The following is a 56,660-nucleotide window of genomic DNA, read 5'->3' on the forward strand; positions in this document are numbered from 1 at the left end:
TGAAAGCACAGGTGGACTTACTTCAATACCACCAAAAATTATTAGTACAGTTAGTGGATAACCCCAAGCTTGAATTTTATCGATTAGTCATTGAAAGTGGCCTAAACGAATTGGAGGTCACCCGCTTTTATATATTTTGTGATAGGTTGAGCAAAAAAATGGCAGAACAAAAAGCGGAAGGATATGTATACTTTCATCCGCTTTTCGAAGAGTTATTATTTTCTTTACCGTCAAGTCTGGATGCAAGAAAAGTTGTGAAGGCCTGTCTAGCCCAAAATTTGTACAGATCCCTGTTTGAAGAATTGTCCAAATACATGTAGCCTATTAGGCGAGTTCGTGTTCTGTGTTTCCCGCTTTTTTGAGTTTGCCATTCTCTTCAATAAATTTCGTATCGATATTATGGAAGGAACGCTCAAAAATCTCCATGAAATCATCTCCATAAATATTACGAATAATGGCCATCATTTCGATGATATCCGGGAACTTGCCATACAACTCCCTTAATGGTAAGGCACCAGTGAAGGCAGCATTTCCATCCGGTTGATAGGTTTCCATGGATTGAAGTAAGAGATCTTCGCCTTCCTTTGTAAGCTGGATATAAGTATTTCGCTTATCGTTTTCCTTTTTAGAAAAATTCAACAAGCCGCGCTCTTCTAATTTTTTAGAAAAATTAAAAGCTGTTGAGACGTGCATAACCCCAAATTTAGCAACGTCAGAGATAGAAGCACCGTTTAAATGATAGGCAATCCAAAGAATGTGGTGTTCATTAATATTTAGATCGAACGGTTTAATCCACTGCTGCCAATCTTTCTCAATAGACTTCCATAACGCCTTGCTCAATTGTGCTATTCTTTGACTAAAAAAGATTGCTTCCTTCATTGAATATTGTTTCTCTGTCATCCCCAATTTCACCTACTTTATTATTACTCTACTATCATTATGCCAATAAAATAAAAATTAATAAAGAAAAAATTCACAAAATTTTAATTTTTATATATTAATTTTTAATATAATTCGGTTTATTTTTTACTTTTCCTGCAATAAATCAACGAATTAAAAAAAAAATTTAGAAAAAATGATTTCCTCAAATAGTTTAACTGATTTCTTAGTTTCATAGGAATGGACGATAAAACATATAAATAGTTACAACATCTTTCAAAATATTGAATCCTGATCAGGGGGACAACAAAATGAAGAGTGCTGCTGTGATCTTTTTTATTTTATGTGCCATTTTGTTTTTGGGTGCAGGTAAGTATCTTTTGGACTTGCAAAGACCCGGTGTCTATCCGCCTAAGCAAGTGCTAAAGAAACGGGCAGGAGCATTAGCAGCAGGCGGTGGTGTCTGTTTGTTAATCGGGCTGCTTTTTTCTTTCTTTCAGTAGAAAGTAAAAGAATTTAAGAAAAGAACCCGGGCTGGGTTCTTTTCTTGTCATATCATTTTTCAATGACTGTAGCCGCTGAAGATGATAATTTTGTTCGTTTAAAAATGGATTGAGCAATTGGATACAAAATAACCATTACTACTGTATTGATGGCGGCAGCAGGTAATACAGCAACTCCAAATAGAGCTGCAAACGGGCCAGGTAAGCCAACGATTAAGTAGGCAGAACCTAAAAAGACTGTTCCTGAAACGAGCGTCCCAATAGCTGTTAATACGCCAACACTTACAATGGAAGTTCGGAACTTTTTCAATGCTAAAAACAAACCGAAAAAGACCAAGGCAGTGACAGGCTTATCAATAATATTTGGAATTTGGCCGCCAGGGAATGTGGTAGTTAAGGCAGTTAATACACCGGTAACAATCGATAACAGCATGACACTTTTTATTTCAGGAATTAAAATAATTCCTAAAAACATCATGGCCAGCATCATATCCGGCTTAATCGTTAGAAATGCCGGCATTACCGCGTGCAAGACTACTCCAATTCCCGCTAGTAGTGCTAAAATAATCAGTTTTCTCGTATTCATTTCTCATCTCTCCTCTGCTTTTCTAAGCTATTATCCCTCCTGCAGTGCGCTCTTTGCCTGCAGCGAAGAATTTAAAAACATTATAACATAATAGTATCATATAAATAAAGAAATAATTTTCTGACAATTAACACCTCAGGAAAGGTGTTTGGAAATGTTTGCAGCCATCTCTCGGAGTATTTCTGGTGTATAGTCGCTTTGATTGTTTTTCCACACTGCCCCAAATCCATCACCTGTTCCATAGCGTGGGATTAAATGCAAATGGAAATGGAACACCGATTGGCCGGCTTTTTCCCCATTATTATTCACTGTATTTAAACCGACTGGTTCAAATTCGGTTTTTAAGGCGTTGGCAATCGCTGGAACTACTTCATAAAGATTTCTGGCAATTTCGGGTGTCAGTTCATAGATGTTTTCCTTATGTACCTTAGGGATCACCAGTGTATGCCCTTTTGTTACTTGGCTAATGTCCATAAAGGCCAATACATGTTCATTTTCAAAAACTTTTGCGGATGGGATTTCGCCATTGGCAATTTTACAGAAAATACAATTACTCATTTCTTTAAACACAACCTTTCTATTATTTAGTTTGTCTTATTTTACCATACAGGAATGGAAAAGAAAAAGGCAGGATTCGCATGGAATCCCGCCTTCTCGAAGGGGAAACTGCTTCAATATGGACGTTCATTAGGAGTGTTCTTTGATAAACACCTCATTTGGCATTAGAGTGTTGTTATAAAGAAACAATATTGTTCAAGCTGACCATCCCCTGCTTGTTTTTATTGGTTATCCTCACCTTTAAAAACGGACATAGTCTGCGATAAACACCTCATTTACAGTTTTTTAGCTAATCAGAATTTATATTCATAAATTCTGAACGCATAAATTCAACTACGCCTCTGTCTTCGTCCTAACGGACTCGCCAGTCGACGAGTTTTCATTTTTCCATAAACAAAAGTGTTATTTGAACTCTAAATGGTTACATTGCACATTGTACATTACAACCATCCCCTTATTTGAAACGTTTTTTCGAAGCTACTCTTGAGTTGAAACGAATATTGTCTTTTGCAGACACCTCATTTCAAATGTTTGATGAATCACTTCATCAGGTGAACTCCCCTTCGAAACTTATCATGCCCACCTGACAGGGTTATATACAAAAATAAACCCAAAAAAATACCCTTTAAGTTTTTCGCCCAAGCGTTGATTTGATAAAATAGAGAAAAACAAGCTACGGAAGGACGTTGTCAATGTCTTTATTAACAATCGATAACCTTGTTGGGGGTTATACGAGAAATCCGGTGTTAAAAGATATTTCCTTTGAAGTTAAGGAAAAAGAAATGGTTGGATTAATCGGTTTGAATGGGGCCGGGAAAAGTACGACCATTAAGCATATCATCGGTTTAATGGAACCGCATAAAGGCGAAATAAAAATAAATGGCAAAGCATTTATTGAAAACAAAGATGGCTACCGGAGGATGTTTAGTTTTGTTCCGGAAACCCCAATTCTATATGAGGAACTGACACTCGAGGAGCATTTACGCTTGACCGCGATGGCCTACGGGTTAACTGAAGCAGAGTATAAACAGCGGGTCTCCCCGCTATTGTCTGAATTTCGAATGGAAAAACGCTTAAAATGGTTTCCAGCCCATTTTTCCAAAGGGATGAAACAAAAGGTGATGATTATGTGCGCGTTTTTGGTTCAGCCCTCGCTCTATATTGTGGATGAGCCATTTGTCGGCCTCGACCCGCTCGGAATTCAATCACTGCTTGATTTGATGAAAAAAATGAAGGAAGCAGGGGCGGGAATCTTGATGTCCACCCATATTCTTGCCACCGCTGAAAAATACTGCGATCGTTTTATTATTTTACATGAAGGAAAAATTCGCGCCCAAGGGACGCTGGAACAATTAAGGGAGCAATTTTCGATGCCATCTGCATCCCTCGACGATATTTATATCCAATTAACAAAGGAAGAAAATTATGTTTGATGACAAGAAGCTATGGAGGAATCGTGCCGGGGGCCGAATGAAGGATTTGGGCCGATACCTTCGCTACATATTTAACGGTCACCTTGTCATTGTGCTGTTATTTTTAATTGGCACAGGGGCATATTATTATCAGCAATGGGTAGAGACGCTTCCCGCAAATTTTCCGGCGGCGATTATTATGGCCGTTTTTGTTGGGTTATTTCTGACTTATAGCCCTGTTTACAATTTTCTGTTTGAGGCAGACAAAGTATTTATTATTTCGTTAGAGGAAAAGCTAAAGGGGTATTTTTGGCGCTCGGGAGTCATCAGTTTTGTATTTCAGGGCTATATTCTGTTGATGGTCTTGGCGGCATTTATGCCGATGTATGCCCAAGTAAGCGAATCAGGCTTCCGTTTATTTCTTCCATTCTTGATTGTCCTGCTGGTCATCAAAGCCTGGAATTTGGCTGCAAGCTGGCAGATTGACTATTATGTTCAACCATCAGTACATAGATCTGACATGGTCGTCCGCTATTTTATCAATTTGACGTTTGCGTATTTACTATTAAAACAAGCGAGCTGGGCAATCCTGCTGGCGCTTGGTATCGTGATGGTCATTTATTATTGGTACTTTTACAGCCGGAGTAGAAAAATGGGGTTGAAATGGGATTTATTAATTGACCAGGAAGAAAAACGGATGGCTTCGTTTTATCGTCTGGCAAACCTGTTTACGGATGTGCCAAAACTTAAGGATTCTGTTAAGCGAAGAAAATGGTTGGATGTGTTTGTCAATGCCATTCCATTTTCGTCCGAAAAAACGTATTTGTATTTGTATTCGCGAACCTTTTTAAGAGCGTCGGATTATCTCGGTTTATTTATTCGGTTGACCGTAATTGGGGCACTTGGAATCTATTTTATTTCATTTGGATTGGGACAAATTTTACTGAGCGTTTTATTTTTATATTTAACCGGTTTTCAACTGCTGCCTTTATGGAAGCATCATCAAAATAAACTATGGGTCGACCTGTATCCGGTAGCTGATGTGTCCAAACAAAAGGAATTTCAGTTGCTATTGATGGTGATTATGTCACTTGAAGCAGTGATTTTTGCCTTGTTCATTGGAATCAAGGGCGAGATCATTCTTGCGCTGCTTGAGTTGGCAGCAGGAATCTTGTTTAGCTATCTGTTTGTTTATTTCTACAGCAAGAAACATATACAGGATTAACTTGTGGAAGGGAGTAAAGACCCTTCCGCTTTTTTTTGAAACCTTAATGGCAATCCCTTCGTAAAAGGAGAATACAATTAGTGGTAAGGGGTGGGGTATGTGAACGAATATGAATTAAAGGTATACGATGAAGTTCAGGAGTGGAAACGAAAATTGACAAGACGTTCCGGAATGATGAACCGGCTTTCAAAAAAAGCCCAAGTGAAAATCAATGAAGTGATTCCGGAAAAAGTCCATGAAATTATGACTGAAAGTATTAAATCAATGGTCAAAGCAACGTTATTTGGCTCACAGATGACGACGAATAGAAATCAAGCAGATGGTTTGACGCTGGAGGAAAGAGATGAGCTGGTCCGAAAAAAGATCTCTACTTACCAGAAAACGGCGATAGTGGAAGGGGCTGGGACGGGGGCAGGCGGGTTCCTGCTCGGGCTTGCTGATTTTCCGTTGCTGCTGACTATTAAAATGAAATTTCTGTTTGATGCCGCAGCCACTTATGGATTTGATACAAAACAATATGAAGAGCGGTTATTTATCCTTCATGTGTTCCAGCTTGCGTTTTCAAGTGATGAGATTCGCCGTAACACCTTGGCGGAAATCGAAAATTGGGAGACCCGTAAGCAGGTTCTCGTAGAAATGGATTGGCGAAAGTTTCAACAAGAATACCGCGATTATATTGATTTTGTAAAAATGCTCCAGTTGGTGCCAGGGATTGGTGCCTTTGTTGGCGCTTATGCCAATAACAATCTCTTGAAAAACCTGGGAGAAACGGCGATGAATGCATATCGGTTGCGGTTGCTGCAAAAAGCCCCTGAGCTTTAAGTCAGGGGCTTTAGTGTATTATGAATGGTGCTGATGAACCTTGACTGCCGCTGTACCGAGTGTTTTGGCTGCGATCAACATTCCGCGTTCATCAATATCGAATTTTGGATGGTGATGCGGGTAGCCTTCACTATTTAGCGGTTTTGCACCAGTGAAAAAGAAGGTTCCCGGAACCTTTTCTAGATAATAGGCAAAATCTTCTCCGCCCATTTGCGGCTCTGATTCTTCTATAATATTGACCTCCGGCACATCCTTCGCGCAGTGGATGAGGAAGTTGGTTTCGTTCGCATGGTTCACCACCGCTGGGTAACCACGAAAATACTTGTATTGGTAGCTGCTGTCCGATAAATAGCAAGTTCCATGAACGACCCGTTCCATTTCTGCTTCAATGTAGGACCTGACTTCTTCATTAAAGGTTCGGACTGTACCGACAAGCTTTGCTTTATCCGCAATCACATTGAAGGCGTTCTCCGCGGTAAATGAAGCGACGGTGACTACAGCCGATTCCACCGGGTTCACCTTGCGGCTGACAATTTGCTGCAAGTTTAGGACAAGCTGTGAGGCCGTGACAATGGCATCCTTGGTTTTATGAGGCTGTGCTCCATGTCCGCCCTTTCCCTGGATTTCAATTTCAAAGCGGTCGGCAGCGGCCATAATCGGACCTGTGCGATACTGAATTTTTCCCGTTGGTTCTCCGGCCCATAAATGGGTGCCAAAAATAACATCGACACCGTCCAAACAGCCATCCTCGATCATCGATTTAGCACCGCCTGGAGCATATTCTTCCGCATGCTGGTGTATAAACACGTAGGTTCCCTCGAGTTCATCCCTTAATTCATTTATGCTTTTGGCGAGCATTAACAGGGTAGCTGTATGTCCGTCATGTCCGCAGGCGTGCATGACACCAGAAACTGTTGACTTATAGGGGACATCTTTTTCATCCTGAATCGGGAGGGCATCGAAGTCTGCTCTTAGGGCTACTGTTTTTCCAGGCTTTTTTCCGTATACTCGGGCAACGACACCATTACCGCCGACATTGCCTTTTACTTCGATATCAAGTTTTTCATAGAATGATACAATGAATTTTGCCGTTTCTTTTTCCTGAAACGATAACTCAGGATGCTGGTGAAGGTAGCGGCGAATCGACACCATTTCTTCATAATAACCTTCCAATTTGGCAAACAGCTTGTTTAGCATATGTAAAATCCCCCTTTTGATTATCACTATTTTCTAACTATTTTAACATTTTTATGGTGGATGGGGAACTATATAGGGATGTTCTATAGATTGAAGACAGAGTTGACGAAAAAAAGGCGGAAGTGTCCTCAATGGAGGGTATAGAGGACACTACCCTCTTGAAAATTGACGGAAGTGTCTTCAATCAAGCTTCTTGAGGACAGAAATCTCGAAAAAAAGAAGGAAGTGTCTTCAATCAAGCTATTAGAGGACACATTCCACAATAAGACCACGTGAAGTGTCCTCAATGAATCCATTAAACTTATATTAGAAACATCGCCACAATCGTTGTCACCACAAGCCCGATCACAACCGGAACGAGATTTCGCCGCGCCAGCTCGAATGGATCGACATTACAGATGGCAGCAGCAGGGATTAACGCCCATGGAACCAAGGTCCCGCCGCCAACCCAAATCGCGGCAATTTGTCCAAGCGCTGTAAGAGTAGCTGCGCCTTTTCCAATCGCGACCGCGAATAGGGCCGCTACCGACCCGGCAAGCGAAATCCCGGAAAATCCTGAACCATCAAGTCCTGTAATCGCGCCCACGGCAGTCAAAGTAACCGCACCGACTTCTTTGCTAAGCGGAACCAGACTCGCAAGGCCAAGGCCTAAATCATTTACAATCCCTTGTGAGGCCTTCGGTAAAAATTCCCCGATAATTTTCATGAACCCGGCATCACCTAGATAGAAAAATGCCGCAATCGGAATGACCGGTCCAAACACTTTAAAACCAAACTGGAAGCCTTCAATCAAAAAGCTGGTTGTTTTTTCAAGTCCTTCGTTTTTGTAACTGGTTAACGAAATGAGGATGAGGATTAGGATCGAGGTACCGCCAATCAAGGCAGTAGCATCGCCGCCGGCTAAATCCAAAACGGACATGGCGGCAACATCTGCGGCAAATAAAACCGGAACCAGTAAAGCGAAGAAACGTTTTTGTGTTAGGCTTAACAGTGCTGGGTGCCCGGATTCCTCCGGTGCTGTTCCCGGAACAATTTCCGAGGCTCCTACTTTTAAAACCCCGCGCTTCATGTCACGTCTTAAAAAGAAAAAAGCGGCTACGGTTGTGACTACACCCATGACAATGACCAATGGGATACTGGCATTTATGACATCTTGAATCGGTATCCCGGCGGCGTCAGATGTAAGCTTCGGTGCTGCCTGTATGACGAAATCTCCAGAAAGGGCAATCCCGTGACCAAACAGATTCATTGCCATCGCAACGCCCAGGGCTGGTAATCCAGCTCTCACAGCAACAGGAAGTAACACAGCGCCAAGCAAGGCAACTGCCGGCGAAGGCCAGAAAAACCAAGAGATTACCATCATCAGAATCCCGATTGTCCAGTAGGCCAAGGTCGGGTTTCGAATCAGCCTTCGAAACGGAGAAATCATCACATCGTTGATTCCCGTTTTAGTTAACGTATGGCTCATCGCCACGATAATCGAGATGACGAGAATCGTAGATAATAATTCAGTAATGGCATAGCCAAAACTGTTAAAAATACTGCTGACTGCATGACTTAAGCTTCCGGTAGCGGTAATGGCAATCAAGAAAATCCCAGCGATACAAACAATTGTTGTATCTCGTTTCATGACCATAAATCCGATAATAAGCACAATAAAGACAACATATATCCAATGAAGTGCCGTAAGCTCGACAAGCATAAAGATTGCTCCTCCTTTCGTTTATCCAAGGGGAATATTTGTATGGGTATCCGCCCCAAATTGGATGTAATACAGAATATGAAACCGATTAAAAGTGGTGAAAGGAGGGAAAAGGAAAACTTTTATGGAAGCAATCGTGAATTTGCCCGAGAGAAGGGGAGTTATAGTGCGAATGGTAAAAAAGAGACCGTGATTTTTCCCGGTAAAGGTGGAGGAAGGGTATCAACGGTAAAAAAGAGGCCGTGAATTTGCCCGAGAGGCGGGGGAAAGAGTGTCAACGGTAAAAAATAAGCCGTGATTTTTCCCGGTAAGGCCGGAGGAAGGGTATCAACGGTAAAAAAGAGGCCGTGAATTTGCCCGAGAGGCGGGGAGGAAGAGTGTCAACGGTAAAAAAGGGGCAGTGATTTTGCCCGAGAGGCGGGGGAAAGAGTGTCAACGGTAAAAAATAAGCCGTGATTTTTCCCGGTAAGGGCGGAGGAAGGGTATCAACGGTAAAAAAGAAGCCGTTATTTTACCCAAAAGGCGCGAATAAGGGTGCCAACGGAAAAAAAAGAACCCGGGTTGCTTATAGTCCGGGCTCCATTTCCAAGAAATCTATTCCGTTATAGTATACCTGCTAACATACGGCGCACTACTAAAGATTTTCGGTCCCTGGTCCCCAGCCAGCCCTTTGTTCTGATGGGCAGACAGAAACGAATCTGAGCTTTGCCATGTTCCATAAGAAATTTCATTTTTCCAAACCGTCATAATCACATAAGTATTGGAAGATAACGGCTGAAGGACGCGGAGCGCTTTGAATCCTTGGGCGACCTCAACGGTACCCACACGATTTTTAATTTGATGCTCAAATAATGGCCTGCCTTCCTCCGTCACTGGGATATAATTCAACACGACAAACCCTTCTTTTTCAATTTCACCGACTGCTTCTAATGCCAAATAACGCCTTGGCTCCTTGAAAACCGTTGCACCGTTGGTTTCATGATACAGGAGGGCGCCATTTTCATTGATCACCGTGATCAATTTCTCCTCTGGATGTTTGTGCTCTAGTTTCTTTAAAAACTCAAAACTACCCGTGGTTATATAAATGTTCATATCCGTACCACCTCCAATGATTATTGTAAACCAAATAACACAGGCTATAATTTTTAAACAAAATTTGAAAACTAAAAACGACTTTTTTTTGACAGTTATCAACGTTAGCTATACAGAAATAGGAATAATCGGTATAGTGAATAGAGCCATGCATCTTGGAAGTTTTTAAATTCATTCTAAATATATTAAAATGATAGGCAGACATGTCTTTGAAAGGTGGATTTTATTTAATGACAAGACCAATTAATGAAACATTTTTAAAAGCAGCACGCGGTGAGAGAACGGATCATGTTCCTGTTTGGTACATGCGGCAGGCAGGCCGTTCTCAGCCAGAATACAGAGAAATCAAAGAGAAATATTCTTTATTTGAAATCACTCACCAACCTGAGCTTTGTGCCTATGTTACAAGACTGCCGGTTGAACAATATAATGTAGACGCTGCCATTCTTTACAAGGATATCATGACTCCGCTGCCAGCTATGGGCATGCATGTTGAAATTAAAGGCGGTGTAGGTCCGGTAATTGACAATCCAATCACTTCCCTTGCCGATGTAGAAAAATTAACGGATATTAATCCAACAGAAGATATTCCATATGTTTTGGATACGATTAAACTATTAACCCAAGAGCAATTAAACGTTCCATTAATCGGATTTTCCGGTGCCCCATTTACATTGGCCAGCTATATGATTGAGGGCGGCCCTTCGAAAAACTACAATAAAACCAAGGCGTTCATGTATGCTGAGCCAAAAGCATGGTTTGCCTTGATGGATAAGCTTGGGGACATGGTGGTTACATATGTGAAAGCCCAGATTGGGGCAGGCGCAAGAGCGATTCAGATCTTCGATTCCTGGGTTGGCGCATTGAACGTCGAGGACTACCGCTACTTTATTAAGCCGGTGATGAATCGTATTTTCACTTCATTAAAGGAAGAAAAGGTTCCATTAATCATGTTTGGGGTTGGTGCAAGTCATCTTGCATTGGAATGGAATGACCTGCCGCTTGATGTGGTCGGGTTGGATTGGCGTTTGCCGATTAGCCAAGCCAGAGAAATGGGTATTCATAAAACCGTTCAAGGGAACCTTGACCCGGCCATCCTGCTGGCACCATGGGATGTCATTGAGGAAAAAGCGAAGGCTATTTTGGATCAGGGCATGGCCCAAGGCGGTTATATCTTCAATTTAGGACACGGGGTATTCCCGTCTGTTAATCCAGAAACGCTAAAACGATTAACATCGTTTGTTCACGAATATTCAGCAGCGAAATTACGCCGGTAATAGTTTTTCAAGCATTTTAATTGGTAATAAGTCTAAATTTTTGGCACAATAATATAAGCTGTTTAAAGTAGGGTCATAGGGGAAGCGAGATTTAAATGCTGCCGCCTTATGGCCCTATCCCTCATTGACTGGGGAGACAGGGAAACTTTCAAAGAGGTGCAAACATGACGAAAAAGAAAATGGGTCTGCTGGTTATGGCTTACGGTACCCCCTATACATTAGATGATTTAGAGAGATACTATACGCATATTCGGCACGGCAGAAAGCCAAGCCCCGAGATGATTGAAGATCTTCGTAATCGCTATGAAGCGATTGGCGGTTTATCCCCATTGGCAAAAATCACTCTTGAGCAAGCGGAAAAGCTGGAAGAGCATTTAAATACCAGCCAAGATGATATTGAATTTAAAATGTATCTTGGCTTAAAGCATATCGAGCCATTTATCGAGGATGCAGTCAAGAAGATGTACGAAGATGGAATACAAGAGGCCGTTAGTATCGTTCTAGCGCCGCACTTCTCGACTTTCAGCGTAAAATCTTATAATGGCCGTGCCGAAGAGGAAGCAGCTAAATTAGGCGGATTAAAGATTACATCGATTGAAAGTTGGTATCAGGAACCGAAGTTTATTACATATTGGGCCGATCGGGTGAAACAAATTTTTTCAAATATGCCTGCTGATGAAAAGGCCGACGCTGTCCTGATTGTCTCTGCTCACAGCCTGCCAGAGAAAATTTTGCAATTAGGCGACCCTTATCCGCATCAGCTTCAGGAAACTGCTGATTTAATTGCGGAACAAGCTGGTGTGAAAAATTATGTGATTGGATGGCAGAGTGCCGGAAATACACCGGAACCATGGCTCGGTCCAGATGTGCAGGATTTAACAAGAGATTTATATAATGAACATCACTATAAGGCGTTTGTCTACGCCCCGGTTGGGTTTGTCTCTGAACACCTAGAAGTCCTTTATGACAACGACTATGAATGTAAGGCGGTTACACGCGAATTGGGTACAAGCTATTATCGTCCGGAAATGCCTAATTCACAGCCGGAATTTATTGAGGCCTTATCAACTGTCATTCTTAAGGCACTAGCAAGTAACATTAGCGGAACATAATGGAAGCAGGTGACATCCGTGACGGAAGAAAAACAGAAAGTCATCATTATTGGGGGAGGAGCTGCCGGATTGACGGCGGCGTACTATCTCCAAAAAGAAGTAAACGAAAAAAATCTCCCAATAGAGATTCTCCTTATTGAAGCATCGCACCGTCTCGGAGGTAAAATGCAAACCGTCGTGAGAGACGGTTTTACCATTGAAAGAGGGCCGGATTCTTTCTTAGCAAGAAAGACGAGCATGATCAGGCTGGCAAAGGAAGTGGGGATGGAGGACCAATTGGTCCCAAACTCTACTGGGAAATCATACGTACTGGTAAATGAAAAACTTTATCCGATGCCAGGCGGTTCGATTATGGGAATCCCGACACAAGTTGGGCCATTTATGACAACCGGCCTATTCTCCATTCCCGGTAAACTGAGAGCGGCCGCAGATTTTATCCTGCCTCGTTCAGAAAGCGGGAAAGATCAATCATTAGGTAAATTCTTTCGCAGAAGATTGGGCGATGAAGTAGTTGAAAATTTAATTGAGCCATTGTTATCGGGGATATATGCCGGTGATATTGACCAAATGAGTTTAATGGCCACTTTTCCGCAATTTTATGAAGTGGAACAGAAGCACCGTAGCTTAATTCTTGGGATGAAAAAAACAGCTCCTTCCCAGCCAAAGCAGCCAGCAGCTAAAACCAAATCCACTAAAGGCGGGTTCCTAACTTTTAAGACGGGACTTCAATCATTTGCTGAAGCTATTGAAGCGAAATTAGACCCTAAGACCATTTTGAAAGGGCACCGGGTTGAGAATATAACAAAAATTAATAATAAGTATGAAGTATACCTGAATAATGGAGAAATGCTTGTAGCAGATTCTATTATTGCTGCCACACCGCACAAAGTAACTCAGTCGATGTTTTCGGAATTCGGGTTTTTTGAGCCGTTAAAATCCGTCCCATCGACTTCGGTAGCAACCGTGGCAATGGCCTTTCCTGCAGAAGCCATCAAACAGGATATTGACGGAACAGGCTTTGTTGTATCCCGAAACAATGACTATTCCATCACAGCCTGCACCTGGACGCACAAAAAGTGGGAGCATTCCACGCCAAAAGGAAAAGTGCTGCTCCGCTGTTACGTCGGCCGGGCCGGGGACGAAACAATTGTCGACCTGTCAGATGATCAGATTATTAAAATTGTCCTGGACGATCTGAAAAAGACGATGGACATCACCACGAGTCCTGAGTTTTCAGTTGTTTCGCGCTGGAAGAATGCCATGCCGCAATATACGGTAGGACACAAGCAGCGGATGGCTGCCATTATGGAGGGAATGAAACGCGAATTGCCAGGTGTTTTTCTGGCAGGTGCATCCTACGGGGGAGTTGGCGTTCCCGATTGTATCGACCAAGGGGAAGCAGCGGTTGAGGCTGTTTTAGATTACTTGAATAATAAATAAATTAGAAAGGAAGCTGCTATTTATACAGCTTCTTTTTTGTTTCACTTTTTCACTTGTCAATAAAGAAAATAGGGAGTATACTCATAAAGTAAATTTAAATGACCGAAATGTTCATCTGGTCAGTTTCTAGATGGATGGGATTATCACTTTGATGGTCCTTCTTTTTTAGACATCGCTGACCAAATGAATAAAATGGTCATTTAATAGAGAGAGGAGGACTAGATTTGAAACAAAGTCTTTTTAAAGCAGAGCTATCAACGATTCTTAAAAATAAGAAAATCTTAATTCCAATGATCGCTATCATGCTGGTTCCTGTTTTGTACGCCGGCATGTTTTTATGGGCGTTCTGGGATCCATATGCAAAACTAGATCACCTGCCAGTTGCGATTGTCAACCAAGATGCCGGGGCAAAACTGGATGGGAAAAAGCTCAATCTTGGCGATGATCTTGTGAAGAAATTGGAGAAGAGTAAAGATTTTGGTTTCGAAACCGTAGATAAAAAAGCAGGCTACCGAAACCTGAAAAACCAAAAATATTACATGTTGATTGAGATTCCAAAGGATTTTTCCAAAAATGCGACCACCTTGCTGGATAACCAGCCGAAAAAGCTGGAACTGGTTTACGTGCCAAATGAAGGCTATAACTTCCTATCGGCACAAATTGGTGGGAGTGCTGTTGAAAAAATCAAAAGTGCTGTCTCCGAGAAGGTGACCCAAACGTATGCGGAAACTATGTTTGATAAAGTTACTGAATTGGCAGATGGAATACAAAAAGCCAGTGATGGCGCCGGACAACTTAATGATGGTTCAACAGAACTTAACCAAGGAACACAAGAATTACAGCAGGGCCTTGCTACCCTGGCGGAAAAATCCATCCAATTTCATAACGGGATGAAAACAGCACATTCAGGTTCTGACAAGCTTGCTTCAGGCTCTACCGAATTGTATACCGGACTTGCTCAACTCGCGGAAAAGTCCATTGAATTTAATAATGGGATCAAAACAGCTGATAGTGGAGCCACAAAATTAGCTGCCGGTTCCACTGATATTAAAAACGGATTAGCAGAAGTTGATTCCAAAATGCCGGAGCTTATTAACGGAACGCAAGCAGCCACAGACGAAATTAAAACGAAACTTCCTGCAGGTATTGCGGCTGAAATTGAAAAACAACTGACCGGGAGTGTAGGACAGTTGAATACTGGAGTAGACCAATTTAAAACTACGCTGGGAACGACCCTAACGAAGCAAATTGCCGAGAAGGTGGCGAAAGAGACGATTGCCACTCAAACTGCAAAAATGCAAGAGTTGGCTAAGACTTTGCTCAATAATGGCGTACCTCAAGAAACCGTTCAACAGATTATGGTTCATGAGCAACAAAATGCGCCTACACAGGACCAACTTCAAGCCCAGCTTGAGCAGCAGCTTGCAGCAGAATTAAGTCCCGGGTTGGATCAAGGCTTTAATCAATTTAAAACTGCGCTGGGTTCCCAATTGCTAGGTGCGACCAGCGGTCTGGAATCAAGTATAAAAAGCAAAACAGATCCTGTTTTTGATCAGTTGGCCCAAGGGATTAATAATGGCCAAATCCAATTGCAACAAGGCATTCATCAATTATATGCAGGGTCTCTTGCGCTGAATAGTGGTGCTAATGAACTCTCATCGGGAATGACGCAATTATCCGATGGTGCTGGTCAAATGACAGCAGGCGCCGGTCAGTTATCTGCCGGTTCAAATGCGTTGAAAAACGGGGCTGCCGATTTATCGAGCGGAATGAATCAATTAACAGCCGGAGCGGATGCTCTTACTTCAGGCGCCGGTCAATTAGCTGATGGCTCGAATCAATTAAAAGATGGCACCTCTAAGCTTAATGAAGGTGCACAAGAATTGGCAAATAAGCTTTCAGATGGTGCCAATGAAGCTGCAAAGGTTCACGCAAACGATGATACCTATAATATGATGGCTGATCCTGTCAAACTGGATAAAGAAGAGGTCAACAAAGTTCCAAACTACGGAACAGGCTTTGCACCATACTTCCTGTCATTAGGCTTGTTTGTCGGCGCGTTATTGCTGTCAATCGTCTTCCCGATTCGCGATGCTGTCGTTAAGCCGGCCAATGGTTTTAGTTTGTTTGCCAGCAAATTTGGGATTATGGCAGGTGTTGGGGTGATCCAAGCCCTGATTGCCGATGGTATTCTCTTATATGGGTTAGAGCTGCAGGTGCAAAGTGTCCCAAGATTTATTCTGTTCTCGATCCTGACAAGCTTAACCTTCATTGCTTTAATACAATTGCTGGTTTCGGTCTTGGCTGATGTCGGCAGGTTTATCGCGATATTAATTTTAATATTCCAATTGACAACAAGTGCCGGTACATTCCCACTTGAATTAATTCCTAATTTCTTGCAGCATTTTAACGCATTCTTGCCAATGACTTATAGTGTTCAAGGCTTTAAAGCGGTTATTTCTAGCGGGGATTACAGCTACATGTGGCATAATGGGATGATTCTTGTCAGCTACATTCTTTCATTTGCGGTACTGACAACTGGTTACTTCAGTTTGAAACATAACCATCAATATAAGCATCAGTTAAGTGAATAGAGATACTGTTAAGCCAGCCGCTAATGATTGAAGCGGCTGGTTTTTTGTTATGGTCCGTTTTGGAGTATATTAAAGAAAGAGACTTTATGGAGGTAGATGAAATGAAGCTAACGATTATTGGCTTTTGGGGGGGCTATCCGAAAAAGGATGGTGCCAGTGCAGGTTATTTACTAGAACATGACGGCTTCAAGCTGTTATTGGATTGCGGCAGCGGCGTGCTTTCTAAAATGCAAAATGTCGTTGAACCAGAGGACTTGGATGGTGTCATCCTCTCGCACTACCACCCTGACCATATTGCAGATATTGGCGTTTTGCAGCATGCGAGATTAATTCAGGGGTTTCTCGGCAAAAGTTATCCGACCCTGCCGATTTATGGCCACTCCTTTGACCAACATGAATTTGCGAAATTAACCTATAAACAGATTACGAAAGGGTTCAGCTATGACCCGAATCAGGTTCTACAAGCAGGACCTTTTAAAATCACCTTTTTAAAAACTGACCATCCTGTCCCGTGCTATGCCATGCGGATAGAAGCAGAAGGCAAAGTCCTGGTTTATACGGGGGATAGCTCCTTTAAAGCTGAGTTTATAGATTTTAGTAAAAATGCCGATGTCCTATTATGCGAATGCAATTTTTACGGCAATCAAAACGGCAAGTCAGCCGGGCATATGAACAGCATTGATGCTGGACAGTTTGCGAGAGAAGCTAATGTCGGAGAATTAATTTTGACGCATTTACCGCAATACGGAAAGCTATCAGACCTTATCAATGAGGCAGCGCAAGAATTTACTGGTATAATTAAGCTTGCTGAGGAATTTCAAGAGATTACACTTTAGAGGAGGCCCATAGGCAATGTTATTTATCGACAATAAAGGAATTAACGACCCAAGGATTAACTTGGCGATTGAAGAATATGCGTTGAAAAATCTTGATATCAATGAAACGTATTTATTATTTTACATAAATGAACCATCGATCATTATTGGCAAGAATCAGAATACAATTGAGGAAATCAATACCGAATATGTTGAGAGTAACGGGATAAAAGTGGTTCGCCGTTTATCGGGGGGCGGGGCCGTTTATCATGACCTCGGCAATTTAAACTTTAGTTTCATCACAAAGGATGACGGGGAAAGCTTCCATAACTTCCGCAAGTTCACTGAGCCGGTAATCGAGGCGCTTAAAAAATTAGGGGTAAACGCCGAGTTAAGCGGCCGTAATGACATTGAAGTAGAGGGTCGGAAAATTTCCGGAAACGCCCAATTTTCCACAAGAGGAAGAATGTTCAGCCATGGAACGCTGCTGTTAAATTCAGAAATGGATCATGTCGCTTCCGCCTTGAAGGTAAAGAAGGACAAGATTGAATCTAAGGGAATTAAATCGGTTCGCAGCCGGGTTGCCAATATTTCCGAGTTTTTAACCGAAGAAATCAGTATTGAAGAATTTCGTTCTCTGCTGTTAAAGTTTATCTTTGAAGGGGAAGACGAGATTCCGGAATATGTGCTGACCGATGAAGATTGGGAAAAGATTCATCAGCTTTCCAAAGAAAGATACCAAAACTGGGATTGGAATTACGGAAAATCTCCGAAATTTAACCTGCAGCATTCCCACCGGTTCCCTGTCGGTTCAATTGATGTCCGCCTCGAAGTAAATAAAGGTATTATCGAAAATTGCAAGATCTATGGGGACTTTTTTGGGGTTGGCGATGTCAGTGATATTGAGGCCAAGCTAACGGGAGTCCGCTATGAAAAAGGGGAAATGGAAGCGGCTTTAGTGGATATAGACACAAAGTATTATTTTGGAAATGTTTCAAAGGAAGAATTTATTAACTTGATATATTAATGATTGGCAATGGGAAGCGCTTGACAGGTGGAGCGCTTCTTTTTTTGATTTTTTCAGAATTTTTATTGAATTATGCTTGTATAGTTAATTTTCTTTCAATATAATATATTTTGACAAATGTGTTATGAATTTGTGAATGAGTATTCATTCATCTGAGGGGAGAGAAGAATATGAATCTATCATCACAGCTTCACGAAACGGCCAAGGCATCTGCAGGGAAAATCGCTTATCATTTCATGGGTACCTCTAGTACATATGGTGAATTGGACGGGGCGATTACCAAGTTCGCATCTGGTCTTGAAAAACTAGGGGTAAAACAAGGGGATCATATCGCGCTATTATTGGGAAATTCACCGCATTTTGTGATCAGCTTATACGGGGCATTGCGGCTGGGGGCTACAGTCATTCCGGTTAACCCTATTTATACCGCTGATGAAATCGGTTACATTCTAAACAATGGAGATGTGAAGGTTGTAGTTGGTCTGGATTTAATGATTCCGCTTGCGGAGAAAGTGCATGCTTTATTGCCGAAAGTAGAGCATTACGTCATTTGTCAAACAGAGCAAAATGGAATGGCTCAGCCTGATGTCGAGGGCCTTACTGTGTATTCTAAAATGAAATCGTTTACAGAAGTAGTTGCATCAGGAGATATTGGTTTTCAAGGGCCAGAGATTCATGATGACGATACTGCCATCATCCTTTATACTTCGGGGACAACCGGCAAGCCTAAAGGCGCGATGCTGACCCATAAAAATCTTTACAGCAATGCCAGTGATGTCGGTGCCTATTTAAAAATGAACCATGATGACCGGGTGATTACGACACTGCCAATGTTCCATGTATTTTGCTTAACGGTTGCCCTGAATGCACCGCTTTTAAACGGGGCTACATTGTTGATCGCACCGAAGTTTAGTCCAAAAGATATTTTCGGACTGGCGAAAGACTATCAAGCTACTGTTTTTGCCGGTGTACCAACGATGTACAATTTCTTGTATCAATATCCAGAGGGGAATCCAGATGATTTAAAATCATTGCGCTTGTGCATTTCCGGCGGTGCCTCCATGCCAGTAGCACTGTTAAAGAATTTCGAAGAAAAATTCAATGTGCTTATCTCGGAAGGATATGGATTATCAGAAGCATCTCCGGTAACCTGCTTTAATCCATTGGATCGCCCACGCAAGCCAGGTTCGATTGGACCATCAATTATTAATGTGGAAAACAAAGTGGTTAATGAACTTGGGGAAGAGGTTCCAGTCGGTGAGGTCGGCGAGCTGATTGTCCGCGGTCCAAACGTCATGAAGGGCTATTATAAAATGCCGGAAGAAACCGCTGCAGCAATTAAGAATGGCTGGCTTCATACCGGAGATATGGCGCGGATGGATGAGGAAGGCTATTTCTATATCGTTGACCGTAAAAAGGATTTGATCATTGTCGGTGGCTATAACGTGTATCCTCGTGAGGTCGAAGAGGTCATCTACGATCATCCAGATGTGGTCGAAGTGGCCGTGCTTGGTGTTCCTGACCCAAATCAAGGGGAGGCAGTCCATGCTTACGTCGTCAGCAAACGGGCAGACTTAACGGAAGGTGACGTGATTAGCTACTGCAAAGAACATCTGGCTAAATATAAAGTGCCTTTGGCGATTTTCTTCCTTGAGGAGCTGCCGAAGAATACGACCGGTAAAATCTTGAGGCGGGCGCTAAAATCTCAAGTGACGCAAACAGTAGGCAACTAAATTTTATAAAAATTTTACGGAAAAAGGCAGGCATTTCGCTTGTCTTTTTCGAATTTTAATAGACGAAAGGGGTGGAGTATATGGAGTCAATTTTATTGGAAATTACCAATCATATTGGAATTGTAACCATCGATCGTTCCGAGGCCTTGAATGCCTTTAATTATGACACATTGCGGGAATTGCAGGATAAGGTGGAACAAATTCGGGTTAACCCCGATATTCGCGCGGTAATTTTTACCGGAGCAGGAGAGAAGGCGTTCAGTGTTGGGGCCGACTTGAAGGAACGGAAAAATTTAACTGATGAACAAGTGAAGCGCAATCTCTATAAAATTAATGAGGTGTTTAATGCCATCGACCAGCTGCCGCAGCCAACAATTGCCGCAATTAACGGCTTTGCCTTTGGAGGAGGAATGGAACTGGCCTTGGCTTGTGATTTTCGAATTGCTACTTCCAGTGCGTTAATGGGATTGACGGAAACGAGTCTGGGGATTATTCCAGGTGCTGGCGGTACGCAGCGGCTGCCGCGGTTAATCGGGCAGGCGAAGGCGCTTGAGCTGATTTTGTCCTCACGCCGCTTGAAGGCTGAAGAAGCCTTTGCTTATGGCGTATTAACTAGAGTGGTAGAGGGCAGTGAGCTATTGAACGAAAGCATTACTTTTTGTTCGGCGCTGCTGGCCAATGGTCCTGTAGCGCTGCAACAGGCTAAATTTGCGGTGAAGCAGGGGATGAATACCGATTTGGCCACAGGGCTGCAAATTGAACGGAAAGCCTACGAGGTCACCCTGCCAACAGAGGACCGGGTCGAGGCACTGGCTGCTTTTTCTGAAAAAAGAAAGCCGGTTTTTAAGGGGAAATAATAAAAAATGGGGTGGATGCTATTGTGCAGCATCCACCCCCATGTAGACCAGTCCCCTGACTGGCTACATAAAATAAGAATAAACTGTTAAAACGGCGATCGATCCAAGAACGACAACAATGACGTTCGCTCCCAAAAATGCGGCAATAAAAGCAGATGCCGCCCCTAAAACACCATATAAAAGATCATCCTTCTGGAGAAAAATAATCGCCGGAAAAATTAACGCGCCAAGCGTCGCATAGGGAACATTTTTCAATACGCCCTGGATAAATGGCGGCAGTTCCTTCCCCTTAAACAGTACAAACGGCAGCATCCGAGGAATATAGGTAACCAAGCCCATTCCGATAATCATCCACAATATCTCACTCTTCATCACTCACACCCCGATGTCTGTTTCTCAGTACCACTACAGCCTCAATGATAATCGCCGAAAGCAGTGTGGCCGTCACAATTGACCACCCCTGAGCCATAACCTCACCCATTGTAAAGATGGTATTAAACACCGCGCCAAGGACTGCTAAATAGACGACCTTCGCACTTTTTTTCATCGACGGAACCAACAGTCCGACAAACATGGCATATAACGCCACTCCCATACTTTCCTGCAATGTCTGCGGCAGGCTTGCGCCAATCAAATGACCTACCCCTGAAAAGACAACCCAGCTTGAGTAGGCAACCAGGTTTAAACCAAACATAAAGCCCGTACTAATCTTGCCATCCTGAGTTGCTGCCACTGAAAACGTCTCGTCAGTAATCATAAAAGAATAGGCGAGTTTGTTAGGAAGCCGATCTTCTTCCACCTTCTCATTCAACGTTGCACTCATTAGAAAATGTCTTATATTCACAATAAAAGTAGTTAGGATAATTTCAATTATTCCTGTTCCAATCGCAATCAGGCTCAATGATATGTATTGTGAAGCACCAGCAAACACAATCAGGCTCATTAATACTGTTTCGTAGATTGTTAGTCCCGTAGTTTTAGCCAGTAGTCCAAAGGTTAAGGCAATCGGAAAATATCCGATGCCGATGCTGATTCCAGCCTGAATCCCTCTCCTAAATGGCGACGCGTCTTTTCCTAATGCCAAATCCGCCAATTTGATCCCCCCAGTTGCAATTTGCTCATTTAACAATAAATTTTAGCAAATTTTCAGATAGAAGGGAATAAAAAAAAACTGCCATAATTGGGAGTAGCAGCAACCAAAGTGAATTCACAGTTCTATTTCCCACGTTTTAAACTAAACTAGGTATAGAGAGGTTGTACAAAAAGGGGGACAAAACATGGTGAGAAAACTGGGGATATACGCGGTTTTGGCCTATTGCTTATATGGCTTGTTTTTCTATTGGTATTTATTCCATTTTGCTGATCCAAAGCTGCCATTTGAATTCGAAGGCACAAAGGCTGACCCGGCCACATTTTTGAATGGGCGGGAACTCGTGCTCAGTGAAGAATATTCAAGAATAAGAAATCTGTTATTCTTCTTATCAACACCGTTTGAGTGGCTGTTGTATTTTTTTATTTTGCTAACCGGTCTTTCTAAAGTGTTCAAGAATTGGGCGCTCCAGTCTGCTAAATACAAGCTGCTGATTACACCGATTTACCTGTTCTGGTTATCGCTCTGTGCCTATCTTGTCACCTTCCCACTGAGCTATATGAATTACAAGTTTTCAAAAACATATCATATCTCGATTCAAACATTTCCATCCTGGATGAAGGATGAGTTAATTGATTTTTGGATTAATTATGGAACTTGGTTAATCATTGTCCCAGTACTATACTGGCTGATGAGGAAAAGTCCAAAGCGCTGGTGGTTATATGGCTGGTTATTGTCAGTGCCGTTTACCTTATTTATGATGTTTCTTCAGCCGGTCATTATCGATCCGTTATATAATGATTTTTATCCATTAAAAAACAAGGAACTCGAAACGAAAATTTTGGCGCTTGCTGAAAAGGCCAATATACCTGCCGAGCATGTTTTTGAAGTAAATATGGCAGAAGAGACCAATGCGATGAATGCCTATGTGAGCGGGATTGGCTCCAACGCCCGCATTGTCCTGTGGGATACTACCTTGAACAAGCTGAAGGATGACCAAATTTTATTTATCATGGCTCATGAAATGGCGCATTATGTGGAGAAGCATATTTATTGGGGGATTGCCGCTTATTTGGCGCTGTCATTGCTTGGATTGTATTTGACCCACAGGCTGATGAACTGGGCAACTGGCCGATGGGGAAAAGAATTAAAAATAACTGACATAAAAGATATTAGATCGCTGCCGTTATTTTTTATGATACTCTCGATGTTGTTATTTGCAGCCAGTCCATTTTCAAACCTGTTTTCCCGCTATCAAGAAACGCGGGCAGACCGCTATGCCATCCAAATGACTAAAAATCCCGATGCGGCGATTAGTTCCTTCCAAGAATTGACCCGTACAGGCTTGAGTCAAGTAAACCCGCCGCTGTTAGTGAAAATTTTCCGCTACACCCATCCGCCAATGCTTGACCGCATCTCCAGGTTGGAAGAATTCGAAATACAGCAGCGAGCAGAATAGAATTTGGCTGGGGGCCTATGGCCTTCAGTTTTTTTCAAAAAAAATAAACCGTCATATGACGGTTCTACGTTCCAAATCTTTTGTTGATTTCTTTTAGTTGACCCGATAAATGGAGAAAAGACTTTTTGTCACGGGTGTCAATGGCCAAGTCGATTTTACGCATCAGTTTTTCCTTTTCAATCGTCAATTGGATTTCTGACAAGAGCATGTCGATGTAGAGGTCCTGAACGAAGTTTTCTTGCAGGCGGTGGCGTTTCATGGCAGCAATTTTCATTAATTCCGTATAGGACTTTTCTTTCAAGAAAATCACCTCTAACGCTTTTTTCTATTATATGGGGATTTTCTAATAATATCAATGAATTTATAATTTTCCGAAATATTTCTCTGGCGGAAATTGTGAATAAATTAGTAATAATTCCGAAAAATGGCGATTTTTAACATTGGACATGATAAGATAGGTTGGATATTAGGATGATTGGAGTGATAGGATTGAAGCTGCAAATTGAAGAATATGAGGTAAACTCATGTACGATGTTTTTGGAACCTGTGAAGTATGGCAGTAAAATATATTCACAGATTTTCGAGGTCGAAGACGAATATATTTCCCCATTTACTCCTTTAGAGCTTATTAAGAAAAGCTGCGATTATTTTGGCGTCGATTATGAGAGCCGTAAGAAAGGAACTCGTCAATTAATTGGCTACAATCGGAAAATTCCAATTGCTATTGAGCCAGCAAACCACATTTTCTTTTTTCCCACTACATCACCGACCCGTCCAGAGTGTATTTGGATTGCCCATGAGCATGTTGAAGATTACCGCCGGGTTGGCCCGCATCAGACCCTTATTATTTTCCGGAATAAACAATCTCGTATCTTCCCTGTGTCATTCAGTACCATTGAAAGTCAAATGCTAAGGACTGCATTGTTAAAAACAAAGCTGCTGCAGAGAATTGAAGGCAATAAGAAATTGTTTTATTTGCATCCAGGCCGAAAGCCGGTAACAGCCTCGGAAACTCCCCGTCGATATGATTAATTGTCAGCGCGTAACGTTTTAAAGTTAACGGGATAGGTGTTTTTTCAATAGATAGGTCTCCATTATTTCTTGGACCTTATTGCGAATCCTTGGATTAAAATAATTATGATGTTCTTCATACCCTTTATAAATAAACATGTACATGGTAAAAGCATCGTCCCGTTTTGTTTCAATGACTTGAAGCTTGTTCTGTTTCATATATTGTTTCACTTGAGACAATTCCCCTTGGATTACCTTCAGCGTCTCCTCAATTAATTCCAAATAGGGCTTTTTTAATTTAAACGGACTTTTTTCCACAACGGCCAAATCACGATTTAAAATGGTTACAACCATTGGCAAATAAATCGCCTTCTCCATGATGTCACGATCATTCTCAGGAATTCTCGTCATATTCCTTTCACACCTCTTTTATCGAACCTATGTTCTTGTTTTATTTTACAAAAAATAAACAAGAAATGCAATACCACTCCCCACAGGGCAGCAAAAGTTCGCTTATTGGCGAGCTTTTTTATTGCCATTATTCCTCTATTCATGAGAAAGTTTTATTTATAGAAGGATATAGGATAGGGGAAAATGAATTTAAGAGGAAACCTAAAATCAAATTTTACAGTCAGATAAAGAGGGGATTTAAAAATACAGACTAAAAGGTGATAAAACAATGAGATCTGATCGACATCTTCGCAAAAAGAGGAGAAAATGGCCCGCGGTTTTGCTGGTATTGTTATTGTTAATTGGAGCCGGGGCAGCGTACTCTTACTTTCAATATCACAAAGGTGTAAACCAATCATTAGGAAAATTAAAAGGAAGCCAGAAACAAGCAGACGTTGTTTATAAGTTTGAAGGGCAGAAGGACCAATACGGGGACACGAACGTTTTGCTGTTAGGCAGCGATGCGCGGGAAAATGAAAAGTCATCCCGGGCCGATACTATTTTAATTGTCCATTATAACGAGGATAAAGGGACATTTAAGTTGACATCGATTATGAGGGACAGCTATGTGCCGATTCCTGGGCACGGCAAGCATAAAATCAATTCCGCGTTTGCCCGTGGTGGTCCCGAATTGATGAGGCAAACGATAAAAAAGAATTTTGATATAGACCTGCAATACTATGCCATTGTTGATTTTCAGGGGTTTGTTCAGTTAATTGATGAGGCTTTTCCAAATGGGGTAGAAATTGATGTCGAAAAAAAGATGGAAGCCTATGTTGAGGTACCGCTCCAGCCTGGTTTGCAACGGTTAAACGGTGAGCAAATGCTGAGTTATGTCCGCTTCCGTCATGATGCGGTCGGGGATTTTGGCCGTGTTCAGCGCCAGCAAAAAGCCGTTAAGGCCATTGGTGATCAATTGGCTAGTTTTACAACAATCACGAAAATACCAAAATTAATCGGGGTTGTGACTCCATATATCAATACGAATATGAATAAGTCGGATATGTTATTTATGGGTAAGGATTTTATTTCTGATAAAAGAGGAAATGTAGAGACAATGAGAATTCCAGTGCAAGGTGCCTTTGAAGAAACGAATGTTAAAGGGGAAGGGGATATCCTGGATCTTAATATTGAAAAAAATAAACAGGCTCTTCACCAATTTATTACAAAATAATTACTAGCAACAGGATAAAATAGGGGTAAGTAGCACTAATTAAGGAGAAAACGGATGGATTTTGAATCGATTAGAGCATGGTTTACACTAGAGAATATTATGGAGCTTATTCAGGAGTATCGCGCCCTGGGCCCATTGCCAGGAATCCTGTTGACAGTGCTGGAAGCATTTTTGCCGTTTCTCCCGTTATTTGTATTTGTAATGGCTAATGCAAATGCCTTTGGATTATGGATGGGGTTTTTATATTCATGGCTGGGTGCCTGTATTGGCGCACTGCTTGTTTTTTCCCTTGTCAGGAAATATGGACAAAAGAGATTATTGGCCTTTTTAAAGCGGCACCCTAAGGTTCGCAAGTTGATGGACTGGGTCGAATGCCACGGCTTTGGGCCGCTGTTTTTATTGTTGTGTTTCCCGTTTACGCCTTCAGCAGTGGTCAATATTGTTGCTGGTCTTTCCAAATTAAGCAAGGCTCAATATATGCTGGCAGTAGGGATTGGGAAAATGGTCATGATTTTTACGATCAGCTTCATTGGTTATGATATTACTTCCCTGATCACGAAGCCATACCGGACAATCATCGTTACAGTCATCATTTTTGTTCTATGGTTTGTAGGAAAAAGAATTGAAGTAAGATTGAATAAGAGTGAAGAGAATGACTATAATGGAGAAATAGAAAATAGAAACTTGTTCGAAAAACGGAGGGGATATGGTGAAAAATGAGTGGAAACAGGAAGGCTTGGAGTGGATTAAGGCCTTTATTATAGGTGTCATTATTTTCGCTTTTATTCGGACATTTTTCTTTTCCAACTATATAGTGGAAGGCGAATCCATGATGCCGACGCTGCAGGATGGGAATAAGCTGGTGGTCAATAAGATGGGGTACCAGGTCGGCGATTTGAACCGATTTGATGTTATTGTCTTCCATGCTAATGAGAAAGAAGATTTTGTTAAACGAATTATTGGATTGCCAGGTGACAAAATTGAATACCGCAATGATCAATTATTTGTAAACGGTCATAAGTATCAGGAAGGTTTTTTAAAGATTTATAAGCAAAAAGCCCTTGGGGTCAAGTTGACAGGGGACTTCAGTTTAAAAGAAATTACCGGTGAAGAAACTGTCCCGGAGGGGAAATTATTTGTTCTTGGCGATAACAGGCTGGGGAGCTGGGATAGCCGTCATTTCGGGTTTATTTCGGTCGATCAGGTAGTCGGTAAGGTGGATCTAAGGTACTGGCCGTTAGATGAAATGGACATCCATTTTTAAATCAAACATGATCTTTAAGGGTCGTGTTTTTTTGTGTTTAGTTTTCCCATTTATGGCTGCAACCTTTGCGTTTGAATCCAAACGTTTGTACCCAATTTGTGATAAAATGAAAGATACAGACTTTGAGGAAAGTGAGGGTCCTACATGTCATTAAGGATGGTAACCGGGCGTTCAGGGAGCGGCAAAACAGCACTGTTCTTTAAAGAAATTGAGGACAGGCTTATGGCATCTCCGGAGGGAACGCCGATTATTTATATAGTTCCAGAGCAGATGACGTTCATGTCAGAATATCTTCTTGCAACAAATCCCAACCTAAACGGGATGATTCGCGCCCAGGTGTACAGTTTTTCCCGCCTGGCATGGCGAATCCTCCAAGAGACAGGCGGGATTAGCCGTTCGCACTTAAGCAGTGTCGGGATGAGTATGCTGATCCGCAAAATTATTGATGAACAGAAGGATCAACTAAATCTTTTCGGCCGGGCTTCCGATAAGACAGGTTTTGTACAGCAGCTTGAGCAAATAATTACGGAATTTAAGCGGTATTGCTTAAGACCGGAAGATTTAGCAGCAGGGTCGCTGAGAATGGCGACCGATCACTCGACGGCAGCTATTGCGCTCCGTGATAAATTAGCGGACATGGAAGTAATTTATCAAAAGTTTGAAGATGAAATTTTTGGCAAATATATCGATTCGGAAGATTATTTTCGCCTTCTTGCTGAAAAAATAGCGAGTTCGGCTTATTTGCGTGATGCCGATATTTATATTGACGGCTTTTATAGCTTCTCACCTCAGGAATATCAAATTATCTTGGAATTAATGAAGCAATGCAGCCGTGTGTCGATTGCAATGACAACCGATTCTGCAGGGTTTGATGCCCCTCCGGACGAGCTGGATTTATTTCGTGCGTCTAAAGAGGCGATGATTTCCATTCGTGAAATAGCATTAAATGAAGGCATTGAGATCGAACAACCTATAAGAATGGCAGGGCCAAATAGGTGGAACAACCCTTCGCTGCAACATTTGGAAGAAAAGTTTGATGCCAGGCCAGCCATACCATTTTCCGGTGAAACAGTTATCCATCTTTGTCAGGCGGGGAATCGCCGGGCAGAGGTGGAAGGAATTGCTCGTGAAGTTCGTGAGTTGGCCCGCACAAAAGGGTACCGCTATCGGGATATGGCGTTATTAATCCGAAACGGCGGGGATTATCATGAAATTGTCGAACCTGTCTTCACGGATTATGGGCTGCCATATTTCATTGATCAAAAACGTACGATGCTCAATCATCCGTTGATTGAATTAATTCGTTCAACGCTAGAGGTGATCAATTCCTATTGGCGCTATGAACCGGTATTTCGGGCGATTAAAACCGACCTGATGTATCCACTTCAGGAAAATCCGGTTAAAATGCGGGAAAAGATGGACCGCCTTGAAAACTATGTATTGGCATACGGGATTAATGGGAGCAAATGGACGAAAAAGGATCGCTGGATTTACCGGCGCTTCAGGGGACTTGAGTCTGACATAAATGGGCAGACAGATGCGGAAAGGAAGTTGGAGCAGGAATTAAATGAGTTAAAGCTGATGATTTCCGCGCCTATTCTTAGACTTTCACGCCGGCTAAAGAAAGCGGACAGTGGCCGAAAGCTTTGCGAGGCTGTTTATTTATTCCTCGAGGAATTGGATGTACCGGCGAAGCTTGAAAACTGGAAGTTCTCTGCTGAAGAAAATGGTAACCTGATTAAGGCTCGTGAGCATGAACAGGTGTGGAATGCCGTCATAGATTTATTGGATCAGTTTGTGGAGATCTTAGGAGACGAACCTATTGACCTAAAGTCTTTTGCTGCCATATTGGAGGCAGGCTTTGAATCGCTGCATTTTTCGTTAATCCCACCGGCTCTTGACCAGGTGCTAATTGGGGATTTGGAGAAATCACGGTTAAATGGGGTAAAGGTTGTGTTCGTACTCGGTGTAAATGAAGGGGTACTGCCAGCAAAAATATCTGTTGATGGCATCCTTCAGGATGAGGACCGTGAACTACTGCTTGCGTCGGGAATAAAGGTAGCGCCAAGCAGCACAACACGATTGCTCGACGAAAACTTTTTGGCCTATAAAGCGTTCACGGCACCGTCGGCATTGCTTTATGTCAGCTATCCGCTCGCCAATGAAGAAGGAAAAGCGTTAATTCCATCCTCCTATATTAAGAGATTGAAAGATATGTTTCCGGAAATAAAGGAGCTGGTATTTCATACCGACCCAGGACAGGTTTCGATAGAGGAGCAGCTTGGGTTCGTGTCGAATACCACAACAACCTTGGCCTATCTGAATGCCCAGCTGCAGCAGAAGAAACGGAACTATCCCATTTCTGGCTTGTGGTGGGATGTATATAACTATTACATGAACGGCCCTCATAAGAAGCAGGCACAGAAAGTATTCTCCAGCTTGTTCTATAGTAATCAGACTGTAAGACTTTCTGAGGATACAGCGGCTGAATTGTACGGGGATTCTATTCAGGCCAGCGTATCGCGAATGGAGCTGTATAATTCCTGTGCCTTTTCTCATTTTGCTCAGCATGGACTTAAACTAAGGGAACGGCAAGTCTTTCGTTTAGAGGCACCTGATATCGGTGAACTATTCCATGCCGCGTTAAAACAAATCGCCGACATAATTAATGAGCAGAATATTTCTTGGGCTTCACTTTCAAGACAGCAATGCGAACAGCTGTCGAAAGAAGCTGTGAAAACATTAGCCCCTAAATTGCAAAATGAAATTCTGTTAAGCTCTGAGCGGCACCATTATATTAAACGAAAGCTGGAGCAAATCATCACAAGAGCATCAATGGTCTTAAGCGACCATGCCAAAGTGAGCGGCTTTTCGCCAATTGGCTTGGAACTTGGTTTTGGTCCAAACGGCACGCTGCCCCCGTTAAGTTTTTCATTGAAGAATGGCAAGCGTATGGAGCTTGCAGGCAGAATTGACCGAGTTGACCAGGCAAAAGCAGATGATAACAATGTGTTTTTGCGGGTCATTGACTATAAATCGAGTGAAAAGGATGTCAATTTAACCGAGGTTTATTACGGACTTGCCTTGCAAATGCTTACTTATCTCGATATTGTTATGACCCATTCCAAGGACTTAGTAGAGATGAAAGCAAGTCCGGCCGGGGTTCTCTATTTTCATGTCCATAATCCATTTGTCAATAGCACGAAGATGTTAACTGTGGATGAGATTGAAAAAGAAATCATGAAAAAATTTAAAATGAACGGATTAATGCTTAGTGACCAGAACGTGATTCGCTTAATGGATCAATCGCTTGAATCCGGTGATTCGCAAATTATCGCGGCCGGAATCAAGAAGGATGGTCAATTATCGAAAAAATCCAAGGTTGCCAGTATCGAAGAATTTGAGAATCTTAAGAATTATGTCCGAAAAATTTATCAAAATACCGGAAATTCGATTATCGAGGGTAAGCTTGATATTGCCCCTTACAAGCTAAAAGATAAAACACCTTGTACTTTTTGTGCCTTCAAATCGGTATGCCAATTTGATGAGTCCATTGAACAAAATACTTACCGAATTCTAACACCGCATTCGAAGGAAACTGTTTTGGAATTAATCGGAAAGGAGTTGAAAGAGGATGAGTAATGTAGTCATACCCCCAAAGCCGTTGGATGTGACTTGGACTGAGGACCAATGGAAAGCCATTATGGCCCGGGATAAGGACATTCTTGTCGCTGCTGCGGCAGGGTCAGGAAAAACAGCTGTCCTCGTCGAAAGGATTATTACAAAAATCCTTTCCGAACAAGACCCCATCAATGTCGATGAATTATTGGTGGTTACCTTTACAAATGCTTCAGCGGCAGAAATGAGGCACCGGATTGGAGAAGCATTGGAAAAGGCAATTGATGATAACCCAGGGTCCCGTCACTTGAGAAAACAGTTTAGTTTGTTAAACAAAGCCAGTATTTCAACACTTCACTCCTTTTGTATGGAGGTGATTCGGAAATATTATTATTTAATCGATGTCGACCCTAGTTTTCGAATTGCCGATGTGACAGAAGCTCAATTAATTAGAGATGAAGTCATGGACGAGCTATTTGAAGAGGAATATGGGAAAGGTGACAATGAACCATTCTTCAGATTGGTAGATTCGTTCACCAGTGACCGAAGTGATGCTGCGCTGATGGAGATTGTCCAATCAATCTATGATTTTGCCAGGTCCAATCCGTTGCCAGAGCAATATTTGAAATCAATTGTTTCCATGTATGATGTGTCAGAAATTGATCAGCTTGAAGAGCTCCCATTTATTAAGGCACTCCTATTTGATATACAATTGCAGCTTGAAGGTGCAAAGGAAATGATCAACCAAGGGATGGAACTCACGAAACTACCCGGGGGACCGGCACCAAGAGCGGAGAACTTTTTGGATGATGTATGTGTCATTGATACGCTGATCCAAGCGAACCAGGACTCATGGCAGACGCTGCACCAGGCGATGCAATCCTGGTCATTCTCCCGGGCTAAACCGGTAAAAGGTGATCAATATGATAAAGAGCTGACAGAAAAGGCACAGAAGCTTCGTGATAAAGCCAAGAAAAAAATTCAAGATTTAAAGGATGAACTCTTTTCACGCAAGCCGGAAAGCTTCCTGCGTGACATGGCCGAGATGAAGCCATTGATTGAGACATTGATTTATTTAGTTAAGCAATTTTCTGTACGGTTTGAAAAAGCCAAAGTAGAAAAGGGACTGGTTGACTATGCGGATCTGGAGCATTATTGCCTTGATATTTTGACAGAAGCTAAAGGAGAAGGCTTTCAGCCATCAGAGGCAGCCCTTTCTTACAGACGCCACTTTAAAGAGGTGTATGTTGATGAATATCAGGATACGAATATGGTACAGGAAACCATTTTAAAACTGGTGGCTATGGAAGATGAAGAAAACGGTAATATGTTTATGGTTGGGGATGTCAAACAATCCATCTATCGCTTCCGGTTAGCTGAGCCCAATCTATTTTTATCCAAATATAATCGCTTTACACTGGATGGCAGGAATGGCGGATTAAGAATCGATTTGGCAAGGAATTTCCGGAGCCGAAAGGAAGTCCTTGATGGGACAAACTATTTATTTAAACAAATCATGGGCATAAAGGTTGGCGAAATAGAATATGACGAAGCTGCACAGCTCCGTAATGGCGCACCCTATCCGGAGGACGAGCCATTTCCTGCTGAGCTGATCCTGATCGATCAAAAAGGTCAAATTGCCGAGGCGGCGAATGAATCTGAATTTGACAGTGAGGAGCAATCTTCTCAATTAGATGGAGCAGATCTTGAAAGTTCCCAGCTCGAAGCAAGGGTCATTGCTGCGAAAATAAAGGAATTAATCGCAAATGGAGCCCAGGTTTATAACGCTAAAACAAAATCAACTCGTCCTCTCATGTACAGAGATATCGTGATTTTACTACGATCGATGACTTGGGCACCGCAGATTATCGAGGAGTTTAAGCAGCAAGGAATTCCCATTTATGCAGACTTATCAACGGGTTATTTCGAGGCAACAGAAGTAGCAATTATGGTTTCGCTACTCCGGGTTATTGATAATCCTTACCAGGACATCCCGCTGGCCTCTGTCTTACGCTCCCCTATTGTCGGGTTAAATGAGGAGGAGCTGGCAAAAATTCGTGTTCAATACAAAGGTGGTTCATACTGGGAGGCGGTTTCTGCATTTTGTCGCCATAGTGAGGCGGAAGTATCGGAGGCTTTTTATGATAAAGTCCGCCATTTTTATGATTCCGTAACAGAATGGCGTTCATTGGCAAGAAACGGGGCACTTTCCGAATTGATTTGGCAGCTATACCGGGATACCCATTTTTACGATTTTGTCGGTGGTTTACCGGGAGGAAAGCAGCGTCAGGCGAACTTAAAAGCCCTATACGACCGGGCACGGACCTATGAGCAAACCTCGTTCCGCGGGCTATTCCGTTTCTTACGTTTTATTGAGCGGATGATGGACCGAGGAGATGACCTCGGTGCGGCAAGGGCACTAGGCGAGCAGGAGGATGTCGTGCGGATCATGACCATTCATAGCAGTAAGGGACTTGAATTTCCGGTTGTGTTTATGGCTGGAATGGCTCGGAATTTCAATCTAACCGATCTGAGAAAGCCGTTTATGCTCGACAAAGAATTCGGGTTTGCGGCTAAATATATCAATGCCGAGAAGCGGATATCCTATCCATCGCTGCCGCAGATTGCATTTAAGCGGAAGAAAAAGATAGAAATGCTTGCAGAAGAAATGCGGGTTTTATATGTAGCGATGACGCGGGCAAAGGAAAAGTTGTATTTAACCGCAACGCTTAAAGATACAGCGAAAAGATTTGATCAATGGATGGATGTTACCAACCATCAGGATTGGTTACTAAAGGATTACCTGAGGGCCTCGGCGGCAGGCTATATTGACTGGATTGGCCCTGCGCTGGTCCGCCATCAGGATTGCGGAATACTGCGAGGAGGAGCGGCATCAAACGCTCTTTTAGCTGAGGAAATCACAGCACATCCTTCTTCGTGGAAAATATCTGTTATCAGTGCTGAAGAGATAAAAAATCAGGACCAAGCGCTTGAAATGGAAAAAGACCAGTTGATTGAATTAGTTGAAAAAGGACAAATTGTTCCGGCAGTCTCGGATTATGATGATGAAGTTTCTGCACGACTTTCTTGGGTGTATGCTCATCATCATGCAGCGGTTCACCGATCGAAGCAATCTGTTTCGGAAATTAAACGTCAACGCGAAGTGGCTGATGAACAAAGCGGTACAGAATTACTCCATAAATTTAAAAAGTCAATTGTTAAGCGGCCAAAGTTTATGCAGGAAAAGTCAATAAGCCCAGCTGAACGGGGGACCGCAATGCATATGGTGATGCAGCATGTGGATTTGTCAAAGCCGGTTAGCGAAACGACAATTGGCGAACAAGTTGATTGGATGGTTACAAATGAATTATTGACTCCTGAACAGGCAGAGGTCATTGATGCCAAGCTGATTGCGCAATTCTTTGTAACGGATTTGGGCAGACGTTATTTTCATGCGAAAAAGGTCCATCGCGAGGTACCGTTTACACTGTCCCTGCCAGCTCAAGCTGTATATTCTGATTGGCAAGAAGGGGATGAAGCAGTATTTGTCCAAGGGATTATTGATTGCATCCTCGAGGATGAGACCGGCCTTACCTTAATCGATTATAAATCCGATGGGATTACCGATCGCTTTAAAGGGGGATTTCAGCAGGCGAAACCCATTCTTGAAAACCGCTATAAGCTGCAAATTAATTTATATACAAAGGCGATTGAACAAATTTGGAAAGTAAAAGTCAATGAGCGGTATTTATTCTTCTTTGATGGCGCCCATATCTTAAAGCTTGATTAGATAAAAAAATGACATAGACCAATAATGGTTTATGTCATTTTTTAGTTATTACCGACAATCGGCTGGTCTACCAATTTCGTGTCGAGTACATTTGTACCGCTCAGCCCATTGAAAGTTAACACTATTCCGCCAGTATTAAAACCACCGGCACCTGCTGAAGTTTTGGAACCTGTCTTCGGTGAAATATACAGCGTATCACCAAACTGAACAATTCCTCCGGTGACATTGAGAATTTGTACGGGACCGATTATGGCTGGCATCGAAAAACATCCTTTACAAATAAACTATAAGCAACATATGTCGTCAGCGCATGTCTTGTTCATGACCCAAAGGTAAAAGCTGTCGGATATGCTTTACCCTGGCTTCCATTGAAACCTTTTTGGTGTTGCCAACATGCAATATGGAAGCATTTGAAAACCCGATAACTTCCAAGTTATGAACCTTTATAATGGGATTGCTATTATAAACCCGGTAAGATAGGGCCTCATTGATTGGCAGAAACGGAATTGGCTTAGTTGTGACGGGAAAGGAGGGAAGGTTTCCTTCATTGCCGAAAAATGTTTCTGCTTCCCGCTGGACGGCAAGTGCTCTTGAAAAAGCGTCAACAATGCAGGAATCGCCGAGCTGAAGAATGGAAGAAAACGAAGTAACCATTACTTCAATCCGGTCTACATTAGATAGTCTCTCCAGCATATCCAGGTGTCACATCCGGTTCTAACGGCACAAATGGTCCGATAATTAACGATTCAGGCGGGGTGTCAAAAGCAGAGGCCAATTGTATCGTTTCGGTATCGCCTATCATGACCATCGAGGAGCTGGCTACCCCGGTAATTTTGATGTTGTTAACACAGAGATTTCGGTTGTAAACTTCAAAAATCATTCTTTATTCATTCCCTTCACTTGATCAGGTAAATGACTTAAAAATACCGACACGCCATTTCGTATTTCCTGTTTGATTAATTCAATAATTTGCTCATCAACGGAATTGGGATCGATGGAATGGTTCTGCTGCTGAAATGATTTTAAATGAAAATCAATCCGGTTTGGGAGTTGTTTAATGATGTCGTCCTTTATGAAGGATAGGTAGGATTCATTAGGTGGAATAGCTAATCTGGCTTGCGTTTCTTCGAGTAGCAGCGGCAACTCCGTTTCTAAATAGTGATAAATCGCTTCTTCAATTTTTATGGTTCTTTTCATTGGAGCATTCGGAGATAAGGGGGTACTTAAATTTTGCTTTTGAACCGCAAAATCCTCAATTCCTGCCAAGTCATTTGGATTCAAGCCAATGGTCAACGTTCCCTCCAGTGTCTCCACCTTCAATTGGTCAAATTTATATTCAATTCTATCGACATGAATGGCCTGTTTTTGATGTAACTGTTTCAGTTGATTTCTCATACTTCCAATCATTTTTTCTAGTGATGCAATTCGCTGCTCTTGTGATTGGATATAGCTTTGCAGCCATTGAAGATATTGGTAAAAATCCTGGTACATAAACAATCACCTCACCAGTCAATCTCCTAAATTGCGTACCTTTCTAACTATATGCATGTTTCGGGCTAAATATTTTGTAAGATGGCTGGTTTATTGTGATCCTTTATGTTGGTTTATTGGACCGGTGCTTGCAGCGGTACAGCTGGAGCAAGAATCTGTTCTGAAGTGACTGGGCTTGAGACTTCCCCCGGCTTAATTGCGGCAGGTGCTGGCTGTGTAAAGCCGCCGATATTGGATAAATAAGCCATTGGCTTTATGATTCCAGCACTGCCAATCTGCAAAACTGAGGAATTGGTAATACCGCCGATTTTTATAAAATTTATCTGAATGTTTTGCTGAATATAGAAATTCATGGTAACCACCATTCCTTACATATTAAAGGAAATTGCCTGATCAATCGTGTCTGGATCGTAGGTATTTGTGCTGCTCAGCCTATTATGAACATCAAGCCGCTCCCCCGTATTAAAGGAGCCCGCTCCGGAGAATGTTTTAGCGGCGGCAAATGGCATAATTTTATAAACATCCCCAATGTGAAACACAGAGCTGTTTCCCAAAGTAATGACTTGGGCAACTCCAACAATTGCCGGCATCAACATCACCCTCTTAATTAGTTTCTTAATATCTTATGTTTGGGCGGATATAATGTGAAACATTCGCCCAAACAAAAGTGATCTATCGGTTTTAGGAATCTAATATAAATATGTTGGTTACTATTTTCGCCTCCCTTTTCTTCGTGTTTTTTTACAGCCTATGGTATGATAGTTTCGAATAATGTTTTAGGAGGCAAATAAATGATTCATGGTCATGTTACTGCTTGGTTTTTGGCGCTCATTTTATTTTTCGTTGCCATTGGTTTACAATCCAGTGGAAAAGAAAAGGGCGCAAAAATTGTTAAAATGATACTAAGGGTGTTATATTTATTAATTATCGCAACAGGTATTGGGCTTCTATTCGTACTTACAAAAATTAGTGTCCTATACATACTTAAGGCCATCGTGGGTCTATGGATTATCGGATTATTCGAAATGATCCTGGGTCGCATTGCCAATAAACGTAGAACGTCCGTATTTTGGATTCAGTTTGCTGTTGCTTGGGTCCTTGTCTTATACCTTGGCTTTGTTCAATTGCCAATGTCGATTATGAATCCGTAATCCTTTTCCTTTCTTTAGCTGTCGGAAGATGTTTCCGGCAGCTTTTTATTTAAATTTGCTGACAATTTCCGCTTTAGGTTTTAAGATTGAGATAGAGAGGGAGGGAGTATAGAATATGATTGTTAAGGTGTTTGCAAACCTCAGAGAAATTTGTGGCGGGGTTACAGTTGAGGTTCTGCCAGATGGCGAACGGGTCATAGATGTTTTAGATAAAATGGTGGAAATGTTTCCGGCAATGAGGGATGAAATTTTTACAGCGGAAAAGGAATTGCTTCCTTTTGTTCATGTATATGTAAATGGGAAAAATATCATTCATCTTGACGATTTAGAGACGGTGGTAGCGGACACTGACCAATTTGCCTTGTTTCCGCCAGTTGCTGGTGGGTGATATGGTACATAAAGTTTTGGAGTTTCGGGGAATCAGGATTGAACATCTTGGAATGTATTTTGAAGAACTGGGAGCCAAAAGGAAAACGGAGACTTTGCCTTATGTTTTTGAAGCGGAAGGCTGGAGCGGGGAATTACTTGCTGAAGAGGAGATCGCCTTTACAGCCAGTTTCAAGGTAAATGCCGTAAGAATTCGGTTTCATGCGGAAAACGACCAATTATTAAATGAAATTATCAAAAACTATCGTTATAAAACTACCAGAATTGGTGGCTAAAAAGGCTTCGGCGTATAATCGCCGAAGCCTTTTTACAAGATTAAACTGTTTGTTTAACTTCAGGGTCAATTATCCCTAATTCACGAAGCTTAGCCTCAGGCACAAGCCCGTCTTCCCAGCCTCGGACTTGATAGTATTCTTCTAGCATAATATCCATGCGGCTGACAGATCCGGCACTGTTCCCGGATGCTGGCTCCTCAGTAAAGCGCTTCGGAAGGAAGTCGTCCTCACGCTGGCTGAAACCGGCAAGATTATTGTAGTAGCGCTCTAGATTATATATTCTTTCTCCAGCAAGCATGACATCCTCTGCTGTCATCGGGATGCCCGTCATGGCGCTATATTGCTCCGCATAGTGCTCGGCGTTTTCAGAGAAGGAAGAGAACTTACAAATATTCATTGAATCAGAGAAAGCTAGCATATCTTGGAATACCTTTAATAATTGTCCTTTTCCTTCTGGCTTTAATCGGTCAGTCGGTTCAGGAATGCCGGCAATTTCACTGGCTACTGTATAACCGCGCAAGTGGCAGGCACCACGGTTGCTGGTTGCATAGCCAAGCCCAATACCCTGAATTCCACGCGGGTCATAGGCAGGAATCGATTGTCCCTTAACGGACATGGACAATTCCGGTGCACCCCAAGAGGCTGTAGCCCGGGCTGGACCTTCAGCAAGAACGCCGCCAAAGCCTTCGCGATAAGCAATTTTTCTAGTCAATTCGATCATCGAATCAGAATCGCCCCAGATTAACTCTTCCGAAATAAGCCCTTTTTCATAAGCTTCCATTGTCACAGAGAAAGCATGGCCAAGTTCAATCGTATCAATACCATACTCGTTGCAGCGGTCAATCAGATAAGAAATCGCCTCGGCATCACTTAATAAACAGTTTGAGCCAAGTGACCAGGCTGATTCGAACTCGATGCTTTCCACACGGGTTTTGTATTTGCCGTCTTTCACTTCGACTTCGATTTTACAGCCAACCGGACAGGCATGACAGGTGTTATTCGCTACACGCAGGTGAGTATTCACATATTCACCGCTGTGCTTTTCTGCATGCTCCCAATGAGTAAATTGTGAGTTCTTCGTTGGAAGAGCGCCTACTTCATTTATTAGGTTAGTTAAAACGTTTGTTCCGTAAACAGATAGACCGCCTTTGTTTGGTGCTGTCAAACCGCCATCAAGAATCGCCTTAACCGCTTTTTTGTTAGCTTCTTTATATTCGTTTTCCAATTTGGCCACAGGCATGTTGCCTTTTTGTTCAGCCTTGATAACAATGGCCTTTAATTTCTTGTAGCCGGCAACTGCAGCAGTACCGCCGCGGCCTGCGGCACGGTCATGCTCGTTGATGAAAGAAGCGAAGCGAACCGTATTTTCCCCGGCCTGACCAATGGTCATCACACTTAGGTCTTTCTCGCCATATTCATCCTTCATCGCTTTAATAAATGCTCTTGTGCTAGTTCCCCAATGGCCGGAGGCATCGCGGAGCTCGGCTTTGCCGTTTTCAATGTACAAATAGACCGGCTTATCACTTTTTCCTTTTACGAGGATGTTATCGATCCCTGCCCACTTAAGACGGGCAGCAGTCCAACCTCCCATATGGGAATCAGTAACTGTTCCAGTAAGCGGTGATTTCGTGACAACACAAAGCCGTCCGCTCATCGAGGAACGAGAACCAGTAACTGGACCAGTCATGATGCACAATAGATTTTCTGGAGAAAGCGGTTCCACTTCAGGGCCGTTATCTAAAACATACTTAACTCCAAGTCCACGGCCGCCGATGTACTTTTTTGCATCCTCTTCATTGATTGACCGGTAATCAATACTGCCAGATGTTAAATCAACTACTACTTCCTTGTTTTTAAAGCCGCCAAGATTCAATACAATTCCCCTCTTTCTTTGTTTATACTAATCTCTTCTAAATATGTTAAATAAGTAAGAGATTTGCCATAAAATAACTATAAACCTAATTTTGATTATATCATTATTATAATTTTTTTAAAATTAAAATTTTAGGAAGAAATCTGGTAAGATATAAATACATGTTGACAGGAAAGAGGTTTTGTATGAGCAACTTGGAACGGTATTCAAGGCAAATGTTGTTTGCGAAAATTGGTGAAGACGGGCAAAAGAGGCTGTTAAAGGCTCGAGTGGCGGTTGTTGGTGCCGGGGCCCTAGGGACCGTTATTGCCAATCACCTTGTCCGGTCAGGTGTAGGCTATATCAGGTTAATTGACAGGGACTTAGTGGAGTTATCAAACTTGCAGCGGCAGACATTGTATGACGAGGACGATGCCGCCGTTAACCTTCCAAAAGTGGTCGCAGCCCAAAAGCGATTAAATAAAATCAATTCCGAAGTTGAAGTGGATGGTGTGATCGCCGATTTAAACCTTGACAATGCTGAAGATCTTTTAAAAGATTTTGATGTGATTATCGACGGTACCGATAATTTTATGACTCGTTTCTTAATCAATGATGTTGCTGTTAAATTCGGGATTCCGTGGGTCCACGGTGCCGCGGTTAGCTCGAGGGGGATGTTCGCCGTATTTAAACCAGGCAGCACACCTTGTTATCGCTGCTTATTTCCACATGTTCCTGCTGGTACTGGTGAAACCTGTGATACCGTTGGGGTTCTGTCACCATTAACCGATATTATTGGCTCCTTTCAGGTGATGGAAACTATTAAATTATTGGTGGGAAACGGGGAAACAACGCCTAACCTCGAGCAAATCGATATTTGGGATGGCACATCGATGCAGATGGATATTTCACAAGGCAGAAACCCACAATGTCCTGCATGTGTAAAGAGACAATTCGATTTTCTGGACCGCTCCTCTAATTTACAGATGGCTTATACTACTTTGTGCGGGAGAGATACTGTCCAAATCATTCCAAGGAATAAGCAAGAATTGGATTTACATAAGCTTGGTGAAGCATTGAAAAAAAGCGGACGAGTGGCGGTGAATGAATTTTTGCTGCGCTTTGCACCCGAAGAGGGTCTGTCTGTAACGGTGTTTAAAGACGCTCGGGTATTAATTCACGGCACAAATGATATTGTCACCGCGAAAACTTTACATGCCAAATATATCGGAAATTAAAAAGACTCAGGGACCCTGAGTCTTTTAACTACGAAATCATTTTTTCAATGATTAATCTTTTGCCAGTATTTAAGGTGAATTCAAAGCGATCGTTGATTTTTTCAAAGTAGCAAAAGTGGTGCTGGACGCTGCAAATCTGTTCCTGATTATCAAACACCATAAAGTTTACACCATCTTTTCGGTTTTCATCCGAAAGAAAGGATAAATGATTATAGCAGTATATACAGTCATAGATGGAAAAATTTAATGAATTTAATGTAGTGATAAATTGGAAAAAGGCATCATCATTAATTCCATCTAGGAGTCTCTCAAGCGAATAAATCAAGTGCTTCCTAATTCTTACGAGATCCTGGTCTCTCAGCATGGTTACTTCATTGCCGACTCGGATTTTTCCCGGTTCTTGCAATATTCCTTTTTTCCAGCGGTTCATTCGAAAGACTTCGATTTCCTGGTGAAGATATTCATCCAGCATCGATGCCTCTTCTGTTTCCTCATCAAAAAATATCCATTGATCATTTATATGTTCAACAGACCCTTCAGTATAAGCTCTCTTTTGAATATCGTATAGGTGGATTCGTTGCTGTCGATTCATCGCTAACCTCCGTGGCAGATGCTTTCATTTTTCTTTTTAGACATCTTCATAGATTTTTATAACCCAATTATTTTAAAAAACTATGTATAGCATTGTTGACCATACGCCCCAAATGACCCTCTTTCAGAAAAGAACATATTATTTCCCTTACTTAAGGATATTCTCCTCCATGCTATTTGACACAAAAATTCCTTTATTCGCCTATATAGAATGGGCGAATAAGTTTATCAGAGTAAATCGGGAAATGATGATAAAAGTTGGAATAAAAAACAACCTTGGATTAAAATGAGTATAGGCCGGGCCCTCAACCCGTGCTTTTTTCTGAGGAGGAATTTTATGAGAAAAATAATCCCGATTTTGATAGCCGTGTGTTTATGTTTACCGCTCCCTGCCGGCGCAGCAGAAAAAGAGGCTGTAAACTGGCAGGATGAAACGATTTATTCGATTGTAGTGGACCGGTTTAATAATGGAGATACCAGCAATGATCTTGATGTTAACGCCAATGATCCTTTAACCTATAACGGTGGGGATATACAGGGAATCATTGAGGAATTGGACTACATACATGATATGGGCTTTTCGGCCATTCGATTGACACCCTTGTTCGACAATGCCCCAAAGGGCTACCATGGCTACTGGGTAGAGGATTTCTATAAAGTGGATGAGCATTTTGGCACAATGAAGCAATTTCAGCAGTTGGTAAAGGAAGCACATAAGCGGAACATGAAGGTGTTTATCGATTTTGTTACGAATAATGTGGCAGAAACCCACGAATGGGTGAAAGATTCAAGCAAGCAAGACTGGTTTCATCGTAAGACTCAACAGGAGTTAGAGAATGCTTGGGTTGATGGGCTGCCCGATCTTAATCAGGATAACCCTGAAGTGAAAAATTATTTAATAGACGCGGCAAAATGGTGGATTAATAAAACCGATATCGACGGCTATAGTCTTCCTGAAGTCAATCGTGTTCCAGTCAGCTTTTGGCGTGAGTTTTCGGCCGAAGTCAAAAAAGAGAAGAGCGACTTTTTCCTTGTCGGAGTTCCTGCTGAAAAAAGGGAAATCGATTGGGAACAATACGAGTCTGCAGGAATTGACAGTTTATTCGACTACGGGCACAGTGAGAACCTGAGAAAGGTTTTTGCCAATACGAATACTTCATTCCAATCTCTAAAAACAAACCAAGAAACTAGGCTGCCAACCAACTTTTTTGACAATGAATTCACACCAAGATTCACGAAGGATATTGTAGATGAACGCCAGTTTCCCGGTTCGCGCTGGAAGACAGCATTAACCTATCTTTATACTACACCAGGTGTTCCGGTTGTTTATTACGGAACGGAAATTGCGTTAAATGGCGGCGACACCCCGGATAACCGAAAGCTGATGAGTTTCCGCTCTGAAAAGGAACTTATGGAATATATCACTAAGTTGGGAGAATTAAGGAGCAAGCTGCCTTCTTTAACCCGCGGAACAATGGAAATGCTGTATGACAAAGAGGGTATGGCGGTTTATAAGCGTGTGTATCAAGGGGAAACCTCAATAATTGCCATCAATAACACAAGGGAGTCACAGAAGGTTACCTTAACCAGCGACCAGCTTGAAGGCGGGAAAGAGCTGCGCGGCTTGCTGGCCGGCGACATGGTCCGCAGTCATGAAGACCAGTACAATATCATCATCGACCGTGATAATTCGGAAATCTATGTCCTGGCCGAAAGATCAGGTTTAAACCTGCCGTTAATTACAGCAGTAGGTGTATCGGTGTTGTTAATTTTGGTGTTTCTGATCCTGATTATTAAACGAAGCAAAAGGAATATCGTAAAATAAATAGCAGCGCATCGGGTTTAAGAACTATAGGGTTCACTTAAAGGATGCACGAAGACAAATTGACACACGAAATGGCATACGAATTGACGTATGCCATTTTTGTTGTCGTACCAAGGGTTTAGAGGGTGTTTCAAGAAGGATTAACAGGGTATTAAATAAGTTAAATAGCAAGGGACAATACTTATTGTACAACGTAAAATTAATGTCAAATTAAATGCCATTTTTAATGCTAGAACCGGTGCCAGTTGGGGAGTCTTTGGCTACCGAAATGGAGAAACTCCAGTAAGTTGGGTCGCCAATAGAGGGTCTTAGCTACCGAAATGGTGAAACTCCAGTGAGTTCGGTCGCCAATAGAGGGTCTTGGCTACCGAAATGGTGAAACTCCAGTGAGCTCGGTCGCCAATAGAGGGCCTTAGCTACCGAAATAATGAACACCCAGTGAGTTCGGTCGCCAATAGAGGGTCTTGGCTACCGAAATGGTGAAACTCCAGTGAGCTCGATCGCCAATAGAGGGCCTTAGCTACCGAAATAATGAACACCCAGTGAGTTCGGTCGCCAATAGAGGGTCTTAGCTACCGAAATGGTGAAACTCCAGTGAGCTCGGTCGCCAATAGAGGGTCTTGGCTACCGAAATAATGAACACCCAGTGAGTTCGGTCGCCAATAGAGGATCTTAGCTACCGAAATAGTGAAACTCCAGTGAGTTCGGTCGCCAATAGAGGATCTTAGCTACCGAAATAGAAAACACCGAGTGAGTTCGGTCGCCAATAGAGTGTCTTAGCTACCGAAATAGTGAAACTCCAGTGAGCTCGGTCGCCAATAGAGGGTCTTAGCTACCGAAATAGTGAAACTCCAGTGAGCTCGGTCGCCAATAGAGTGTCTTGGCTACCGAAATAGTGAAAATCCAGTGAGTTCGGTCGCCAAGAGAGGGTCTTAGCTACCGAAATGAAGAAATCTTGGAAAAAAACGTGCCCAATTCACTACTTCAAAACACCAAAGTTTGCTAAAACATCCTAAAAAAGAGTGCCATTTCGATTCAAAAAAGCACTCTTTTCTATGTTATTTTGTTGTCATATTCTCTGGCACTTGCTATGCCAAAACAAGGTCATGCACCTCTAAAGTGAACCCTTTAGTTTAAGAACCCGGTGCGTTTTTTATGATAATTTGTCTCATTTTTCTAAGACTAATAAAGAACTATATTGTTGGAGGTATAAAAAATGAGCAGTTCCCAAAAGCAGCAAAAGCAAACCTTCCCGCCGCAGCATCAAAATCATCAGCCTGGAACTGAAAGTGAAATGAATCCAAGGCCGAACTCAATCGCCCCAAACTATAAACCTGCTGGGAAATTAACTGGAAAAACGGCCATCATCACCGGCGGTGACAGCGGAATTGGCAAAGCAGTTGCCATTTATTTTGCAAAAGAAGGGGCAGATGTGGCTATTGCATACCTAAATGAACATAGGGATGCAGAGGAAACAAAGAACTTGATTGAAGGTGAAGGCCGAAGATGTCTTCTGTTTTCGGGGGACGTGGGTTCTGAGGAATTTTGCAAAGAAGTTGTGAATAAAACGATGGATCAATTCGGCAGACTTGATATTCTAGTAAACAATGCCGCTGAACAGCATCCACAGCCAAGTATTTTAAATATAACATCAGCCCAACTGGAAAAAACATTTCGGACTAATATTTTTTCCTTTTTCTATATGACGAAAATGGCGCTGCCTTTTTTAAAGAAAGGCGCATCAATTATCAATACCGCATCGATTACGGCTTATAAAGGAAATGAACAATTACTGGATTACTCTGCAACCAAGGGAGCAATTGTTACTTTTACTCGTTCACTCGCGCTTTCACTGGCACCGCAGGGAATCCGTGTAAACGGTGTTGCACCAGGGCCAATCTGGACTCCGCTCATTCCGTCAACTTTTTCAGCTGACCAGGTTGCAACTTTTGGATCAGATACGGAAATGGGACGAGCCGGTCAACCGTCTGAGCTTGCTCCGAGCTATGTATTTCTGGCCTCTGAGGATTCCTCCTACATAAGCGGCCAAATGATTCATGTAAATGGCGGGTCAGTTGTAAACGGATGACAAAACAACCAATAAATAGTCGGGAAGGACCAATCCTTCCCGACAATTATTAGCGGTAGTTGATAAACTGCACATCAACAGTAAGGTCGGCTTCCCGTACCAAAGAAATGATTTTTTGCAGGTCATCGCGGCTTTTACCGCTGACGCGGACTTGGTCATCCTGGACCTGGGTCTTTACCTTAACACCGCTGTTTTTAATGATGGTATTAATCTTTTTGGCGTTTTCTTTATCAATCCCTTGAACAAGCTTGGCCCGCTGCCGGACAGTACCACCGGAAGCCTTTTCAATTTTGCTGTAATCAAGATTGCGCACTGGCACGCCGCGTTTGATCAGCTTGCTAAGCAAAACGTCTTTTAACTGGTCCATTTTATATTCGTCATCAGAAACGAGAACAAGCTCTTCCTTTTCAAGAGTGACCTCACTTTTGCTGCCTTTAAAGTCATAGCGTGTGCCAATTTCCTTCATCGTTTGTGTTACAGCATTTGACACTTCAGAAAAATCAACTTTGGATACAATATCAAATGAACTATCTTTGGACATAACAAACCTCCACAAAAACTTAATAATCTGCTAAAGTTTCCCTTTATAGCACTATTATAGTAAAATATAGCAGTCCATTACAACTTCGAAAGTAACAGCTCCGAAGCGCGAAAAGGAGAGAGCAAAATGGCTATAAATGAATTTATTGGTAAAACGACCATTCTAACGGTTGCCCGCAAGGCTCCATTCGGCTATTTTTTAACAGATGGCAATGAAGATGTTTTATTACATAAAAATGAGACTGATCAAGAGTTTGAAGACAACGAGCAGGTCGAGGTGTTTATCTTTGTTGATTCAGAAGGACGCCCAGCTGCATCCACAGTTATCCCGGAAGTATCTGTTGACCGTTATGCGTGGGTGAAGGTAACAGATGTCAAACCGGAAATCGGTGTCTTTTTAAATATTGGCCTGACAAAGGATATTTTGCTGGGAGCAGACGATCTGCCAGCACATCGGTCTGTTTGGCCAAAACCAGACGACCTGCTTTATATCACGTTAAGGGTAAACCGCAGCAATCTGTTGTATGCAAGGCTGGCAACTGAACCTGTCATTCAGTCCATTTCGACTAAAGCAACCCGTAAAGAATTTAATAAAAATGTCCATGGGCATATTTACCGGACAGCCAAAGTTGGCAGTTGGATTTATACGATTGAAGGCTTTAAAGGATTTATCCACGAATCCCAGCGGAAGCAGGAGCCTCGTCTCGGTGAAAAGGTCGAAGGACGGGTCATCGATGTCAAAGAAGACGGGACCATTAACGTATCGTTGCTTGGCAGAAAGCAGGAGGCACAGGATGTCGACGCTGAAAGGATTTACGAATACCTCCTTAGCAGAAACGGTGCCATGCCGTACAGTGACAAAAGCATGGCGGATGACATTCAGGAACGATTTGGTTTGAGTAAGGGAGCCTTTAAACGCGCCCTTGGAAAGCTAATGAAAGAAGGCAGAGTGTATCAGGAAGACCTCTGGACATATGTAAAGAAAGATTAATAATTGGTTACATAGTCCGTTTTCAATTGGCAGAAACTAGAGTGACAGCAATTGAAAGGAGTATGGAAAAATGCCGCACACTTCTGATAATGATAAAAAAGCTCAAGACAATAATGCCTTACGACATGAAAAAAACATGATGCGTGAAAAAAATCGTCAGGCTGGCAAAAATCAATACTCGAAAAAGACTGACCATAAGTAAAAAACAGAGCGGCCCTCGCTCTGTTTTTTTATTTATGGTAATTGGTTTAAAAAGAAAATCGAAATGGTACCCGGTCCTGTATGGCTGCCGACCGCTGACCCAATTTGAGAGATATAGACCTCTTTTGGATGAAACTCTTCTTCAATCATCGCTTTCATTTCTGACGCTGTTTCTTCCGTATCTGCATGGCTAATGGCGATCACCTGTTCATTAAGACGGTTCCCGCGCTCATTCATCAGCTCGATAATCCGGCGCATTACCTTTTTCTTGCCACGGATTTTTTCGATAGGGACCAGCTTTCCATCCTCAACATTTAGGACCGGCTTAATATTTAATAAGCCGCCCAGAAACGCTGAGGCTTTAGAGACTCGGCCGCCCTTTGCCAAATAATCCAAATCCTCCACTGTAAACAGATGCTCCATGTGTTGGGCCCGGAACATAACATCCTTTACAATTTCCTCTTTTGGAACATTATTCGCAGCAAGCCGTGCTGCCTCCATCACAATCAAGCCTTGGCCAAGTGAAGCACATTTAGTGTCAATGATGGTTAAATTAAAATTTGGATATTTTTCCTTCACTTGGTCAAGAATCATAACAGCGGTGGAATACGTACCGGACAATTCTGATGAAAATGCTATGTAAATTCCATCCTCATTGTTTTCCGCCATTTTTGTAAAAGTTTCTTGAAACATTAGCGGAGAGACTTGCGATGTTTTTGGGACTTCGCCGCTGCGGATGGCTTCGTAAACAGTTTTAGGATTAATCGTTTTGACATCCTCGTACTCTTGGTCTTTAAGATGAACTTTTAATGGTAACAGTGTTACATTTTGTTCTTCATAAAAACTTTTCGGTAAATCGCATGCGCTGTCAGCCAGTATTTTTACCTGCATTAGGCTCACCTGCTTTCAAAATCTATATTCACTTTCTAAGTTTATCGGTTTCACCAAAAAAATACAATAATTAAGGGGGAACTACCCATGGTTTGGCTGCAAATAAAAAAAATTGCCGTTGTCATCATCGGTGCCTTTTTAACAGCTGTCGGTATGAATTTATTTCTCATCCCGGCCAACGTTTATTCTAGCGGTTTTACTGGGATCGCCCAATTGCTGTCCAAAGTGTTAACCGACTACACTCCGATGAACCTGTCAATGGGACTGCTCTTGCTATTATTAAATATTCCGGTAGCGATTCTCGGCTGGCTGAAGGTCGGCAAATCGTTCACAATTTACAGTTTTATCTCTGTCGTACTATCCTCAGTATTTTTAGAAATCATTCCGGTCAAACAATTGTCCCATGATATTTTATTAAATGCCGTATTTGGCGGTGTCATTATTGCTGTCGGTATTGGACTTACCTTAAAGTGGGGAGCCTCGACGGGTGGTCTGGATATTATTGCAATGGTGTTATCAAGAATCAAGGATAAACCAATCGGGCCGTATATGTTCCTGTTAAATAGCCTGATTATCCTGACAGCGGGGTTCTTATTTGGCTGGGAAAAAGCGCTTTATACCTTGGTCTTTCTTTATACCTCAACAAGAGTAGTCGACGCCATCCACACCAGCCATGCCAAACTTACGGCGTTTATCATCACCAAAAAAGCAGATGAGCTGAAAAGAGCGATTCATGAGAAGTTGGTTCGCGGGATTACGATGATTCCGGGTAGAGGTGCCTTTTCTAATGAAAATAGAGATATCATGATGATTGTTATTACCCGGTATGAACTGTTTGATTTAGAACGCATCATCAAGGAAGTGGATCCGAAGGCATTTACAAATATTGTCCAAACTACAGCCGTTTATGGGTTTTTCCGAAGAAACTAAAGGAAAACGGGGGTCCTTATGCGAATACTTATTCTTATGATTTTATTTGTCATTCCGATGATGACGAAGCCGGAAGAAAGTGGGGTGGAGAAATTAAAATATCAATTTACTGTCATCCCGATTGTTGGACCGGAAAGTGTAGAGCTGGAGCTGGTCTTAAGGAATGAAGAAAATTTTCCGCTCCATTTTGAATTTCCTACCTCTCAGCTTTTCGAAATCACCATTTCTGATAGTAGTGGCAGGGAGGTTCATGTATATTCAAAAGGACGTTACTTTTTACAGGCTTTTCAAACATTGAGCCTGAAACCGCAGGATACACGTACTATCATTCAAAAATGGGATTATTATTCCGATGGGAAAAGGGTTCCCCCAGGAGAATATCAGGTCACGGTTTCACTAAAGCCGATAAATATGAATGGGAAACCAATTCATAACCGACATAAGCTGACCAGTATCCAAAAGCTGATGGTTCCTGAAGAAAATCCAGCTTTTCGCCATGTAAAGGTATCAGGCAAAAATGGCAGGTATGTTGTTTCCGGGGAAGTTAGTGCGGACACTTACTTTTATAGTGTCGAAAATGGACATAACGAATATATCAAGGAACAACAGATTCGGGCTCAAGGTGTTGGAAAATGGGAGCCATTCTCGTTGAATATTGAAGTTCCTCCCGAAGCAGTGCCGAAAAATGGCTCGTTGCTGTTGATTCTTTATCAAAAAAATAAAAACGGAGAGATTGTTAATCACTATCCAGTAGTATTAGAGCGGAGGCCATAAAAAGAAAAGCGGAAGCATCATGAAAGATGCCTCCGCTTTTCTTACGTAAGTTGATCAAGCTTCTGTTGCATTTCATGGAGCTGTCGTTGCTCTGCGAGGGTGGAGTTGGCAAAGGCAGAGCTTAAGGCATTCTTTGCTTTTGCCACGGCCATTTCGCGGTCTTCTGGGCCGGCAGCAGCTGCCGATTCAACAAATCTGCGTGCTTCCTGGAATAAACGGTTACCCATCGTTAAATTCCTCCAAGCGAGGAGTCTTGTACATTGGCCATCTTCTGAGCTTCCGCCTCAGCGTAGGTCATGTGATAAGGGATCCGTTCTGCGTGCTTGTTGACCGAATCCTTTCCTTGCTGGACAAAGCGTCTAGATCTGTTTTTACCCATTACAATCCCTCCAATATGCTAGAAAGCTCTATTTGAAACAGCTTGGCTGCTTCATCCTCTAGTATGCTCTATCTCTGAAGGGTTGATTTAGGTAAACTATGGACAAATTTTAAACCTTAATTTTAACTACTGCCTAGCTACATAAGGAAAAACTTCGGCAGCATAATCATCGCACCACTAAAAGCGATAGCTTATAGGAGGAGCGCCTGGTCAAGGCGCTTCCGCTTTATAATTTTAACAAATCCGCCAAATAGGCACCGACGCCGTCTTCTTCATTTGTGAGGGTGACGTCATTGGCAATATTTTTAACCTGGTCAATACCATTCCCCATCGCAATTCCATGGCCGGCATATTCGAGCATTTCTAAATCATTGTCCTCGTCACCGAAGGCTATGACCCGTTCCTTAGGGATGCCGTAATAATCTGCCGCCTTTTTTAAACCGACGGCTTTATTTAATCCAGCCTTAATGATTTCAATAACATGCCATGGTGCCGCCCAACTGCGCTGATCAATGACTTCAGCATGGACCTCTGACAGATGATCGCGAATTTTCTTTAATTGGTCTTCTTCAGTATGAATAAGCATACTGGTAGGTGAATCCTTCAAATAATTGCTCAGATCACCTGTGGTAATTTTTGGATTCCCGAAACTGAAAATATCCAACAGCTTCTGGTCATGATAATGGAAGTACACATCATCGATCACTTCAGCAATAATATTATGAAATTGAAAGCTCCTGCATGCCTCGACAATGTCTTTAGCGACATTGACATCCAGCGGCTCATGAAAATATCCCCAATTGGGGTTCCTTGGGTGATGGGTGAATGCACCGTTAAAGTTGACAATCGGGGTATCCAGTTCCAATTCACGGTAGTACATTTCGCTGGAACGGTATGGTCTTCCGGTTGCAATCATAACAATATGGCCTTGTTCTTTTGCTTTTTTTAGCATGTCCTTGTTTTTTGCAGAAATTGTCTTGTCGTCCTTTAATAGTGTTCCATCCAAATCCAAGGCAATTAAATGTCTCTCTGTCATAGTAACCCTCTCTTTAGTTGATATTCCCGAAGGTAGAAGCAATAAAAATCATTGGCGAATTACTTTTATTATCAATATGTTAACAATTAATATGAAAACTGTAAAAAAATTCACTTCATTTGGCTTTAAAAAGCGATATACTGGTTTTCGAAATTCCTTTTGTTATAATGGTAACAATAAACCTGTTTGGGAGTGAAACTGACATGAATGAAGAATTAAAAGAAAATATAATGGGCGCATTGGAGCTTGTTATTGACCCAGAACTTGGGGTAGATATTGTTAATTTGGGCTTAGTATATGATGTTGATATGGATGAAGAGGGAATAGTAACCGTCACAATGACATTAACTGCGATGGGCTGTCCACTTGCTGGAACCATTGTGGATCAAGTTAAGCGAGCCTTGGCTGATATCCCGGAAATTAAGGATACTGATGTTAATATCGTTTGGAATCCGCCTTGGCATAAAGATATGATGTCCCGCTATGCTAAAATTGCATTAGGCATCCGTTAAGGGGGCTGGGGCATAATGAAAAATAAAGTGATTTTGGTAAGTTCAACCGAGCTAGGCAGAGGAGACCAAGAACTCGGGGAAAATGTTCTCGAGACATTTTTCACGATTTTAAAACAACGTGAGGAATTGCCGGCAGCTGTTTTTTGTATGAACAGTGGAGTATTAACCATGACTGAGCAGTCGTTAATTTCTGTCCATCTGAAGGAACTGGAAGAAAAAGGTGTTGATATTTTAGCGTGCAAAACCTGTGCCGATCACTATGGTGTTAGTGAAAAACTAACCGTTGGAAAAATAAGCGGCATGGGTGATTTTATTGATCTTGCCGCAAAATATGAAGTAATTACGATTTCTTAAAAACAGCAGGAGTTTTCTTGCTGTTTTTTTTGTCCACAAAACGTCCATATCTATTCCCAAGGTTGTGAGGAAGTTCACTTTATTCCAACATAAACACCTTTATAATACTAGGTAATTAGGCTATTGGGATTGAGATAATCGTTTTAGGAGGCGTTTCTGATGGATTTTAGCCGAGATTTTAATAAAGATCCGTTTATTGTGATATGGGAACTTACTCGTGCCTGTCAGTTAAAGTGTCTGCATTGCCGTGCCGATGCTCAGTATGCAAGAGACCCGAGGGAATTATCCTTTGAAGAAGGTAAACATTTAATTGATCAAATATATGATATGAATAATCCGATGCTTGTTTTTACCGGTGGGGACCCGTTGATGAGGCAGGATATTTTTGACCTTGCCAAATATGCGGTCTCAAAAGGGGTGCGTGTGTCCATGACCCCAAGTGCAACCCCAAATGTAACAATTGATGCCATGCGCAAGGCGAAAGAGGTCGGCCTTTCCCGCTGGGCATTCAGTATCGATGGGCCAACAGCCGAGGTGCATGACCATTTCCGTGGTACTGCGGGATCGTTTGATCTGACAGTGGAAAGAATCAAATTTTTGCATGAATTGGATATGCCGATTCAAATCAACACCGTTATCTCGAGATACAATGTTGAATATCTTGAAGAAATGGCCAAAATGGTTGAGGACTTGAATTGTGTGCTATGGAGCGTATTCTTCCTTGTTCCAACCGGAAGAGGTCAGGTAACTGACATGATTTCACCTGTTGAGCATGAAAAAGTACTGCGCTGGTTATATGATTTGAGCAAACGGGTTTCATTTGACATTAAAACAACCGAGGCCATGCATTACCGCCGTGTGGTTATTCAGCAAAAAATGCGCGAAGCGAAAGCACAAACTGACGAAATCAATTATTTGTCCGCATTAACTGAAAAAGGGTTAACGGGCTCGATTGATGGTCTCGGACGTGCGCCTAAAGGTGTAAATGACGGCAATGGGTTTGTGTTTATCTCCCATATCGGAGATGTCTATCCAAGCGGCCTGCTGCCGGTTAAAGCAGGAAATGTCCGGGAAACTCCGTTAGCGGAGATTTATCGTGAATCACCTATTTTCAAATCGCTGCGTAATCCGGATGGATTCAAGGGAAAATGCGGTGTATGTGAATTCCGTAATGTGTGCGGGGGCTCACGTTCGCGTGCCTACGCGATGACGGGTGATTATTTGGAAAGCGAACCATTCTGTGTTTATATTCCAAAGGCAATGAGAGAAAAACAGGAACAACAATAACAAAGAGGGCAGCCGGAATCCAGCTGCCCGCCAAAAATAAAAGACGGGGGAGACCCCGTCCTACTCAATATTGCAATAAATAGCTGAACAATTTTCACAGCCAATTTCATCTTTTAAATATTGTAAATCCAGAATCGTGATTTTGCCGCGTTTCATTGAAATAATATTGTCACGCTTTAATTCACTTAGAATCCGGTTAGTGCTTTCGCGGGACGTACCGCAAAAGTTTGCTAGCTCTTGATTGGTCAAAGGCAAATCAATCAAGATTCCCTCACTTTTTTCTACACCATAGCTATTCGTCATTCTAATTAAAGTTGAAAAAAGTGCCCCGCGTTTACCATTAAGGACAAGATCGCGGAACTTTGTCTGTGTTTTACGGAAGTGGTCACTCATCCACTTCATGAATTCAAACGCCAGCTTACTGTTTTGAAAAATTTCACTCTCGATGACATCTTTTTTAATCGCGACAATTTCACCCTCTTCGAGAATCTTGGCACTTAATAGATATTTGGGGCTGTCAGTAAACAGGGTTAGCTCGCCGCAAATATCGTTTTCACCGCAAATTCTTAACGAAAGCTCCCGACCATCGGATGTGATTTTGCTAATTTGAATCTTTCCCGACATTATCACATAAAGCTCTTCCGCAATCATTCCCTCTTGAAATAAAAATCTGCCTCGCTCACTTTTAAATCTGCGGTCAGCAAATTTTAATAATTCTTTTATTTCAATTGACTGAGTAGTTTTCATTGTCGCAGTCATGGTATCCACCTCGTATTGTTAAGTTTTGTCCCTGCAATTTGGTTTGTTAGTAACATTTTAGCTTAAGATTTGTGAAAGAAACCGAGTAAACAATGACAATATAGTGAAAACTAGCGCCCAATTTTTTAAAAACTGTGACAAGTACTACAAAAATTTTCCTTATGAAGGAAAAATAAGGCAAGAAATTCAGCTATTTCCTGCGATTGTTTTGATAAAAAGTATTTTAATAGTGAATAAAGTAACAGTCTTTTTATCCTGACATCTGGTACAATAGAAACAAATAACTTCTTTTACTATATATGGAGTTGATCAAATGGAGAGAACGATTATTAACGATAAATTAAATAGACCACTGCGTGACCTGCGAATTTCAGTCATAGACCGCTGTAATTTTCGCTGCCAATATTGCATGCCAGCGGACCAATTTGGCAATGATTTTGAATTTCTTCCTCGAAGTGCACTGCTGACATATGAGGAAATTGAACGGCTTGCCAACATATTTGTAAACCTTGGAGTAAAGAAAATTCGTCTGACCGGGGGAGAGCCGCTGCTGCGCAAGGACTTGCCGGTATTAGTTGAAAAGCTATCAATAATTGAAGGCCTCGAAGATATTGGCTTAACAACCAATGGCGTTCTGCTTCCCAAATTGGCGCAGAAATTGAAAGATGCTGGCTTAAAGCGGGTTAATATCAGTCTAGATAGTCTGGATGATGAACTGTTTGGAAAGATAAATGGACGCGGAATCGGAACAGGCCCGGTGCTTGAAGGGATTGAAGCCGCCAAACAGGCAGGGCTTGGCGTCAAGTTAAACATGGTTGTGAAAAAAGGGTTAAATGATTCCGAAATCATTCCGATGGCTACCTTCTGTAAAGAGAATGGTTTGGAATTGCGGTACATCGAATATATGGATGTCGGTTCGACAAACGGCTGGAAAATGGATGATGTGGTTACAAAAAAGGAAATCTATCAGCTGCTTAGGGAGCATTTTGAACTGGAGCCTGTTGGCCCGGCATACTTTGGCGAAGTAGCCAAGCATTATCGCTATAAAGATACTGATGTGAATGTTGGGTTTATTACATCTGTATCTGAATCCTTTTGTTCCAGCTGTACCCGTTCCCGCTTGTCGGCAAATGGACAAATTTTTACCTGTTTATTTAACGGGAATGGCCATGATATCCGCAATTTCATGAGGAATGGCGCGACCGATGAAGAAATCGCCGCTCGAATCACCGGAATATGGAACGGCCGCGGCGACCGATATTCTGACGAACGAACCGCCGAAACAGCCAAAAACCGCAAGAAAATTGAAATGTCCTATATTGGTGGATAACATAAAGAAACAGCCTGCTCAAATCAGCAGGCTGTTTCTTTTTAGAAGTACCTTGGAAATAAAATGTTATTTTCAAGATGAACGTGCATAAAGGTCAATCCTTCAAGCTCTTCTAAACGTCTGTAAACCAAAGTGTAGGTACCGCAAGCATCGAGCGGCAGTGAGAAGTCGGAGGTAACGCTCCGTAATTCTTTTATAATCGCGCCGGCATGGTCATGTTCCTTTTCTAGTTCCACAATCATGTTAATCGCTTCTTCGCGATTTTCAACCGTCCCATTCGCAAGCTTTTTGATGAGTGGGAAGACTACTTCCTCTTCTTTTGCCATATGCTCAAGCAATTCCTTTTTCAATTCATAGAACAGTTCATAAACCTTCAATAGTTCAGGGTGGCTGGTTCCATGAACCTTGGAAACCTTTGTTACATATGGGCTTAGCATCGTTAATTCTTCTGCTGTTGCCCGGTGATAATGGTTGATGACGTGATCAATAATGGTGTCGGAGTCGGAGTTGGTCCATACCTCAAGATTCGTTTCTTGCGACTGGTTCTTTTCACAAACTACCATTAACTCTTCGATCACGGTATCCGTATTATGTCCGGCTGCTTGAGAAAGTGGAATATTACCGCCGCAGCAAAAATCGATGCGGTATTTTTTGAACACATCACTTGTCTTTGGTACTTCATTCACAATATCTTTAACTAAGGAATTTGCTGTAATCGTAATAGTCATTATAAAACCTCCTAAAAATCTTTCTACCATAAGCATAATGGAATCCTGAAATAAACTTGGTGACCCTCATCACAGATTCCAAATGTTTTTATAAAAGTGGTCAAGAAACTTTCACATTTGTGACATTTGCCATGTTTGTAAGTTTTCTGTAGGCTTATAATGAATAATATATAAAAACAAAAATTTGATTTTTTTCAAGGATGGGAGCCGATTTAATTGTTTGAAAGAAGACAACCTATCCCAATCGGGGAAGCTGTAAGCAAAGTTATGGAATTTGAACTGCTCGGTGCCATAGAGCATGTTTCGATAGATGAAAGTTATGGAAGATTTTTATCGGAAGACTTAACGGCCACCTGTGATGT

At 42.1% G+C, this 56,660-nt stretch carries 60 protein-coding genes (2 of these 60 only partly in view); 35 read left to right on the plus strand and 25 right to left on the minus strand.

Annotated elements, in window-relative coordinates; genetic code table 11:
* On the plus strand, window positions 1-320 hold the 3' portion of the coding sequence (locus tag ACZ43M_RS08220) for a DUF1878 family protein (protein WP_464506919.1). It extends 19 nt beyond the left edge of the window; the window shows 320 of its 339 coding nt (coding positions 20-339); its start codon lies off the left edge, out of view; it ends in the stop codon at window positions 318-320.
* A 4-nt stretch (window positions 321-324) separates the two neighbouring features.
* Here the strand turns inward: ACZ43M_RS08220 and ACZ43M_RS08225 are convergent, their stop codons facing one another.
* Window positions 325-900 (minus strand): HTH-type transcriptional regulator Hpr, encoded by a 576-nt coding sequence (locus ACZ43M_RS08225; RefSeq protein WP_464506920.1) that lies wholly within the window; start codon window positions 898-900, stop codon window positions 325-327.
* A gap of 290 nt (window positions 901-1,190) precedes the next feature.
* Here ACZ43M_RS08225 and ACZ43M_RS08230 point away from each other — a divergent pair, with 290 nt between their 5' ends.
* Complete coding sequence (locus ACZ43M_RS08230) at window positions 1,191-1,382, plus strand: hypothetical protein (RefSeq protein WP_464506921.1); 192 nt, start codon at window positions 1,191-1,193, stop codon at window positions 1,380-1,382.
* Between the two features lie 52 nt (window positions 1,383-1,434).
* Here ACZ43M_RS08230 and ACZ43M_RS08235 read toward each other — a convergent pair whose 3' ends face one another.
* Window positions 1,435-1,968, minus strand: a complete 534-nt coding sequence (locus ACZ43M_RS08235; RefSeq protein ID WP_464506922.1) for a tryptophan transporter — start codon at window positions 1,966-1,968, stop codon at window positions 1,435-1,437.
* Window positions 1,969-2,103: 135 nt separating this feature from the next.
* The gene (locus ACZ43M_RS08240) at window positions 2,104-2,526 is read right to left on the minus strand and encodes an HIT family protein (protein ID WP_464506923.1); all 423 of its coding nucleotides are present in this window, start codon (window positions 2,524-2,526) and stop codon (window positions 2,104-2,106) included.
* A gap of 692 nt (window positions 2,527-3,218) precedes the next feature.
* Between ACZ43M_RS08240 and ACZ43M_RS08245 the strand changes: the two genes are divergently transcribed.
* The 3 genes from ACZ43M_RS08245 to ACZ43M_RS08255 all read left to right on the plus strand — a co-directional run bounded on the left by ACZ43M_RS08245 (window position 3,219) and on the right by ACZ43M_RS08255 (window position 5,985).
* Window positions 3,219-3,959 carry an ABC transporter ATP-binding protein gene (locus ACZ43M_RS08245; RefSeq protein ID WP_464506924.1) on the plus strand — a complete coding sequence of 247 codons (741 nt, stop codon included), beginning with the start codon at window positions 3,219-3,221 and terminating at the stop codon, window positions 3,957-3,959.
* On the plus strand, window positions 3,952-5,163 hold the full coding sequence (locus ACZ43M_RS08250; protein ID WP_464506925.1) for an ABC transporter permease: 1,212 nt from the start codon (window positions 3,952-3,954) through the stop codon (window positions 5,161-5,163). Before ACZ43M_RS08245 ends, ACZ43M_RS08250 begins: the two co-directional genes overlap by 8 nt.
* A 99-nt stretch (window positions 5,164-5,262) precedes the next feature.
* The gene (locus tag ACZ43M_RS08255) at window positions 5,263-5,985 is read left to right on the plus strand and encodes an EcsC family protein (RefSeq protein ID WP_464506926.1); all 723 of its coding nucleotides are present in this window, start codon (window positions 5,263-5,265) and stop codon (window positions 5,983-5,985) included.
* A gap of 18 nt (window positions 5,986-6,003) precedes the next feature.
* Here the strand turns inward: ACZ43M_RS08255 and ACZ43M_RS08260 are convergent, their stop codons facing one another.
* The 3 genes from ACZ43M_RS08260 to ACZ43M_RS08270 all read right to left on the minus strand — a co-directional run bounded on the left by ACZ43M_RS08260 (window position 6,004) and on the right by ACZ43M_RS08270 (window position 9,976).
* Window positions 6,004-7,182, minus strand: a complete 1,179-nt coding sequence (locus ACZ43M_RS08260; protein WP_464506927.1) for a M20 family metallopeptidase — start codon at window positions 7,180-7,182, stop codon at window positions 6,004-6,006.
* A gap of 301 nt (window positions 7,183-7,483) precedes the next feature.
* On the minus strand, window positions 7,484-8,884 hold the full coding sequence (locus ACZ43M_RS08265) for a hypothetical protein (RefSeq protein ID WP_464506928.1): 1,401 nt from the start codon (window positions 8,882-8,884) through the stop codon (window positions 7,484-7,486).
* 594 nt (window positions 8,885-9,478) lie between these two features.
* On the minus strand, window positions 9,479-9,976 hold the full coding sequence (locus ACZ43M_RS08270; RefSeq protein ID WP_464506929.1) for an antibiotic biosynthesis monooxygenase family protein: 498 nt from the start codon (window positions 9,974-9,976) through the stop codon (window positions 9,479-9,481).
* Window positions 9,977-10,206: 230 nt separating this feature from the next.
* Here ACZ43M_RS08270 and hemE point away from each other — a divergent pair, with 230 nt between their 5' ends.
* From hemE to ACZ43M_RS08310, 8 genes are all read left to right on the plus strand, one after another.
* On the plus strand, window positions 10,207-11,253 hold the full coding sequence (hemE, locus tag ACZ43M_RS08275) for a uroporphyrinogen decarboxylase (RefSeq protein ID WP_464506930.1): 1,047 nt from the start codon (window positions 10,207-10,209) through the stop codon (window positions 11,251-11,253).
* A gap of 164 nt (window positions 11,254-11,417) precedes the next feature.
* Window positions 11,418-12,365, plus strand: coding sequence for a ferrochelatase (hemH, locus tag ACZ43M_RS08280; RefSeq protein ID WP_464506931.1), 948 nt, complete (start codon window positions 11,418-11,420; stop codon window positions 12,363-12,365).
* Between the two features lie 18 nt (window positions 12,366-12,383).
* Entirely contained in the window at window positions 12,384-13,805 is a 1,422-nt protein-coding gene (gene hemY, locus ACZ43M_RS08285; protein WP_464506932.1) for a protoporphyrinogen oxidase, read from the plus strand.
* A 224-nt stretch (window positions 13,806-14,029) separates the two neighbouring features.
* Complete coding sequence (locus tag ACZ43M_RS08290; RefSeq protein WP_464506933.1) at window positions 14,030-16,399, plus strand: YhgE/Pip family protein; 2,370 nt, start codon at window positions 14,030-14,032, stop codon at window positions 16,397-16,399.
* A 101-nt stretch (window positions 16,400-16,500) separates the two neighbouring features.
* Window positions 16,501-17,235, plus strand: a complete 735-nt coding sequence (locus tag ACZ43M_RS08295; RefSeq protein ID WP_464506934.1) for an MBL fold metallo-hydrolase — start codon at window positions 16,501-16,503, stop codon at window positions 17,233-17,235.
* Window positions 17,236-17,251: 16 nt separating this feature from the next.
* Window positions 17,252-18,241, plus strand: a complete 990-nt coding sequence (locus tag ACZ43M_RS08300) for a lipoate--protein ligase (protein WP_464506935.1) — start codon at window positions 17,252-17,254, stop codon at window positions 18,239-18,241.
* A gap of 170 nt (window positions 18,242-18,411) precedes the next feature.
* Window positions 18,412-19,974 (plus strand): fatty acid--CoA ligase family protein, encoded by a 1,563-nt coding sequence (locus ACZ43M_RS08305; protein WP_464506936.1) that lies wholly within the window; start codon window positions 18,412-18,414, stop codon window positions 19,972-19,974.
* Window positions 19,975-20,054: 80 nt separating this feature from the next.
* Entirely contained in the window at window positions 20,055-20,831 is a 777-nt protein-coding gene (locus ACZ43M_RS08310; protein WP_464506937.1) for an enoyl-CoA hydratase-related protein, read from the plus strand.
* A 63-nt stretch (window positions 20,832-20,894) separates the two neighbouring features.
* On the opposite strand, the gene ACZ43M_RS08315 is transcribed toward ACZ43M_RS08310, so the two are convergent.
* A complete protein-coding gene (locus tag ACZ43M_RS08315) occupies window positions 20,895-21,203 on the minus strand; it encodes an AzlD domain-containing protein (protein ID WP_464506938.1) in 309 nt (102 codons plus the stop codon).
* Window positions 21,193-21,924 carry an AzlC family ABC transporter permease gene (locus ACZ43M_RS08320; RefSeq protein ID WP_464506939.1) on the minus strand — a complete coding sequence of 244 codons (732 nt, stop codon included), beginning with the start codon at window positions 21,922-21,924 and terminating at the stop codon, window positions 21,193-21,195. The genes ACZ43M_RS08315 and ACZ43M_RS08320 overlap by 11 nt, the downstream gene beginning before the upstream one ends.
* Window positions 21,925-22,108: 184 nt before the next feature.
* Between ACZ43M_RS08320 and ACZ43M_RS08325 the strand changes: the two genes are divergently transcribed.
* A complete protein-coding gene (locus ACZ43M_RS08325) occupies window positions 22,109-23,380 on the plus strand; it encodes a M48 family metallopeptidase (protein WP_464506940.1) in 1,272 nt (423 codons plus the stop codon).
* Window positions 23,381-23,444: 64 nt separating this feature from the next.
* Here ACZ43M_RS08325 and ACZ43M_RS08330 read toward each other — a convergent pair whose 3' ends face one another.
* Complete coding sequence (locus tag ACZ43M_RS08330) at window positions 23,445-23,681, minus strand: IDEAL domain-containing protein (protein ID WP_464506941.1); 237 nt, start codon at window positions 23,679-23,681, stop codon at window positions 23,445-23,447.
* Between the two features lie 170 nt (window positions 23,682-23,851).
* Here ACZ43M_RS08330 and ACZ43M_RS08335 point away from each other — a divergent pair, with 170 nt between their 5' ends.
* Window positions 23,852-24,412, plus strand: a complete 561-nt coding sequence (locus ACZ43M_RS08335; RefSeq protein ID WP_464506942.1) for a competence protein ComK — start codon at window positions 23,852-23,854, stop codon at window positions 24,410-24,412.
* Window positions 24,413-24,436: 24 nt separating this feature from the next.
* Here ACZ43M_RS08335 and ACZ43M_RS08340 read toward each other — a convergent pair whose 3' ends face one another.
* A complete protein-coding gene (locus ACZ43M_RS08340) occupies window positions 24,437-24,802 on the minus strand; it encodes a hypothetical protein (RefSeq protein WP_464506943.1) in 366 nt (121 codons plus the stop codon).
* Window positions 24,803-25,070: 268 nt separating this feature from the next.
* On the opposite strand from ACZ43M_RS08340, the gene ACZ43M_RS08345 reads away from it, so the two are divergent.
* The 5 genes from ACZ43M_RS08345 to addA all read left to right on the plus strand — a co-directional run bounded on the left by ACZ43M_RS08345 (window position 25,071) and on the right by addA (window position 34,687).
* Entirely contained in the window at window positions 25,071-26,015 is a 945-nt protein-coding gene (locus ACZ43M_RS08345) for an LCP family protein (protein ID WP_464506944.1), read from the plus strand.
* A 54-nt stretch (window positions 26,016-26,069) separates the two neighbouring features.
* Window positions 26,070-26,735: a TVP38/TMEM64 family protein gene (locus ACZ43M_RS08350; protein ID WP_464506945.1), complete on the plus strand. Its 666-nt coding sequence runs from the start codon at window positions 26,070-26,072 to the stop codon at window positions 26,733-26,735.
* Complete coding sequence (gene lepB, locus ACZ43M_RS08355) at window positions 26,725-27,279, plus strand: signal peptidase I (protein ID WP_464507988.1); 555 nt, start codon at window positions 26,725-26,727, stop codon at window positions 27,277-27,279. Before ACZ43M_RS08350 ends, lepB begins: the two co-directional genes overlap by 11 nt.
* A gap of 144 nt (window positions 27,280-27,423) precedes the next feature.
* Window positions 27,424-30,921, plus strand: a complete 3,498-nt coding sequence (gene addB / locus ACZ43M_RS08360; protein ID WP_464506946.1) for a helicase-exonuclease AddAB subunit AddB — start codon at window positions 27,424-27,426, stop codon at window positions 30,919-30,921.
* Window positions 30,914-34,687, plus strand: a complete 3,774-nt coding sequence (gene addA, locus ACZ43M_RS08365; protein ID WP_464506947.1) for a helicase-exonuclease AddAB subunit AddA — start codon at window positions 30,914-30,916, stop codon at window positions 34,685-34,687. The genes addB and addA overlap by 8 nt, the downstream gene beginning before the upstream one ends.
* A 41-nt stretch (window positions 34,688-34,728) precedes the next feature.
* Here addA and ACZ43M_RS08370 read toward each other — a convergent pair whose 3' ends face one another.
* The 6 genes from ACZ43M_RS08370 to ACZ43M_RS08395 form a co-directional block, all read right to left on the minus strand.
* Window positions 34,729-34,947 (minus strand): spore germination protein, encoded by a 219-nt coding sequence (locus ACZ43M_RS08370; protein ID WP_464506948.1) that lies wholly within the window; start codon window positions 34,945-34,947, stop codon window positions 34,729-34,731.
* A 43-nt stretch (window positions 34,948-34,990) separates the two neighbouring features.
* Entirely contained in the window at window positions 34,991-35,380 is a 390-nt protein-coding gene (locus ACZ43M_RS08375; RefSeq protein ID WP_464506949.1) for a spore germination protein GerPE, read from the minus strand.
* Entirely contained in the window at window positions 35,361-35,567 is a 207-nt protein-coding gene (locus ACZ43M_RS08380; protein ID WP_464506950.1) for a spore gernimation protein GerPD, read from the minus strand. The genes ACZ43M_RS08375 and ACZ43M_RS08380 overlap by 20 nt, the downstream gene beginning before the upstream one ends.
* Window positions 35,564-36,178: a spore germination protein GerPC gene (gerPC, locus tag ACZ43M_RS08385; protein WP_464506951.1), complete on the minus strand. Its 615-nt coding sequence runs from the start codon at window positions 36,176-36,178 to the stop codon at window positions 35,564-35,566. The genes ACZ43M_RS08380 and gerPC overlap by 4 nt, the downstream gene beginning before the upstream one ends.
* Window positions 36,179-36,291: 113 nt before the next feature.
* Window positions 36,292-36,531: a spore germination protein GerPB gene (locus ACZ43M_RS08390; RefSeq protein WP_464506952.1), complete on the minus strand. Its 240-nt coding sequence runs from the start codon at window positions 36,529-36,531 to the stop codon at window positions 36,292-36,294.
* Between the two features lie 15 nt (window positions 36,532-36,546).
* Window positions 36,547-36,768 (minus strand): spore germination protein, encoded by a 222-nt coding sequence (locus tag ACZ43M_RS08395; RefSeq protein WP_464506953.1) that lies wholly within the window; start codon window positions 36,766-36,768, stop codon window positions 36,547-36,549.
* A 201-nt stretch (window positions 36,769-36,969) separates the two neighbouring features.
* Between ACZ43M_RS08395 and ACZ43M_RS08400 the strand changes: the two genes are divergently transcribed.
* From ACZ43M_RS08400 to ACZ43M_RS08410, 3 genes are all read left to right on the plus strand, one after another.
* Window positions 36,970-37,329: a YisL family protein gene (locus ACZ43M_RS08400; protein ID WP_464506954.1), complete on the plus strand. Its 360-nt coding sequence runs from the start codon at window positions 36,970-36,972 to the stop codon at window positions 37,327-37,329.
* Window positions 37,330-37,444: 115 nt separating this feature from the next.
* On the plus strand, window positions 37,445-37,717 hold the full coding sequence (locus ACZ43M_RS08405) for a ubiquitin-like small modifier protein 1 (RefSeq protein WP_464506955.1): 273 nt from the start codon (window positions 37,445-37,447) through the stop codon (window positions 37,715-37,717).
* Between the two features lies 1 nt (window position 37,718).
* Window positions 37,719-37,991 carry a MoaD-like domain-containing protein gene (locus ACZ43M_RS08410; protein WP_464506956.1) on the plus strand — a complete coding sequence of 91 codons (273 nt, stop codon included), beginning with the start codon at window positions 37,719-37,721 and terminating at the stop codon, window positions 37,989-37,991.
* Between the two features lie 40 nt (window positions 37,992-38,031).
* On the opposite strand, the gene ACZ43M_RS08415 is transcribed toward ACZ43M_RS08410, so the two are convergent.
* Window positions 38,032-39,864 (minus strand): aldehyde ferredoxin oxidoreductase family protein, encoded by a 1,833-nt coding sequence (locus ACZ43M_RS08415; RefSeq protein WP_464506957.1) that lies wholly within the window; start codon window positions 39,862-39,864, stop codon window positions 38,032-38,034.
* Window positions 39,865-40,049: 185 nt separating this feature from the next.
* On the opposite strand from ACZ43M_RS08415, the gene ACZ43M_RS08420 reads away from it, so the two are divergent.
* Window positions 40,050-41,081, plus strand: a complete 1,032-nt coding sequence (locus tag ACZ43M_RS08420) for a ThiF family adenylyltransferase (protein WP_464506958.1) — start codon at window positions 40,050-40,052, stop codon at window positions 41,079-41,081.
* 28 nt (window positions 41,082-41,109) lie between these two features.
* Here ACZ43M_RS08420 and ACZ43M_RS08425 read toward each other — a convergent pair whose 3' ends face one another.
* Entirely contained in the window at window positions 41,110-41,673 is a 564-nt protein-coding gene (locus ACZ43M_RS08425; protein ID WP_464506959.1) for a DUF2777 domain-containing protein, read from the minus strand.
* A 336-nt stretch (window positions 41,674-42,009) separates the two neighbouring features.
* Between ACZ43M_RS08425 and ACZ43M_RS08430 the strand changes: the two genes are divergently transcribed.
* Window positions 42,010-43,497, plus strand: a complete 1,488-nt coding sequence (locus ACZ43M_RS08430) for an alpha-amylase family glycosyl hydrolase (protein ID WP_464506960.1) — start codon at window positions 42,010-42,012, stop codon at window positions 43,495-43,497.
* A gap of 1,216 nt (window positions 43,498-44,713) precedes the next feature.
* Window positions 44,714-45,586 (plus strand): SDR family oxidoreductase, encoded by an 873-nt coding sequence (locus tag ACZ43M_RS08435; RefSeq protein ID WP_464506961.1) that lies wholly within the window; start codon window positions 44,714-44,716, stop codon window positions 45,584-45,586.
* 49 nt (window positions 45,587-45,635) lie between these two features.
* Here ACZ43M_RS08435 and ACZ43M_RS08440 read toward each other — a convergent pair whose 3' ends face one another.
* The gene (locus ACZ43M_RS08440) at window positions 45,636-46,127 is read right to left on the minus strand and encodes a YajQ family cyclic di-GMP-binding protein (RefSeq protein WP_464506962.1); all 492 of its coding nucleotides are present in this window, start codon (window positions 46,125-46,127) and stop codon (window positions 45,636-45,638) included.
* 126 nt (window positions 46,128-46,253) lie between these two features.
* On the opposite strand from ACZ43M_RS08440, the gene ACZ43M_RS08445 reads away from it, so the two are divergent.
* Together ACZ43M_RS08445 and ACZ43M_RS08450 are read left to right on the plus strand one after the other, a co-directional pair.
* A complete protein-coding gene (locus ACZ43M_RS08445; RefSeq protein ID WP_464506963.1) occupies window positions 46,254-47,117 on the plus strand; it encodes a CvfB family protein in 864 nt (287 codons plus the stop codon).
* A gap of 70 nt (window positions 47,118-47,187) precedes the next feature.
* Window positions 47,188-47,319 carry a DUF3941 domain-containing protein gene (locus ACZ43M_RS08450; protein ID WP_081810752.1) on the plus strand — a complete coding sequence of 44 codons (132 nt, stop codon included), beginning with the start codon at window positions 47,188-47,190 and terminating at the stop codon, window positions 47,317-47,319.
* Window positions 47,320-47,351: 32 nt separating this feature from the next.
* Here the strand turns inward: ACZ43M_RS08450 and ACZ43M_RS08455 are convergent, their stop codons facing one another.
* Entirely contained in the window at window positions 47,352-48,209 is an 858-nt protein-coding gene (locus ACZ43M_RS08455) for a DegV family protein (RefSeq protein WP_464506964.1), read from the minus strand.
* Window positions 48,210-48,296: 87 nt separating this feature from the next.
* On the opposite strand from ACZ43M_RS08455, the gene ACZ43M_RS08460 reads away from it, so the two are divergent.
* Both ACZ43M_RS08460 and ACZ43M_RS08465 read left to right on the plus strand, forming a co-directional pair.
* Window positions 48,297-49,139: a YitT family protein gene (locus ACZ43M_RS08460; protein ID WP_464506965.1), complete on the plus strand. Its 843-nt coding sequence runs from the start codon at window positions 48,297-48,299 to the stop codon at window positions 49,137-49,139.
* A gap of 18 nt (window positions 49,140-49,157) precedes the next feature.
* Entirely contained in the window at window positions 49,158-49,913 is a 756-nt protein-coding gene (locus tag ACZ43M_RS08465) for a BsuPI-related putative proteinase inhibitor (RefSeq protein ID WP_464506966.1), read from the plus strand.
* Window positions 49,914-49,954: 41 nt separating this feature from the next.
* Here ACZ43M_RS08465 and ACZ43M_RS08470 read toward each other — a convergent pair whose 3' ends face one another.
* The 3 genes from ACZ43M_RS08470 to ACZ43M_RS08480 all read right to left on the minus strand — a co-directional run bounded on the left by ACZ43M_RS08470 (window position 49,955) and on the right by ACZ43M_RS08480 (window position 51,328).
* Entirely contained in the window at window positions 49,955-50,140 is a 186-nt protein-coding gene (locus ACZ43M_RS08470; protein ID WP_464506967.1) for a DUF3813 domain-containing protein, read from the minus strand.
* 2 nt (window positions 50,141-50,142) lie between these two features.
* Window positions 50,143-50,292 (minus strand): hypothetical protein, encoded by a 150-nt coding sequence (locus ACZ43M_RS08475; protein ID WP_464506968.1) that lies wholly within the window; start codon window positions 50,290-50,292, stop codon window positions 50,143-50,145.
* Between the two features lie 226 nt (window positions 50,293-50,518).
* Window positions 50,519-51,328 (minus strand): Cof-type HAD-IIB family hydrolase, encoded by an 810-nt coding sequence (locus ACZ43M_RS08480; protein ID WP_464506969.1) that lies wholly within the window; start codon window positions 51,326-51,328, stop codon window positions 50,519-50,521.
* A gap of 203 nt (window positions 51,329-51,531) precedes the next feature.
* Here ACZ43M_RS08480 and ACZ43M_RS08485 point away from each other — a divergent pair, with 203 nt between their 5' ends.
* From ACZ43M_RS08485 to ACZ43M_RS08495, 3 genes are all read left to right on the plus strand, one after another.
* Window positions 51,532-51,840: a metal-sulfur cluster assembly factor gene (locus tag ACZ43M_RS08485; protein ID WP_464506970.1), complete on the plus strand. Its 309-nt coding sequence runs from the start codon at window positions 51,532-51,534 to the stop codon at window positions 51,838-51,840.
* A gap of 15 nt (window positions 51,841-51,855) precedes the next feature.
* Complete coding sequence (locus ACZ43M_RS08490) at window positions 51,856-52,194, plus strand: DsrE family protein (protein WP_464506971.1); 339 nt, start codon at window positions 51,856-51,858, stop codon at window positions 52,192-52,194.
* A 159-nt stretch (window positions 52,195-52,353) separates the two neighbouring features.
* Window positions 52,354-53,481: a TIGR04053 family radical SAM/SPASM domain-containing protein gene (locus ACZ43M_RS08495; RefSeq protein WP_464506972.1), complete on the plus strand. Its 1,128-nt coding sequence runs from the start codon at window positions 52,354-52,356 to the stop codon at window positions 53,479-53,481.
* Between the two features lie 60 nt (window positions 53,482-53,541).
* On the opposite strand, the gene ACZ43M_RS08500 is transcribed toward ACZ43M_RS08495, so the two are convergent.
* A complete protein-coding gene (locus ACZ43M_RS08500) occupies window positions 53,542-54,240 on the minus strand; it encodes a Crp/Fnr family transcriptional regulator (protein WP_464506973.1) in 699 nt (232 codons plus the stop codon).
* Window positions 54,241-54,553: 313 nt separating this feature from the next.
* Here ACZ43M_RS08500 and moaA point away from each other — a divergent pair, with 313 nt between their 5' ends.
* On the plus strand, window positions 54,554-55,570 hold the full coding sequence (gene moaA, locus ACZ43M_RS08505) for a GTP 3',8-cyclase MoaA (RefSeq protein ID WP_464506974.1): 1,017 nt from the start codon (window positions 54,554-54,556) through the stop codon (window positions 55,568-55,570).
* Window positions 55,571-55,611: 41 nt separating this feature from the next.
* On the opposite strand, the gene ric is transcribed toward moaA, so the two are convergent.
* Window positions 55,612-56,298 (minus strand): iron-sulfur cluster repair di-iron protein, encoded by a 687-nt coding sequence (gene ric, locus ACZ43M_RS08510; protein WP_464506975.1) that lies wholly within the window; start codon window positions 56,296-56,298, stop codon window positions 55,612-55,614.
* A gap of 216 nt (window positions 56,299-56,514) precedes the next feature.
* Between ric and ACZ43M_RS08515 the strand changes: the two genes are divergently transcribed.
* On the plus strand, window positions 56,515-56,660 hold the start of the coding sequence (locus ACZ43M_RS08515) for a molybdopterin molybdotransferase MoeA (protein WP_464506976.1). The gene runs 1,120 nt beyond the window's last position; 146 of the gene's 1,266 nt are visible here — the first part of the coding sequence; its start codon is at window positions 56,515-56,517; its stop codon lies off the right edge, out of view.

The sequence above is a fragment of the Neobacillus sp. B24 genome (assembly GCF_055381825.1).

Excerpts from the sequence above, each read along its gene's own strand:
- ACZ43M_RS08425 (WP_464506959.1), bottom strand. The coding sequence starts at position 41,673 with ATGAATCGACAGCAACGAATCCACCTATACGATATTCAAAAGAGAGCT.
- ACZ43M_RS08305 (WP_464506936.1), top strand. The coding sequence starts at position 18,412 with ATGAATCTATCATCACAGCTTCACGAAACGGCCAAGGCATCTGCAGGG.
- hemE (WP_464506930.1), top strand. The coding sequence starts at position 10,207 with ATGACAAGACCAATTAATGAAACATTTTTAAAAGCAGCACGCGGTGAG.
- ACZ43M_RS08240 (WP_464506923.1), bottom strand. The coding sequence starts at position 2,526 with ATGAGTAATTGTATTTTCTGTAAAATTGCCAATGGCGAAATCCCATCC.
- ACZ43M_RS08350 (WP_464506945.1), top strand. The coding sequence starts at position 26,070 with ATGGATTTTGAATCGATTAGAGCATGGTTTACACTAGAGAATATTATG.
- ACZ43M_RS08395 (WP_464506953.1), bottom strand. The coding sequence starts at position 36,768 with ATGCCGGCAATTGTTGGAGTTGCCCAAGTCATTACTTTGGGAAACAGC.
- ACZ43M_RS08475 (WP_464506968.1), bottom strand. The coding sequence starts at position 50,292 with ATGGGTAAAAACAGATCTAGACGCTTTGTCCAGCAAGGAAAGGATTCG.
- ACZ43M_RS08295 (WP_464506934.1), top strand. The coding sequence starts at position 16,501 with ATGAAGCTAACGATTATTGGCTTTTGGGGGGGCTATCCGAAAAAGGAT.
- ACZ43M_RS08260 (WP_464506927.1), bottom strand. The coding sequence starts at position 7,182 with ATGCTAAACAAGCTGTTTGCCAAATTGGAAGGTTATTATGAAGAAATG.
- ACZ43M_RS08230 (WP_464506921.1), top strand. The coding sequence starts at position 1,191 with ATGAAGAGTGCTGCTGTGATCTTTTTTATTTTATGTGCCATTTTGTTT.
- addA (WP_464506947.1), top strand. The coding sequence starts at position 30,914 with ATGAGTAATGTAGTCATACCCCCAAAGCCGTTGGATGTGACTTGGACT.
- ACZ43M_RS08465 (WP_464506966.1), top strand. The coding sequence starts at position 49,158 with ATGCGAATACTTATTCTTATGATTTTATTTGTCATTCCGATGATGACG.
- ACZ43M_RS08325 (WP_464506940.1), top strand. The coding sequence starts at position 22,109 with ATGGTGAGAAAACTGGGGATATACGCGGTTTTGGCCTATTGCTTATAT.
- hemH (WP_464506931.1), top strand. The coding sequence starts at position 11,418 with ATGACGAAAAAGAAAATGGGTCTGCTGGTTATGGCTTACGGTACCCCC.
- ACZ43M_RS08335 (WP_464506942.1), top strand. The coding sequence starts at position 23,852 with ATGATTGGAGTGATAGGATTGAAGCTGCAAATTGAAGAATATGAGGTA.
- ACZ43M_RS08480 (WP_464506969.1), bottom strand. The coding sequence starts at position 51,328 with ATGACAGAGAGACATTTAATTGCCTTGGATTTGGATGGAACACTATTA.
- ACZ43M_RS08250 (WP_464506925.1), top strand. The coding sequence starts at position 3,952 with ATGTTTGATGACAAGAAGCTATGGAGGAATCGTGCCGGGGGCCGAATG.
- ACZ43M_RS08345 (WP_464506944.1), top strand. The coding sequence starts at position 25,071 with ATGAGATCTGATCGACATCTTCGCAAAAAGAGGAGAAAATGGCCCGCG.
- ACZ43M_RS08420 (WP_464506958.1), top strand. The coding sequence starts at position 40,050 with ATGAGCAACTTGGAACGGTATTCAAGGCAAATGTTGTTTGCGAAAATT.
- ACZ43M_RS08455 (WP_464506964.1), bottom strand. The coding sequence starts at position 48,209 with ATGCAGGTAAAAATACTGGCTGACAGCGCATGCGATTTACCGAAAAGT.
- ACZ43M_RS08450 (WP_081810752.1), top strand. The coding sequence starts at position 47,188 with ATGCCGCACACTTCTGATAATGATAAAAAAGCTCAAGACAATAATGCC.
- ACZ43M_RS08300 (WP_464506935.1), top strand. The coding sequence starts at position 17,252 with ATGTTATTTATCGACAATAAAGGAATTAACGACCCAAGGATTAACTTG.
- ACZ43M_RS08500 (WP_464506973.1), bottom strand. The coding sequence starts at position 54,240 with ATGACTGCGACAATGAAAACTACTCAGTCAATTGAAATAAAAGAATTA.
- ACZ43M_RS08460 (WP_464506965.1), top strand. The coding sequence starts at position 48,297 with ATGGTTTGGCTGCAAATAAAAAAAATTGCCGTTGTCATCATCGGTGCC.
- ACZ43M_RS08340 (WP_464506943.1), bottom strand. The coding sequence starts at position 24,802 with ATGACGAGAATTCCTGAGAATGATCGTGACATCATGGAGAAGGCGATT.
- addB (WP_464506946.1), top strand. The coding sequence starts at position 27,424 with ATGTCATTAAGGATGGTAACCGGGCGTTCAGGGAGCGGCAAAACAGCA.
- ACZ43M_RS08495 (WP_464506972.1), top strand. The coding sequence starts at position 52,354 with ATGGATTTTAGCCGAGATTTTAATAAAGATCCGTTTATTGTGATATGG.
- ACZ43M_RS08445 (WP_464506963.1), top strand. The coding sequence starts at position 46,254 with ATGGCTATAAATGAATTTATTGGTAAAACGACCATTCTAACGGTTGCC.
- ACZ43M_RS08380 (WP_464506950.1), bottom strand. The coding sequence starts at position 35,567 with ATGATTTTTGAAGTTTACAACCGAAATCTCTGTGTTAACAACATCAAA.
- ACZ43M_RS08470 (WP_464506967.1), bottom strand. The coding sequence starts at position 50,140 with ATGGGTAACCGTTTATTCCAGGAAGCACGCAGATTTGTTGAATCGGCA.
- ACZ43M_RS08440 (WP_464506962.1), bottom strand. The coding sequence starts at position 46,127 with ATGTCCAAAGATAGTTCATTTGATATTGTATCCAAAGTTGATTTTTCT.
- ACZ43M_RS08370 (WP_464506948.1), bottom strand. The coding sequence starts at position 34,947 with ATGCCAGCCATAATCGGTCCCGTACAAATTCTCAATGTCACCGGAGGA.
- ACZ43M_RS08405 (WP_464506955.1), top strand. The coding sequence starts at position 37,445 with ATGATTGTTAAGGTGTTTGCAAACCTCAGAGAAATTTGTGGCGGGGTT.
- gerPC (WP_464506951.1), bottom strand. The coding sequence starts at position 36,178 with ATGTACCAGGATTTTTACCAATATCTTCAATGGCTGCAAAGCTATATC.
- ACZ43M_RS08235 (WP_464506922.1), bottom strand. The coding sequence starts at position 1,968 with ATGAATACGAGAAAACTGATTATTTTAGCACTACTAGCGGGAATTGGA.
- ric (WP_464506975.1), bottom strand. The coding sequence starts at position 56,298 with ATGACTATTACGATTACAGCAAATTCCTTAGTTAAAGATATTGTGAAT.
- ACZ43M_RS08315 (WP_464506938.1), bottom strand. The coding sequence starts at position 21,203 with ATGAAGAGTGAGATATTGTGGATGATTATCGGAATGGGCTTGGTTACC.
- ACZ43M_RS08390 (WP_464506952.1), bottom strand. The coding sequence starts at position 36,531 with ATGAATTTCTATATTCAGCAAAACATTCAGATAAATTTTATAAAAATC.
- ACZ43M_RS08435 (WP_464506961.1), top strand. The coding sequence starts at position 44,714 with ATGAGCAGTTCCCAAAAGCAGCAAAAGCAAACCTTCCCGCCGCAGCAT.
- moaA (WP_464506974.1), top strand. The coding sequence starts at position 54,554 with ATGGAGAGAACGATTATTAACGATAAATTAAATAGACCACTGCGTGAC.
- ACZ43M_RS08310 (WP_464506937.1), top strand. The coding sequence starts at position 20,055 with ATGGAGTCAATTTTATTGGAAATTACCAATCATATTGGAATTGTAACC.
- ACZ43M_RS08485 (WP_464506970.1), top strand. The coding sequence starts at position 51,532 with ATGAATGAAGAATTAAAAGAAAATATAATGGGCGCATTGGAGCTTGTT.
- ACZ43M_RS08410 (WP_464506956.1), top strand. The coding sequence starts at position 37,719 with ATGGTACATAAAGTTTTGGAGTTTCGGGGAATCAGGATTGAACATCTT.
- ACZ43M_RS08400 (WP_464506954.1), top strand. The coding sequence starts at position 36,970 with ATGATTCATGGTCATGTTACTGCTTGGTTTTTGGCGCTCATTTTATTT.
- ACZ43M_RS08430 (WP_464506960.1), top strand. The coding sequence starts at position 42,010 with ATGAGAAAAATAATCCCGATTTTGATAGCCGTGTGTTTATGTTTACCG.
- ACZ43M_RS08270 (WP_464506929.1), bottom strand. The coding sequence starts at position 9,976 with ATGAACATTTATATAACCACGGGTAGTTTTGAGTTTTTAAAGAAACTA.
- ACZ43M_RS08490 (WP_464506971.1), top strand. The coding sequence starts at position 51,856 with ATGAAAAATAAAGTGATTTTGGTAAGTTCAACCGAGCTAGGCAGAGGA.
- ACZ43M_RS08265 (WP_464506928.1), bottom strand. The coding sequence starts at position 8,884 with ATGCTTGTCGAGCTTACGGCACTTCATTGGATATATGTTGTCTTTATT.
- ACZ43M_RS08225 (WP_464506920.1), bottom strand. The coding sequence starts at position 900 with ATGACAGAGAAACAATATTCAATGAAGGAAGCAATCTTTTTTAGTCAA.
- ACZ43M_RS08245 (WP_464506924.1), top strand. The coding sequence starts at position 3,219 with ATGTCTTTATTAACAATCGATAACCTTGTTGGGGGTTATACGAGAAAT.
- ACZ43M_RS08375 (WP_464506949.1), bottom strand. The coding sequence starts at position 35,380 with ATGCTGGAGAGACTATCTAATGTAGACCGGATTGAAGTAATGGTTACT.